Annotated in this window: 50 protein-coding genes (1 of these 50 cut by a window edge); 15 read left to right on the top strand and 35 right to left on the bottom strand. The window is 70.4% G+C overall.

The features are described from left to right. Positions 1–1,744: hypothetical protein (locus ACFQW8_RS12105; protein WP_380087666.1), on the top strand; the 1,744-nt coding region annotated here is incomplete at its 5' end. Between the two features lie 44 nt (positions 1,745–1,788). On the opposite strand, the gene ACFQW8_RS12100 is transcribed toward ACFQW8_RS12105, so the two are convergent. The 3 genes from ACFQW8_RS12100 to ACFQW8_RS12090 form a co-directional block, all read right to left on the bottom strand. Continuing rightward, positions 1,789–3,561 (bottom strand): GMC oxidoreductase, encoded by a 1,773-nt coding sequence (locus tag ACFQW8_RS12100; protein WP_380087665.1) that lies wholly within the window; start codon positions 3,559–3,561, stop codon positions 1,789–1,791. Continuing rightward, the gene (locus ACFQW8_RS12095; RefSeq protein WP_380087662.1) at positions 3,558–5,147 is read right to left on the bottom strand and encodes a succinic semialdehyde dehydrogenase; all 1,590 of its coding nucleotides are present in this window, start codon (positions 5,145–5,147) and stop codon (positions 3,558–3,560) included. Before ACFQW8_RS12095 ends, ACFQW8_RS12100 begins: the two co-directional genes overlap by 4 nt. A gap of 67 nt (positions 5,148–5,214) precedes the next feature. Further along, positions 5,215–6,336 (bottom strand): GuaB3 family IMP dehydrogenase-related protein, encoded by a 1,122-nt coding sequence (locus ACFQW8_RS12090; protein WP_380087660.1) that lies wholly within the window; start codon positions 6,334–6,336, stop codon positions 5,215–5,217. Between the two features lie 136 nt (positions 6,337–6,472). Here ACFQW8_RS12090 and ACFQW8_RS12085 point away from each other — a divergent pair, with 136 nt between their 5' ends. Then, the gene (locus tag ACFQW8_RS12085) at positions 6,473–8,104 is read left to right on the top strand and encodes a DHA2 family efflux MFS transporter permease subunit (protein WP_380087658.1); all 1,632 of its coding nucleotides are present in this window, start codon (positions 6,473–6,475) and stop codon (positions 8,102–8,104) included. A 67-nt stretch (positions 8,105–8,171) separates the two neighbouring features. Then, positions 8,172–9,212, top strand: a complete 1,041-nt coding sequence (locus ACFQW8_RS12080; protein ID WP_380087656.1) for a P1 family peptidase — start codon at positions 8,172–8,174, stop codon at positions 9,210–9,212. A gap of 21 nt (positions 9,213–9,233) precedes the next feature. Here ACFQW8_RS12080 and ACFQW8_RS12075 read toward each other — a convergent pair whose 3' ends face one another. Next, on the bottom strand, positions 9,234–9,398 hold the full coding sequence (locus ACFQW8_RS12075; RefSeq protein WP_380087653.1) for a hypothetical protein: 165 nt from the start codon (positions 9,396–9,398) through the stop codon (positions 9,234–9,236). A 47-nt stretch (positions 9,399–9,445) separates the two neighbouring features. Next, positions 9,446–11,065, bottom strand: a complete 1,620-nt coding sequence (gene guaB / locus ACFQW8_RS12070; RefSeq protein ID WP_380087650.1) for an IMP dehydrogenase — start codon at positions 11,063–11,065, stop codon at positions 9,446–9,448. Positions 11,066–11,334: 269 nt separating this feature from the next. On the opposite strand from guaB, the gene ACFQW8_RS12065 reads away from it, so the two are divergent. Beyond that, positions 11,335–11,622 (top strand): WhiB family transcriptional regulator, encoded by a 288-nt coding sequence (locus ACFQW8_RS12065; RefSeq protein WP_380087649.1) that lies wholly within the window; start codon positions 11,335–11,337, stop codon positions 11,620–11,622. A gap of 158 nt (positions 11,623–11,780) precedes the next feature. Here ACFQW8_RS12065 and ACFQW8_RS12060 read toward each other — a convergent pair whose 3' ends face one another. Then, complete coding sequence (locus tag ACFQW8_RS12060; RefSeq protein ID WP_380087647.1) at positions 11,781–12,470, bottom strand: aspartate/glutamate racemase family protein; 690 nt, start codon at positions 12,468–12,470, stop codon at positions 11,781–11,783. 44 nt (positions 12,471–12,514) lie between these two features. Between ACFQW8_RS12060 and ACFQW8_RS12055 the strand changes: the two genes are divergently transcribed. Beyond that, positions 12,515–12,736 carry an RNA-binding S4 domain-containing protein gene (locus ACFQW8_RS12055; protein WP_380087645.1) on the top strand — a complete coding sequence of 74 codons (222 nt, stop codon included), beginning with the start codon at positions 12,515–12,517 and terminating at the stop codon, positions 12,734–12,736. 15 nt (positions 12,737–12,751) lie between these two features. Here ACFQW8_RS12055 and ACFQW8_RS12050 read toward each other — a convergent pair whose 3' ends face one another. Together ACFQW8_RS12050 and ACFQW8_RS12045 are read right to left on the bottom strand one after the other, a co-directional pair. Next, positions 12,752–13,792, bottom strand: coding sequence for a class I mannose-6-phosphate isomerase (locus tag ACFQW8_RS12050; RefSeq protein ID WP_380087644.1), 1,041 nt, complete (start codon positions 13,790–13,792; stop codon positions 12,752–12,754). Next, entirely contained in the window at positions 13,789–14,793 is a 1,005-nt protein-coding gene (locus tag ACFQW8_RS12045; RefSeq protein WP_380087642.1) for a LacI family DNA-binding transcriptional regulator, read from the bottom strand. Before ACFQW8_RS12045 ends, ACFQW8_RS12050 begins: the two co-directional genes overlap by 4 nt. A gap of 374 nt (positions 14,794–15,167) precedes the next feature. Between ACFQW8_RS12045 and ACFQW8_RS12040 the strand changes: the two genes are divergently transcribed. Further along, positions 15,168–20,120, top strand: coding sequence for a GH92 family glycosyl hydrolase (locus ACFQW8_RS12040; RefSeq protein ID WP_380087640.1), 4,953 nt, complete (start codon positions 15,168–15,170; stop codon positions 20,118–20,120). A gap of 189 nt (positions 20,121–20,309) precedes the next feature. On the opposite strand, the gene groL is transcribed toward ACFQW8_RS12040, so the two are convergent. Continuing rightward, positions 20,310–21,929 (bottom strand): chaperonin GroEL, encoded by a 1,620-nt coding sequence (gene groL, locus ACFQW8_RS12035; RefSeq protein WP_380087638.1) that lies wholly within the window; start codon positions 21,927–21,929, stop codon positions 20,310–20,312. Between the two features lie 131 nt (positions 21,930–22,060). Continuing rightward, positions 22,061–22,354: a co-chaperone GroES gene (gene groES, locus ACFQW8_RS12030; RefSeq protein WP_380087636.1), complete on the bottom strand. Its 294-nt coding sequence runs from the start codon at positions 22,352–22,354 to the stop codon at positions 22,061–22,063. A 266-nt stretch (positions 22,355–22,620) separates the two neighbouring features. Here groES and ACFQW8_RS12025 point away from each other — a divergent pair, with 266 nt between their 5' ends. The 3 genes from ACFQW8_RS12025 (at position 22,621) to ACFQW8_RS12015 (ending at position 26,970) form a co-directional block, all read left to right on the top strand. Continuing rightward, positions 22,621–23,451 (top strand): GNAT family N-acetyltransferase, encoded by an 831-nt coding sequence (locus ACFQW8_RS12025; RefSeq protein WP_380087634.1) that lies wholly within the window; start codon positions 22,621–22,623, stop codon positions 23,449–23,451. Between the two features lie 64 nt (positions 23,452–23,515). Continuing rightward, positions 23,516–25,636 carry a SpoIID/LytB domain-containing protein gene (locus ACFQW8_RS12020; RefSeq protein WP_380087632.1) on the top strand — a complete coding sequence of 707 codons (2,121 nt, stop codon included), beginning with the start codon at positions 23,516–23,518 and terminating at the stop codon, positions 25,634–25,636. A gap of 95 nt (positions 25,637–25,731) precedes the next feature. Then, positions 25,732–26,970 (top strand): class I SAM-dependent methyltransferase, encoded by a 1,239-nt coding sequence (locus ACFQW8_RS12015; RefSeq protein WP_380087631.1) that lies wholly within the window; start codon positions 25,732–25,734, stop codon positions 26,968–26,970. Positions 26,971–27,109: 139 nt separating this feature from the next. Here ACFQW8_RS12015 and ACFQW8_RS12010 read toward each other — a convergent pair whose 3' ends face one another. After that, positions 27,110–27,946, bottom strand: a complete 837-nt coding sequence (locus ACFQW8_RS12010; RefSeq protein ID WP_380087630.1) for a PfkB family carbohydrate kinase — start codon at positions 27,944–27,946, stop codon at positions 27,110–27,112. After that, on the bottom strand, positions 27,946–28,917 hold the full coding sequence (locus ACFQW8_RS12005) for a nucleoside hydrolase (RefSeq protein ID WP_380087628.1): 972 nt from the start codon (positions 28,915–28,917) through the stop codon (positions 27,946–27,948). The genes ACFQW8_RS12010 and ACFQW8_RS12005 overlap by 1 nt, the downstream gene beginning before the upstream one ends. Before the next feature lie 38 nt (positions 28,918–28,955). Between ACFQW8_RS12005 and ACFQW8_RS12000 the strand changes: the two genes are divergently transcribed. Further along, positions 28,956–30,248 carry a glycoside hydrolase family 3 N-terminal domain-containing protein gene (locus tag ACFQW8_RS12000; RefSeq protein ID WP_380087626.1) on the top strand — a complete coding sequence of 431 codons (1,293 nt, stop codon included), beginning with the start codon at positions 28,956–28,958 and terminating at the stop codon, positions 30,246–30,248. 2 nt (positions 30,249–30,250) lie between these two features. Here the strand turns inward: ACFQW8_RS12000 and tsaD are convergent, their stop codons facing one another. From tsaD to glmS, 9 genes are read right to left on the bottom strand one after another with little or no spacing between them, the layout of a single operon-like run. Beyond that, the gene (tsaD, locus tag ACFQW8_RS11995; protein WP_380087624.1) at positions 30,251–31,297 is read right to left on the bottom strand and encodes a tRNA (adenosine(37)-N6)-threonylcarbamoyltransferase complex transferase subunit TsaD; all 1,047 of its coding nucleotides are present in this window, start codon (positions 31,295–31,297) and stop codon (positions 30,251–30,253) included. Continuing rightward, positions 31,294–31,773 carry a ribosomal protein S18-alanine N-acetyltransferase gene (rimI, locus tag ACFQW8_RS11990; RefSeq protein ID WP_380087621.1) on the bottom strand — a complete coding sequence of 160 codons (480 nt, stop codon included), beginning with the start codon at positions 31,771–31,773 and terminating at the stop codon, positions 31,294–31,296. The genes tsaD and rimI overlap by 4 nt, the downstream gene beginning before the upstream one ends. Next, a complete protein-coding gene (tsaB, locus tag ACFQW8_RS11985; protein ID WP_380087619.1) occupies positions 31,770–32,429 on the bottom strand; it encodes a tRNA (adenosine(37)-N6)-threonylcarbamoyltransferase complex dimerization subunit type 1 TsaB in 660 nt (219 codons plus the stop codon). Before tsaB ends, rimI begins: the two co-directional genes overlap by 4 nt. Beyond that, positions 32,423–32,878: a tRNA (adenosine(37)-N6)-threonylcarbamoyltransferase complex ATPase subunit type 1 TsaE gene (gene tsaE / locus ACFQW8_RS11980; RefSeq protein ID WP_380087617.1), complete on the bottom strand. Its 456-nt coding sequence runs from the start codon at positions 32,876–32,878 to the stop codon at positions 32,423–32,425. The genes tsaB and tsaE overlap by 7 nt, the downstream gene beginning before the upstream one ends. Further along, positions 32,875–34,092 (bottom strand): alpha/beta fold hydrolase, encoded by a 1,218-nt coding sequence (locus ACFQW8_RS11975; protein ID WP_380087615.1) that lies wholly within the window; start codon positions 34,090–34,092, stop codon positions 32,875–32,877. Before ACFQW8_RS11975 ends, tsaE begins: the two co-directional genes overlap by 4 nt. After that, on the bottom strand, positions 34,092–35,267 hold the full coding sequence (alr, locus tag ACFQW8_RS11970) for an alanine racemase (protein ID WP_380087613.1): 1,176 nt from the start codon (positions 35,265–35,267) through the stop codon (positions 34,092–34,094). Before alr ends, ACFQW8_RS11975 begins: the two co-directional genes overlap by 1 nt. Before the next feature lie 34 nt (positions 35,268–35,301). Next, complete coding sequence (locus ACFQW8_RS11965) at positions 35,302–36,792, bottom strand: bifunctional ADP-dependent NAD(P)H-hydrate dehydratase/NAD(P)H-hydrate epimerase (protein WP_380087612.1); 1,491 nt, start codon at positions 36,790–36,792, stop codon at positions 35,302–35,304. Positions 36,793–36,802: 10 nt separating this feature from the next. Continuing rightward, positions 36,803–37,153, bottom strand: coding sequence for a holo-ACP synthase (locus tag ACFQW8_RS11960; protein WP_380087611.1), 351 nt, complete (start codon positions 37,151–37,153; stop codon positions 36,803–36,805). Position 37,154: 1 nt separating this feature from the next. Further along, on the bottom strand, positions 37,155–39,014 hold the full coding sequence (gene glmS, locus ACFQW8_RS11955) for a glutamine--fructose-6-phosphate transaminase (isomerizing) (RefSeq protein WP_380087609.1): 1,860 nt from the start codon (positions 39,012–39,014) through the stop codon (positions 37,155–37,157). A gap of 97 nt (positions 39,015–39,111) precedes the next feature. Here glmS and coaA point away from each other — a divergent pair, with 97 nt between their 5' ends. Then, the gene (gene coaA, locus ACFQW8_RS11950) at positions 39,112–40,104 is read left to right on the top strand and encodes a type I pantothenate kinase (RefSeq protein WP_380087607.1); all 993 of its coding nucleotides are present in this window, start codon (positions 39,112–39,114) and stop codon (positions 40,102–40,104) included. Positions 40,105–40,133: 29 nt separating this feature from the next. Here the strand turns inward: coaA and ACFQW8_RS11945 are convergent, their stop codons facing one another. The 4 genes from ACFQW8_RS11945 to ACFQW8_RS11930 form a co-directional block, all read right to left on the bottom strand. Beyond that, a complete protein-coding gene (locus ACFQW8_RS11945; protein ID WP_380087606.1) occupies positions 40,134–40,850 on the bottom strand; it encodes an HpcH/HpaI aldolase family protein in 717 nt (238 codons plus the stop codon). 3 nt (positions 40,851–40,853) lie between these two features. Further along, complete coding sequence (locus tag ACFQW8_RS11940; RefSeq protein WP_380087605.1) at positions 40,854–41,642, bottom strand: aggregation-promoting factor C-terminal-like domain-containing protein; 789 nt, start codon at positions 41,640–41,642, stop codon at positions 40,854–40,856. 235 nt (positions 41,643–41,877) lie between these two features. Beyond that, entirely contained in the window at positions 41,878–43,191 is a 1,314-nt protein-coding gene (locus ACFQW8_RS11935) for a PhoH family protein (protein WP_380088666.1), read from the bottom strand. A 427-nt stretch (positions 43,192–43,618) separates the two neighbouring features. Then, the gene (locus ACFQW8_RS11930; protein ID WP_380087603.1) at positions 43,619–44,380 is read right to left on the bottom strand and encodes an isoprenyl transferase; all 762 of its coding nucleotides are present in this window, start codon (positions 44,378–44,380) and stop codon (positions 43,619–43,621) included. An 88-nt stretch (positions 44,381–44,468) separates the two neighbouring features. On the opposite strand from ACFQW8_RS11930, the gene trhA reads away from it, so the two are divergent. Then, a complete protein-coding gene (gene trhA, locus ACFQW8_RS11925) occupies positions 44,469–45,167 on the top strand; it encodes a PAQR family membrane homeostasis protein TrhA (protein ID WP_380087601.1) in 699 nt (232 codons plus the stop codon). Positions 45,168–45,400: 233 nt separating this feature from the next. Here the strand turns inward: trhA and mca are convergent, their stop codons facing one another. Beyond that, positions 45,401–46,342 carry a mycothiol conjugate amidase Mca gene (mca, locus tag ACFQW8_RS11920; RefSeq protein ID WP_380087599.1) on the bottom strand — a complete coding sequence of 314 codons (942 nt, stop codon included), beginning with the start codon at positions 46,340–46,342 and terminating at the stop codon, positions 45,401–45,403. Between the two features lie 99 nt (positions 46,343–46,441). Here mca and ACFQW8_RS11915 point away from each other — a divergent pair, with 99 nt between their 5' ends. Then, the gene (locus ACFQW8_RS11915; protein ID WP_380087597.1) at positions 46,442–46,804 is read left to right on the top strand and encodes a DUF4307 domain-containing protein; all 363 of its coding nucleotides are present in this window, start codon (positions 46,442–46,444) and stop codon (positions 46,802–46,804) included. Positions 46,805–46,991: 187 nt separating this feature from the next. Next, a complete protein-coding gene (greA, locus tag ACFQW8_RS11910) occupies positions 46,992–47,480 on the top strand; it encodes a transcription elongation factor GreA (protein ID WP_380087596.1) in 489 nt (162 codons plus the stop codon). 88 nt (positions 47,481–47,568) lie between these two features. On the opposite strand, the gene ilvA is transcribed toward greA, so the two are convergent. The 7 genes from ilvA to ACFQW8_RS11875 all read right to left on the bottom strand — a co-directional run bounded on the left by ilvA (position 47,569) and on the right by ACFQW8_RS11875 (position 54,362). Continuing rightward, complete coding sequence (ilvA, locus tag ACFQW8_RS11905) at positions 47,569–48,807, bottom strand: threonine ammonia-lyase (protein ID WP_380087593.1); 1,239 nt, start codon at positions 48,805–48,807, stop codon at positions 47,569–47,571. A 269-nt stretch (positions 48,808–49,076) separates the two neighbouring features. After that, positions 49,077–49,922 carry an ABC transporter permease gene (locus tag ACFQW8_RS11900; RefSeq protein WP_380087591.1) on the bottom strand — a complete coding sequence of 282 codons (846 nt, stop codon included), beginning with the start codon at positions 49,920–49,922 and terminating at the stop codon, positions 49,077–49,079. Further along, on the bottom strand, positions 49,919–50,887 hold the full coding sequence (locus ACFQW8_RS11895) for an ATP-binding cassette domain-containing protein (RefSeq protein ID WP_380087590.1): 969 nt from the start codon (positions 50,885–50,887) through the stop codon (positions 49,919–49,921). The genes ACFQW8_RS11900 and ACFQW8_RS11895 overlap by 4 nt, the downstream gene beginning before the upstream one ends. Then, positions 50,884–51,309 (bottom strand): VOC family protein, encoded by a 426-nt coding sequence (locus ACFQW8_RS11890; RefSeq protein ID WP_380087587.1) that lies wholly within the window; start codon positions 51,307–51,309, stop codon positions 50,884–50,886. The genes ACFQW8_RS11895 and ACFQW8_RS11890 overlap by 4 nt, the downstream gene beginning before the upstream one ends. A 57-nt stretch (positions 51,310–51,366) precedes the next feature. Continuing rightward, positions 51,367–52,677, bottom strand: a complete 1,311-nt coding sequence (locus ACFQW8_RS11885) for a glutamate mutase L (protein ID WP_380087585.1) — start codon at positions 52,675–52,677, stop codon at positions 51,367–51,369. Between the two features lies 1 nt (position 52,678). Further along, complete coding sequence (locus tag ACFQW8_RS11880; RefSeq protein ID WP_380087584.1) at positions 52,679–53,866, bottom strand: cystathionine gamma-synthase; 1,188 nt, start codon at positions 53,864–53,866, stop codon at positions 52,679–52,681. A gap of 49 nt (positions 53,867–53,915) precedes the next feature. After that, on the bottom strand, positions 53,916–54,362 hold the full coding sequence (locus ACFQW8_RS11875) for an MOSC domain-containing protein (protein WP_380087582.1): 447 nt from the start codon (positions 54,360–54,362) through the stop codon (positions 53,916–53,918). 142 nt (positions 54,363–54,504) lie between these two features. On the opposite strand from ACFQW8_RS11875, the gene msrA reads away from it, so the two are divergent. Beyond that, on the top strand, positions 54,505–55,197 hold the full coding sequence (gene msrA, locus ACFQW8_RS11870) for a peptide-methionine (S)-S-oxide reductase MsrA (protein ID WP_380087579.1): 693 nt from the start codon (positions 54,505–54,507) through the stop codon (positions 55,195–55,197). A gap of 129 nt (positions 55,198–55,326) precedes the next feature. Here msrA and ACFQW8_RS11865 read toward each other — a convergent pair whose 3' ends face one another. Both ACFQW8_RS11865 and ACFQW8_RS11860 read right to left on the bottom strand, forming a co-directional pair. Beyond that, entirely contained in the window at positions 55,327–55,608 is a 282-nt protein-coding gene (locus ACFQW8_RS11865) for a hypothetical protein (RefSeq protein ID WP_380087578.1), read from the bottom strand. A 62-nt stretch (positions 55,609–55,670) separates the two neighbouring features. Next, positions 55,671–57,156, bottom strand: the 3' portion of a protein-coding gene (locus ACFQW8_RS11860; RefSeq protein WP_380087576.1) for an FAD-dependent oxidoreductase. The gene runs 548 nt beyond the window's last position; only the last 1,486 of its 2,034 coding nucleotides appear in the window; the start codon falls outside the window, past its right edge; it ends in the stop codon at positions 55,671–55,673.

Genomic DNA, 57,156 nt, shown 5'->3' with positions numbered 1-57,156 from the left:
CGTCAAGGTCGGAGCCAACGGCAAGATCGCCCTGCGCAACGGCTCCGCCAGCACCATCCACCTCCTCGGCGACATCGCCGGCTACCACCTCGCCGGCACCCCCGCCGCCCCAGGTGCGTTCGCGTCCTTGGCGCCGGCCCGCGTGCTGGACACCCGCACCAACCTCGGCGCCACCGGCCCCGTTCCCGCCGGAGGCACCGCCCACGTCACCGTCCTGGGCAAGGGCGGCGTCCCCACCACCGGCGTCTCCGCCGTCGTCATCAACGTCACCGTCACCTCACCCAAGAGCAACGGCTACGTCACCGTCCACCCCGACGGCACCACCGCACCCACCGCCTCCAACCTCAACTTCACCGCCGGACAGACCATCCCCAACCTCGTCGTCGTCAAGGTCGGAGCCAACGGCAAGATCGCCCTGCGCAACGGCTCCGCCAGCACCATCCACCTCCTCGGCGACATCGCCGGCTACCACCTCGCCGGCACCGAGCCGACCTGGACTGCGCGCAGCGTCCCCCTGCCGTCCGGGGCCGACCCGGACAGTGCCCGTCTTCTCGTGACCGACTGCCCCACGACCACCGCCTGCTTTGGCGTCGGTCACTACACCGGGACTGGCGGGGTGAAAAACATCTTCGTCTCGACGCGCACCTCCACCACGTGGACCTCCAAGAGCATCGGGACCGTCTCCGAGGAGTACGTGTGGATGTCGGAGCTGGCCTGTGCCTCAGCAGCGTTCTGCGTCGCCCCCGTCACGGTGTCCGGCGCGGACTACGGCAGTCCGGACCGACACCTCTCCGTTGTCCTCTCGGGAGAAGTGTGGTCGATCATCCCCATGGTCGTCAGCGGTGACGGCGGCCTCGAATGCCCTGCGGCGGGTACCTGTCATGCGATCGGTGACAGGAACGGAATCGGCGTCTTCTCGACCTTTTCCAACGGCGCCTGGAGCGAAGTCACAGTGCCAAGACCACCCGACGCAGTCCAAGGCGCGACGGGTGACTTCTCTGACCTCTCCTGCTGGGCGGCCCTCGGCTGCGCCATCATCGGGGGCTACGACGGCGTCGATCCCCAGACCACAGGCATGGTGATCACAGTGTCCAGTGGCGTGAAGGCGGCACGCGCCGTGCCCACTCCCTCCGGGGCGATGTACGGCCACCACCCCGACGCGATCGCGTGTTGGGCCCCCATTGCGTGTGCGTTCACCGGCGCCTACGTGGACAGTTCATCCAAGGAAGTAGTGTCCGTGGGTGCGGTCACTCCCGGGGCTGTCACGGCGTCGCGTGCGCCCATGCCGGACGATGACGTCCCGATGCCGCCCGGTGACTCACCCTCGACCCACCGCCTCCCCGACATCGACTGCCTGGACACAGGTGAGTGCTTCGCCGTCGGACTGTATGCCACAGGTGGTGACACCAAGCCGCTCGTGGAGGCGTTCCGAGGTGGGACCTGGTCAGTGGTGCCGACATCGAGTTCATCGGGATGGCGCGGCGAACTGAGCTCCCTGTCGTGCCCCACAACTGGAGCGTGCACGGCCATAGGGAACTCGAGTTCCCTTGGCATCGGAGCGGTGATCGACCCCACCGCAGTGGCAACCATCGAGCCCCTACCGGTGTTGCCGGGAACGACCCCGGACTCGGTTCGGCTCTGGGACGTTAGCTGTCCCTCCAGCGAGACGTGCGTGGCAATCGGATTCCAGAACTACTGGGAGCGGGACGGCGTCGACCCCGTCATCCTGGAGCGACGTCCCTAGGCGATGGGATTCTCATCGCCTCCGGTCGCGATCCCTTGCGACGGTCAGACGGTGCGCAGAACCGGAAGGCCTAGCTCGACCGGGGCGAGTGCGGGCACTGCCGGGTTGGCCGCCGGGACGGGGTCGAGGCGTCGGTAGGCCTCACCCTGATCAGGACGCTGGTCGACCTCACCCTTGTTGGGCCAGAAGGACATCGCCCGCTCGGCCTGCGCCGTGATCGTCAGCGACGGGTTGACACCGAGGTTGGCGGACACGGCCGACCCGTCCACCACCGACACCCCGGGATGCCCCCACAGCCGGTGGTAGGGGTCGATGACGCCGGTCCGCGCGCTGTCACCGATCGCCACGCCACCGAGGAAGTGCGCCGTCAGTGGCACGTCGAACACCTCGCCCCAGGTGCCTCCCGCGATGGTGTACTCGCCGGTGAGCCTCCGGAGACGGTCGGCGACCGCCAGCATCGAGTCGTGGCCGGCCTTGATGTAGGTGGGATTCGGCTCCCCGTGCCCCTGGCGCGAGGTGAGCCCACGCCGACCGAAGAGCCCCCGGCGACCCGAGACCCGGAGGGAGTTGTCGCGTGACTGCATGATGAGCCCGATGATGGTGCGCTCGCTCCACCGCGTCGTCATGGGGAACTGCCTGAGCAGGGCCTGCGGCTCACGCAGGAGCTGACGCACGAACGCGACGGGTCGTGACCGACCGGTGTCACCGGGCACCAGGAGCGTCGACAACAGGCCCATCGCGTTGGAACCCGGTCCATAGCGGCAGTTCTCGACGTGGGTATCCGCGTCCGGGTGAAACGACGACGTGATGGCGATCCCGCTCGACAGGGCCGCCTCGTCACTCACGTGCTGGGTCATCGCGCCGAGCAGCGCCTCGCTGTTGGTGCGGGTGAGGTGTCCGAGCCGGTCCGAGATGCGCGGCAGCTCCCCCTCGTCGCGCATGGCGTGCAGGAGCGTCTGCGTGCCCCAGGTGCCGGCCGCGACGACGACGTGGCGAGCGGTGATGACGCGAGTGTCCCTGCCGGGGACGGGTCCGGTCTGTTCGTGGAGGACCCTGTGGACGGTGCCCTGCCCGTATGCCGGGTGCGCACCTTGCGTGCCGGGCACGACCCCCAGCCGGGTCACCGTGCGCAGCGGCTCGATGGTCACGCCGAGCCCCTCGGCGAGGTGGAGGTAGTTCTTGCGCAGCGTGTTCTTGGCGCCGTGCCGGCAGCCGACCATGCAGTTGCCGCACTCGATGCACCCGCGGCGGGTCGGACCGGCGCCACCGAAGTAGGGATCCTCGACCTCGACGCCGGGTTCGCCGAAGTAGACGCCCACCGGGGTCTTCCGGAAGGTCTCCGGCACGCCCATGTCGGCTGCGACGTCGCGCCAGATCTGTTCGACCGGGCCCTCGCAGGGGTTCTCGACGACACCGAGCATGGCCGAGGCCGTGTCGTAGTGCGACGCCAGCTCGTCGCGCCAGTCGGTGATGTGCGCCCACTGCGGGTCGCGGAAGAACGGCTCCGGCGGGACATAGAGCGTGTTGGCGTAGTTGAGGGAGCCACCACCGACACCGGCACCGGCCAGGATCATGACGTCGGGCAGCCGGTGCACCCGTTGGATGCCATAGAGCCCCAGCGCCGGCGCCCACAGGTAGTTGCGCAGGTCCCACGAGGTCCTGGCGAAGTCCTCGTCCTCGAAGCGGCGACCGGCTTCGAGCATGTGGACGGAGTAGCCCTTCTCGGCCAGGCGCAACGCTGCGACGGAGCCGCCGAAGCCGGTCCCGATGACCACGACGTCCACGTCGACGTCGGCACCTCCCGTCGCGTCGCTCACGTGAGGCCCAGCGCCTTCATCGCGCGCAGTGCCACCGTCATGCCGCGGGCGTAGCGCTCGTCCGACACGCCGGGGAGACCTCCGAGCGCCACGAGGTGCTGAGCGGTGACGTTCTGGCTCTCGGTGTACTTGAGGATGCCCTCACGGCCGTGCCGACGGCCGATGCCGGACGCCTTCATCCCACCCATGGGCGCACCGACGCTCCCCCAGGCCGCGGCATACCCGTCGTTGATGTTGACCGTGCCGGTGCGGATCTGCGCAGCGATCCGGCGGCCACGACGCACGTCGCGCGTCCAGACGGAGGCGTTGAGGCCGTACTCGGTGTCGTTGGCCAGCTCGACCGCCTCGACGTCCGAACCGACCTCGAAGATCGACACGACGGGCCCGAAGGTCTCCTCGTCCCGGCACTGCATGGCCTCGGTGACGCCGGTGAGGACGGTGGGCTCGTGGACGAACGGCCCGACATCGGGGCGAGCCCGCCCTCCGGTGAGCACGACGGCGCCGTGGGCGCGCGCGTCCTCGACGTGACGGGTCACGGTGTCGAGCTGGTCCTGGCCGACGAGCGAGCCCATGTCGTAGCCGTAGGCGAGATCCGTGCCCAGTGTCATCGCCTCGACGGCCTCGACGAAGGTCGTGACGAACTCGCCGAACACGTCGCGGTGGACGAGGAGGCGCTCGGCGCCGATGCACAGCTGGCCCGCCGAGGAGAAGCACGCCCGCAGCGCGCCGGTGACGGCTCGCGAGATGTCCGCGTCAGCAGCGACATACATCGAGTTCTTGCCTCCGAGCTCCAGGCTGAAGCCGACGAGACGCCTGGCCGCTGCCTCACCGACGGTGCGCCCCGTCGGGGTGGAGCCGGTGTAACAGACGTAGTCGGCCTGGTCGACGACCGCTTGGCCGGTCGAGCTCCCCGGACCGAGGACGACCTGCAGCACGCCCTCGGGCAACCCTGCCTCGAGAAGCAGCTCGTGCGCGACCAGGGCCGTGAGCGAGGCCTGCTGGTCCGGGCGCAGGACGACGGAGTTGCCCGCCATGAGAGCGGGGAGTGCGTCCGTGATCGCCAGGCTCAACGGGTAGTTCCACGGCGAGACGATGCCGACGACACCCTTGGGCCGGTGGCTCTCGACCGACTGTGACAGGACCGGGATCGCGCCGAGGTGCCGCCTGTCCTTCAGGTATGCCGCGCCCGCTCGCCCGTAGTGCCGGGAGACGACCGCACAGTCGGCGACCTCCTCGAAGGCGTGGTGGCGGGCCTTGCCGGACTCGAGCTGGATGAGGTCGAGCAGCTCGACCTGTCGCTCGAGCACGAGGTCGTGGAAGCGCAGCAGCACCCCGCCGCGTCGCTCGACGTCGAGCCGGGCCCAGGCGCGCTGGGCGCCACGAGCCGTCGCGAAGGCGACGGCGACGTCCTGCGGGGTCGAGACCGGGAGCGACGCCAGTGGCGCTCCCGTCATCGGCGTGCGGCTCACGTGCTGGCTCGCCCCGGGACCGGCGACGACGCGGGCGGCGAGGCTGCGCACGCGCGTCGGGTCCACGGCATACGTGGCGGTGGGGTCCAGCTCCGGGTCTGCGATGACGTCGGTCATTACCTGAGAGTAACCAAAGGGGCCGGGTCGGGACAGGGGTGTGACCGAGGTCGCGGACCGGGTCGGCTCAGCCGCCTTCGTAGGGCGCGACGACGACCTCGACCCGCTGGAAGTCCTTGAGCTCGGTGTAACCGGTCGTGGCCATGGCCCGACGGAGCGCACCGACGAGGTTGGTCGTGCCGTCAGCGACCCGGCTCGGGCCGAAGAGGACCTCCTCGAGCGAGGCGACCGCACCGACCTCGACTCGCTCACCGCGCGGCAGCTCGGAGTGGTGGGCCTCGGCTCCCCAGTGGAAGCCGCGGCCCGGAGCCTCGGTCGTGCGGGCCAGGGCGGCGCCGAGCATGACGGCGTCGGACCCGCAGGCGATGGCCTTGACGATGTCGCCGCTCGTGCCGACCCCGCCGTCGGCGATGACGTGGACGTAGCGGCCGCCGCTCTCGTCGAGGTAGTCGCGCCGGGCTGCTGCCACGTCGGCGATGGCCGAGGCCATGGGTGCGTGGATGCCCAGGGTGCGCCGGGTCGTGTGGGCTGCACCACCGCCGAAACCGACGAGCACACCTGCGGCCCCGGTGCGCATGAGGTGCAGCGCGGCGGAGTAGGACGCCGCGCCGCCGACGATGACGGGCACGTCCAGCTCGTAGATGAACCGCTTGAGGTTGAGCGGCTCGGCGCGGCTCGACACGTGCTCGGCCGAGACGGTCGTCCCACGGATGACGAAGAGGTCGACGCCCGCGTCCACGACGGTCTTCCAGAGCTGCTGGGTGCGCTGCGGGGTGAGGGCGCCGGCCACGGTGACACCGGCCTCACGGATGGTGCGCAGCCGCTCGACGATGAGCTCGGGCACGATCTCGGCCCGGTAGATCTCCTGCATCCGCGACGTCGCGAGCGCCGGCTCGAGCGTGGCGATCTCGGCCAGCAGCGGCGCCGGGTCCTCGTAGCGGGTCCACAGACCTTCGAGGTCGAGGACCGGCAGGCCGCCGTGTCCGCCGAACGCGATCGCGGTCTCGGGTGACATCACCGAGTCCATGGGCGCGGCGATGACCGGCAGGTCGAAGTGGTAGGCGTCGATCTGCCAGCCCACCGACACCTCTTCGGGGTCGCGGGTGCGCCGCGAGGGCACCACCGCCACGTCGTCGAAGGAGTAGGCGCGCCTGGCGCGCTTGCCACGTCCGATCTCGATCTCATTCACCCCCGAAGCCTAACCACGCTCCGGGAAACATCGGACTGGCGCCGGGGGTTCGGGCAGGAGCACAATGGCGGAGCGGGCTCTCCCGCGTCCCGGCAGCGACGCCGAACCCCCACCCTTTGCTCTCGAGGAGCCCCGTTTGTCCAGCCCTGCCCAGATCGAGTACCCCGAGAAGATCGACGGGGCGGTCCTCAAGATCGCCGGTGTCGTCGTCCTCGGCGCCATCATGTCGATCCTCGACATCACGGTCGTCAACGTCGCGCTCCCCGACCTCCAGGTCACCTTCACCGGCAAGGACAACCCGCTGCCCTACTCCACCGTCGCGTGGACGGTCACGGCCTACACGTTGGCTCTCGCCACGGTCATCCCGCTCACCGGGTGGGCGGCCGACCGCTTCGGCACCAAGCGCCTCTACATGGCGGCGCTCACCCTGTTCACGCTCGGCTCGGCCCTGTGCGCCGCTGCCACGAGCATCAACATGCTCATCCTCTTCCGGGTCATCCAGGGCCTCGGTGGCGGTCTGCTCATGCCCCTCGGCATGGTGATCATGACCAAGGCCGCCGGACCGGCGCGCATGGGACGCCTCATGGCCATCCTCGGTGTGCCGATGCTGCTCGGCCCGATCCTGGGCCCGATCCTGGGCGGTTACCTCATCGACGCCGTGTCCTGGGAGTGGATCTTCCTCATCAACCTGCCGCTCGGCATCGCTGCCCTCGGCTACGCCTGGTGGGCGCTGGCCTCGGACAGCCCCGAGCCGTCCGAGTCCTTCGACTTCGTCGGCATGGCCCTCATGAGCCCCGGCCTCGCGGCCTTCCTGTACGGCATCTCGTCGATTCCCGAGGAGGGCACGATCGTCTCGGGCAAGGTCCTCGGGTTCACCGGCATCGGCCTCGCGCTGATCATCGCGTTCGTGTTCTACAGCTTCACGCCCGAGCACCCGCTGCTCGACCTGCGCCTGTTCAAGAACAAGAACCTCACGGTTTCGACGATCACGATGTTCATCTTCGCCGGGGCGTTCTTCGGCGGACTGCTCCTCGTCCCGACCTACCTGCAGCAGGTGCGCGGCGAGGGCGCTCTCGACGCGGGGCTGCTCGTCGCTCCGCAGGGCATCGGCGCCATGCTCACCATGCCCATCGCCGGCGTCCTCGCCGACAAGATCCCGGTGGGACGCATCGTCCCCGTCGGACTGGTCCTCATCACCGGTGGCATGTTCGCCCTGACGCAGGTCGACGGCAACACGTCCTACTGGGGCTACCTCATCCCCGTGCTGTTCGTCATGGGGCTGGGCATGGGTGCCACGATGATGCCGCTCATGACGTCGGCTCTCAAGACGCTCACGGCGCACCAGGTGGCTCGCGGTTCGACGCTGCTCAACATCTCGCAGCAGGTCGCCAGCTCCATCGGGGTCGCCATCATCTCGGTCGTCCTGACCAATGGCCTGAAGAACGACCCTCTCGTCTCGCAGGCGGGCGGCTTCGCCGAGGCCAGCAAGGGCGTCGACCCGTCCCAGACCGGCGGGCTGCTCGAGAGGTTCCCCCTCGTCGGTGAGATCCTCGGGCGCTTCGCGGACCCGGCCGCCGGAGCCGCCGCGCTGCAGGACGCCGTGCGCAACGCGAGTGGTGAGGTCTTCGGCAACACCTTCCTCGTCGCGGCGATCATGGTCGCCTTCACCCTCGTGTCAGCGGCCTTCCTCCCGCGCCGGCACGAGAAGAGCCACCTGCTCGACGACGCGGACGCCGCCGACGTGGCGCCCCCGGTCATCCTGCACTGACCTCGGCTGGCACGACGAAGGCCGGTCCACCCCTCGAGGGTGGGCCGGCCTTCGGCATGCTGACCCCATGAACACTGCGCGACCCGGCCGCCACAACGCCATCACCGATGTCGCCGGCGTCCGCGTCGGCCAGGTGACCCGTGACGAGCCGGGGTGGCTCACCGGCGTCACGGTCGTGGTGCCACCGCCCGGGACGGTCGGCGGTGTCGACGTCCGCGGCGGCGCACCCGGGACGAGAGAGACGGACCTCCTCGACCCGACCCGGCTCGTCGACCGGGTCGACGCGGTGGTGCTCGCCGGCGGCAGCGCCTTCGGTCTCGCCAGCGCCGACGGGGTCATGCAGGCGGCCTACGCCGAAGCAGCGGGGTGGCCGGTCAGCGCCGACGACAGCTCGCAGGTGGTGCCGATCGTCCCGGCTGCCGTCATCCTCGACCTCGCGCGTGGTGGGGACTTCACCCACACACCCACGGCGGCGGACGGCGCGGCGGCCTGGCGCGACGCAGCCGACGGCCCGGTGTCGCAGGGGTCGGTGGGTGCCGGCACAGGCGCAAGGTCGGGTGGGCTCAAGGGCGGCGTCGGCAGCGCGAGCGCCATCGTCGACGGCCTCACCGTGGGAGCGCTCGTGGTCGTCAACGCGATGGGCTCACCGTGCGCTCCTGACGGTTCGCTGTATGCCGTCCGCTCCGGTCTCGCAGACGAGTTCGCCCACGCGCCTACTCCGGATCAGACAGCGGCACAGGCCTACTGGGAAGCCCTCGCCGCAGCCGAGGCAGAGCTGCGGGCCGGGCTGGCCACGACCATCGCAGTGGTGGCGACGGACGCCACCCTCAGCAAGGTGCAGTGCCGCAAGCTGGCCGAGGTGAGCCATGACGGGCTGGCGAGGGCCCTGTCTCCGGTGCACACGGCATACGACGGAGACACGATCTTCACCCTCGCGACGGGTGAGCGGGCAGCGCCCGGCGACCTCGACCTCGTCCACCTCCAGGCAGCCGCGGCCGAGTGTGTCACCCGGGCCGTCGGTCACGCCATGCTCGCGGCGATCTCGGTCGACCGCACGCGCGATGGCGGCATCGCCTTGAGCAGCTGGGGCGACGCCCTCACGCGTTGACGTTCTCCGGCGTGCGGTCCGTCAGCCGAAGTGGCGGATCATGAACTCGGCCTCGACGTCCCGGCCGCCCGTGGGGTCCGGCGGCGAGTCGGTGACCTGGCTCGTCGTCATCTGGTCGACCGTGATGCGCGGCAGGTCGACGTGCACCCGCCCTGCGAGGTCGTCGGGGGTCCCGGTGTCGGCCATGTGCGTCCTCCTGCGTCCGCTGGTCACCCCAGTGTGACGCAGAAGGGTCAGCGCGAGGAGGAGTAGTTCGGTGCCTCGACGATGCCGGTGATGTCGTGCGGGTGGCTCTCCTTGAGGCCCGCGGTCGTGATGCGGACGAACTGGCCCTTGGCCTTGAGCTCGGGCACCGTGCGGGCACCGACATAGAACATCGACTGGTGCAGGCCGCCCATGAGCTGGTGGACGACGGCACCGAGGGGACCGCGATAGGGCACGCGGCCCTCGATGCCTTCGGGGACCAGCTCGTCGTCGCTGGCGACGTCGGCCTGGAAGTAGCGGTCCTTGGAGTACGACTTCTTGCCGCGCGAGGCCATGGCACCGATCGACCCCATGCCGCGGTAGGCCTTGAACTGCTTGCCGTTCACGAAGACGAGCTCACCGGGTGACTCCTCGCACCCTCCGAAGAGCGAGCCGATCATCACCGAGTCGGCACCGGCGACGAGGGCCTTGGCGATGTCGCCGGAGTACTGCAGGCCACCGTCACCGACGACCGGAACGCCAGCCGCCCGACAGGCGAGCGACGCCTCGTAGATCGCGGTCACCTGTGGGACGCCGACACCGGCCACGACGCGTGTCGTGCAGATCGAGCCCGGTCCGACCCCGACCTTGACACCGTCGGCGCCCGCGTCGACGAGGGCCTGGGCTCCCGCACGGGTGGCGACGTTGCCGGCCAGGATCTGGACGTGCCTGGTCGCCGGGTCGCTCTTGAGGCGCTTGATCATGTCGAGCATGAGCCGCGCGTGACCGTTGGCCACATCGGGCACGAGGACGTCGACGCCGGCGTCGACGAGGGTCGTGGCACGCTCCCACGCGTCGCCGAAGTAGCCCACCGCCGCACCGACGAGCAGACGTCCGGAGGCGTCCTTGCTCGCGTGCGGGAACTGCTCGGACTTCACGAAGTCCTTGACGGTGATGAGGCCGGTGAGCCGGCCCTCTCCGTCGATGAGGGGCAGCCGCTCGCGCTTGTGCTGGCGCAGGAGGCTCGTCGCCTCGGCGTGGCTGATGTCCTCGGAGCCGGTGATGAGCGGCATGGGGGTCATGACGTCGCGCACGAGCGTCGTCGCCCATTCGGCGACGGGGGTGAAGCGGAGGTCGCGGTTGGTGATGATGCCGATGAGGTGGCGTCCGTCGTCGAGGACCGGCAGGCCGGAGACGCGGTAGCGGCCGCACTGCTCGTCGAGGTCCTCGAGCGTGGCGTCCGGACCGATGGTCACGGGGTTGGAGATGCGGCCGGTCTGGGTGCGCTTGACGAGGTCGACCTGGTAGGCCTGGTCCTCGATCGACAGGTTGCGGTGGAGGATCCCGAGGCCGCCCTGGCGGGCCATGGCGATCGCCATCCGCGCCTCGGTGACCGTGTCCATGGCGGCGGACACCAGCGGCACCCTCAGGCTGATCTCACGGGTGACGCGGGAGGTCGTGTCGACCTCGCTCGGGATGACGTCGGTCTCGCCGGGCTGCAGCAGGACGTCGTCATAGGTGAGTCCGAGAGCGGCGAAAGGCGCCGGCAGGGCGGGCTGCGCGGCCTCGGCGCCAGAAGGGACCGGTGCATCGGTGGGCAGGGGTGCCGGCGCCGGAGCGGCGGGCTCGGCCTCGAGGTGGGTGGAGTGACGGTCGACACCAAGGCTCATCGCCCAAGTCTAGAGCAGCCAATCCTCGGCTCCGAACCAGCGGCGGGCGAGCGAGGATCTGCCTGCCTCCCAGGGCCAGTCTCGCGAAAAGTCCTGTCACGAACTGGCGCTGACCTGCGCGTTTGCAACGGGCGATCCTACTTTGCCAACTTCTTACCCGGAGCAGACCCCGCCCTTGCCAACCCGTTCCTAGCCTGATCCTGCGCACGAGGGGCGCGCAACGACGACGGCGATCGACGACGGGGTCGGAGCCACGGACAGGAGGGGTCATGACTGACATCGCACGACTGCCCAAGCCGACGCTCGATGTCTGGGAGTGGCAGTTCGACGGCCACTGCCGCCAGGTGAGCCCAGAGGTCTTCTTCCACCCGGAGGGCGAGCGCGGCAACCAGCGCCGCAGCCGGGACGACCGCGCCAAGGCCGTCTGCGACACCTGCCCCGTGCTCAAGCTGTGCCGCGAGCACGCACTCACCTCGCGCGAGCCCTACGGCGTGTGGGGTGGGATGACCGAGGAGGAGCGGATTCGCATCCTCAACCAACGTGAGCTCGCGAGCTGACCGCAACCTCAGCCGCGTGTGACGAACGGCCGGATGGCCGGGAGCGACCAGGGACGCTCTCGATCGGAACGGCACCAGCCGGGTGGCTGGGAGCGACCAGGGACGCTCCCAGCCGCCCGGCTTCATCTGTGGGACGGGACCTTCGGCCCGGCCCGTGCTCAGGCAAGCAGGAAACCGACGCCGGCCTCGGCGTGGATCCGCGTCGTGTCATGGAGGGGGACCGTGCTGTCCTGCGCTCCGACCAGCAGCGCGACCTCGGTGCAGCCGAGGATGACGGCCTCGGCGCCTCGAGAGACGAGTGACGCGATCACCTCGCGATAGGTGTCACGGGAGGAGGCGAGCACGATGTCGCGGCACAGCTCGTCATAGATGACCCGGTGCACCTCGGCGCGCTGTGGTCCGTCCGGGACGATGACGTCGAGGCCCCTGGCCCGCAGCCGGCCGACATAGAAGTCCTGCTCCATCGTGAAGGCCGTCGCCAGCAGGCCCACCCGACTCGTGCCCTCCGCCAGGATCGCGTCGGCCGTGGCGTCGGCGATGTGCAGCAACGGTATGCCGCAGGCCTGCTCGAGCTCGTCGGCCACCTTGTGCATCGTGTTGGTCGCGAGGAGGAGCCCTTCGGCGCCCCCGCGCGCCAGGCCCTGCGCGGCCTCCGACAGGATCGTCAGCGTCGTGTCCCAGTCACCGTCGTGCTGCGCCTGCGCCACCGGCGCGAAGTCGACGCTGTGCAGCAGGAGGCGGGCGGAATGGAGACCTCCGAGCCGTGCGGCGACACCCTGGTTGAGGAGCCGGTAGTAGCTCTCCGTGCTGGTCCAGCTCATCCCACCGAGGACTCCGAGCGTGCGCATGCCTCGCACCCTAGGCCACGCAGATGCGCGACTATCCTTGGCAGGTGGCACGCACCGAGATCCCCATCGCCGGCGAGAGCATCCGCCTCGGCCAGCTCCTCAAGTTCGCGTCCGTCGTCGAGGACGGCGCCGACGCCCGAGCCGTCGTCGAGGCCGGCGAGGTGCAGGTCAACGGTGAGGTCGACCTCCGCCGTGGCCGGCAGGTGCGCCCCGGCGACACCGTGACCTATGCCGGCGAGACGTTCGCGATCATCGCCGAGGCGTGACCGCAGCGCTCACCCTCAGGGGGCGGGCGGCATACAACGGATGAGGGTGACCGCCCCGCTCACGGTGACGTCGCCGGCGGAGTGCGGGACGAGCAGCACGTCGCCGGCACGAACGTCGCGCGTCCCGTCGTGGGACGTGAACGTCCCGCGGCCGTCGACCACGACGACTGCGGCGTATGCCGCCGAGACGGTGACGTCGCCCGTCATCGGCCGCACGACCTCCGCCCGGAAGTAGGCACTGGCCTCCTCGGGCAGCGCCGGCCCAGCGCCCTCGACGTCGATCCAGCGTCGGCGCAGGGAGTCGATGCGCGCCTGGCTCACCGGACCGTGGTCGACACTCTGCAGGGCCAACGATCGCTCGAGCCCGAGGAAGGCGTGATCGAGCTCGAGCCCGAAACGGCTGTGCTCCAACATGACCGAGAAGTCCGTGGGCTCCTGGAGCTCGAGGATCAGGACACCCTCACCGATGGCGTGCGGCTGCCCGGCCGGCACGAGGACGGCATCACCCGCCGTCACCGTGATCGGGTTGAGCGCTGCGAGGAGGCGGTCGTCCTGAGCATCCACCAGGTCCTCGAGCTCGGCGTCGGAGAGCCCTTCCCGAAACCCCACCCAGACCGTGGCCCCGGGCTCGGCGACGAGGACGATCCACGCCTCGGTCTTGCCGTTGTCGCAGTCGAGGTGGGCCGCGGCGAACTCGCGGCTCGGGTGCGAGTGGACGGGCAGGCGCTCACCGCTGTCGAGCAGCTTGGTGAGCAGGTTGGGGTTGCCGCCGAATCGCGCGACGTGCGCCTCACCGAACCATCCGGCGCCGTCGGTCGCGAACGCCTGCGCCAGGTCGACCCCGTCGTCGAGGACCGTGCCTCCCCCGCCGCCCTCGGCAAAGAGACGCGCCGTCGAGCCGATCCAGTCCTCGGGCCGGAAGCCGTCGAAGTCGGGCGCCACGTCGATGCCACGGAAGGCCAGGATGCGCTCTCCGCCGCGATAGAACCTGCGAGGAGTGTTGGGCGCCAAGGATGCGGTCGTGGCCGAAGCCGCGCTCGTCGACGTGTCGGTCATGGTTTGGCCTTCCGAGGTGGGAGCGATGACAGGAGCCGACCGGACTCCCGGACGATGAGCCGGGTCGGCATCACGACCGTCTGAGCCGGTGACTCGTCCCCGAGGAGTCGGGCAAAGAGCTGGAGGACGGCCTTCTGGCCGATGGAGGTCGGGTCCTGGTGGACCACGGTCACGGAGGGTTCTATGAGGTCGGCGAGCTCGAAGTCGTCATAGCCGACGAGGCCCATCTGGACACCCACCTGCCGCATCGCGTGAAGGGCCGCGAGGGTGACCCGGTTGTTGCCGGTGATGACGGCCGTCACCGGGGTGCGCTCCCTGGCCCAGGCGCCGAGCCTCTCGACGAGGTCCTCGGAGGAGTGCGGCCCCATGACCACCCGGGTGTCACCAGGCAGACCCAGGGCGTCGTGGATGGAGACGAACGCCTCTCGGCGTTGTCTGGCGGTCCAGAACTCGGCGTTGTCACCGAGGAAGGCGATCCGGCGGTGCCCATGGGCCACGAGGTGCTCGACCGCGCTCCGGACCCCGCCGGCGTTGTCACTGATGACGGTGTCGCACGGCTCGCCCCGGACCGGACGGTCGACGTAGACGATCGGGGTCCCGCTGGCAGAGACGGTCGGGTCGGTCGCCGGCCGCTCCCCCGCGGGGACGACGACGAGACCGTCGACCCGGCGGTTGATGAGCCCCTCGAGCACCACGCGCTCGCGGGTCGGCGAGCCCTCCGCGGACGCGGTGATGAGCTGGTGCTGGCGAATCCTGGCCTCACGCTCGACCGCGGCTCCGATCTGGGAGTAGAAGGGGTTGGCGAGGTCCTCGACGACGAGGGCGATGGTCTGGGTGCGCCCTTGACGCAGGATCCGGGCACCGTCGTGTCGCATGAAGCCGATCCGGTCGATGACCCCCCTGACGCGCAGCTCGGTGTCCCGACGCACCCCCGGCTCGCGGTTGACGACACGCGAGACTGTTTTGACGGACACATGGGCCTCCTCGGCCACGTCCGCCATGGTGGGCCGGGCGGATGTCCGTTTACCTGACAACGCTGTCACACCCCTGATCACACCAAATTCCACGCTGTACAGCAACGTGAGCCGGCAAAGTCGTGCGTTGGCGGGTGGGTTTGTCCGATGACATGTCCTCACCGGACAAGGTGCGGGAGGGGCATTGCGGAGTGCGCGGCATACAGACAGGGTCATGGGCGAAGACCTGTCACAGCTGACGGTCGACGCTCAACGACGAGCCCGGAGGAAGAATGCGCATCACCGCCGTTCCCAGAGGACTGACAGCAGGAGCCGTAGCGCTCGCACTCGGGTGGGCTTCCGCCTCCGGGTCCGCGGCCGCGGCCTCCCCCGCTGCCGCGCCTGCAGCACCCACAGCAGCCGTGGAGGGAGGTGAGTGGTCGACCTCGTTCGAGACCGGTCAGCCGCAGCCCCTCCAGTCCACGGTCGAGGTCGAGCCGACCGGACCGCGTCAGCAGAACGTCACTGGTGGCGCCGCCGCGGACGGGAGCCTCCTGGGCTCGGTCACCGGCGTCACGGCCAGTGCCCAGAACGCGCCGGGCGAGGTGGCGTCCAACCTCGCCGACGCCAACCCGGACACGAAGTGGCTCGCCTTCGCCTCGACCGGCTGGGTCCGCTACCAGCTCTCGGGAGCCAAGCGCGCCCTCACCTGGTCCATGACCTCCGCCGACGACGCCCCCGAGCGGGACCCCCGCAACGTCACCCTGCAGGGCTCGACGGACGGCACGACCTGGGTCGACATCGACCAGCGCAGCGGCGTCACCTTCTCGGGCCGCAAGGTCAAGCGGACCTTCACGGTGACGACGCCCGGCGACTACGGCTTCTACCGCCTCAACGTCACGGCCAACCAGAGCGGCAACATCGTGCAGCTCGCGGACTGGGGTCTCTTCGGTGACATCGAGTCCAACCCGACCGAGATCCTCCCCATGTCCACCACGGTGGGCTCGGGGCCCCGCTCCGGCTTCAACATCAAGCCCCTCGTCGGGTGGACCGGCGTCAAGTCGATGCGCTACGGCGGCCGTCACACGGCCGAGGGCCGCGGCTTCGCCTGGAACCGCCTGTTCGACGTGGACGTCCCGGTCGGCGACCGGTCCCAGCTGACCTACAAGATCCTCCCCGAGATGGTGTCGGGCGACCTGACCTACCCGTCGACCTACACGGCCGTCGACCTGCGGTTCACCGACGGCACCCTTCTCTCCGCGCTCGGCGCCACCGACAGCTACCGGACGTCGGCCTCGCCGAACGGACAGGGCGTCGGCAAGATCCTCTATGCGTCGCAGTGGAACTCGGTCGTCATCGACCTCGGCCCCCAGGCCAAGGGCAAGACGATCGACGCGATCCTCCTCGGCTACGACAACACCGCGAAGCCCACGAAGGAGACGACCTTCAGCGGATGGGTCGACGACATCAAGGTCGACCCCGCTCCGGCAGCGCTCGACCGCTCCAGCCCGACGTATGCCGTTGACGTGCGTCGCGGAACCAACTCCAGCGGGTCGTTCTCGCGAGGCAACAACCTGCCGATCAGCGCCGTCCCCAACGGTTTCACGTTCTTCACCCCGGTCACGGACGCCAACTCCCAGTCCTGGCAGTACTACTGGCAGCAGGGCAACAACGCGCAGAACCGCCCGACCCTGCAGGGTCTCGGCATCTCGCACGAGCCGTCCCCCTGGATGGGTGACCGCAACCAGATGTCGGTCATGCCCTCCATCGCCCAGGGCGTGCCGACCGGAAGCGCCTCTGGACGGGCCATCCCCTTCGACCACACCGATGAGGTCGCCCGCCCGGACCACTACCGCGTGAACCTCGACGGCGGGCTCATCGCCGAGACCGCACCCGCGGACCACGGTGGCGTCTACCGCTTCACCTTCCCGGCCTCGGCCCCCACCGGCAACCTCGTCTTCGACACCGTCGACAACAACGGCACCTTCACCGTCGACGCCGCTGCAGGCACGATGAGCGGCTGGGTCGACAACGGCAGCGGTCTCTCCGTGGGTCGCAGCCGCATGTTCGTGCACGGCACGTTCGACCGCGCCGCCACGGCGACCGGAGTGGCCCCGAACGGGCACACCGGCACCCGCTACGCGAAGTTCGACACGACGGCCGACCGCGACGTCGAGCTGCGGCTCGCGACGTCGTTCATCTCGCTCGACCAGGCCAAGCGCAACCACGGCTTCGAGCTCGCCGGACGCACGTTCAACGACGTGCAGGGCGACGCCAAGGCCAAGTGGGACGAGCGCCTCTCGGTCGTCGAGGTCGAGGGTGCGAGCGACGCCGACCTGCGCACGCTCTACTCGAACCTCTACCGCCTCAACCTCTACCCGAACAGCCAGTTCGAGAACACCGGCACGGCAGACGCTCCTCGCTACCAGTACGCGAGCCCGGTGTCGGCCAAGTCGGGCAGCGCCACGGCGACGACGACCAACGCCCCCGTCAAGGACGGCAAGATCTACGTCAACAACGGCTTCTGGGACACCTACCGGACCGTGTGGCCGGCCTACTCGCTCCTCTACCCCGAGATCGCCGCCGAGATCGCTGACGGCTTCGTCCAGCAGTACCGCGACGGTGGATGGGTCGCGCGTTGGTCCTCCCCGGGCTACGCCGACCTCATGACGGGCACCAGCTCCGACGTCTCGTTCGCCGACGCCTTCGTCAAGGGCGTGGCCCTGCCGGACAAGGTCGGCACCTACGACGCGGCACTCAAGAACGCCACCGTGCTTCCCTCGTCCTCGGGCGTGGGACGCAAGGGCCTCGCGTCGTCGACGTTCCTCGGCTTCACCCCCGAGAGCACGCACGAGAGCGTGTCCTGGGGCCTCGAGGGAATGATCAACGACTTCGGCATCGGCAACCAGGCAGCCAAGCTCGCCACGGACCCCAGCGTCCCGGCGGCACGGCAGGCCACGCTCAAGGAGGAGTCCGAGTACTTCCTCAAGCGCTCCACGGCATACACGAACCACTTCGACCCCGAGAACGGGTTCCTGCGGGTGCGTTCTGCCAATGGTGAGTTCGCGCCGAACTTCGACCCCGAGGTCTGGGGTGGCGGCTACACCGAGACCAACGGCTGGAACTTCGCGTTCCACGCCCCGCACGACGGCAACGGGCTCGCCAACCTCCTCGGAGGACGCGAGGCGCTGGCCGACAAGCTTGACGAGTTCTACTCGACGCCCGAGACCGGGACCAAGCCCGGGAGCTACGGCGGGATCATCCACGAGATCACCGAGGCCCGCGACGTCCGGATGGGCATGTTCGGGATGAGCAACCAGGTCTCGCACCACATCCCCTACATGTACAACTGGACCGGCAAGCACCACCGGACCGCCGAGACGGTGCGCGAGATCCTGCGCCGCCTCTACGTCGGTGGCGACATCGGCCAGGGCTACCCGGGTGACGAGGACAACGGCGAGCAGTCGGCCTGGAACACCCTCTCCTCGCTCGGCATCTACCCGCTCCAGGTCGGATCGGCTCAGTGGGCCGTGGGCTCGCCGAAGTTCACCAAGGCGACCGTGCACCGCACCAAGGGAGACCTCGTCGTCAACGCCCCGAACAACTCGGAGCGCAACATCTACGTGCAGAAGCTCACCGTCAACGGTGAGGGGCACAACGGTGTCTCGATCCCGCACGACAAGCTCGCGGGTCCGACGACGATCGACTTCGCCATGGGCGCCACGCCGTCCGACTACGGCACCAAGGCCAACGCGGCCCCGCCGTCGGTGACCAAGGGCGACGCCCTCCCGGCTCCCCTGCGGGACGCGACCGGGCCCAACGCGGGCACCATCACCGCACCGACGGCGACCACCCCGGGCGCCCTGTTCGACAACAGCTCCACGACGTCGACGACGTTCAGCACGGCCACGCCGTCGGTGACGTACTCGCTGTCCGGCATCGGCCAGCGCGCCACGTTCTACTCGCTGACCAACGGCGCCGCCGCGGGAGAGCCCTCCGCGTGGCGGGTCGAGGGCAGCAAGGACGGCAGGACCTGGGAGACGATCGACAGCCGCACCGGCCAGAGCTTCGCCTGGCGCACGCAGACGCGGCCTTTTAAGATCGCCACGCCCGGCACCTACACGGCATACCGACTCGTCGTCACGGCGAGCACCGGGACGCCGACCCTGTCCGAGGTCGAGTTCCTCACCGATGGTTCCAAGGCGCAGAACACCGGCGTCAAGGTGAGCGCCTCAACCAGCCTCGAAGGCATCGAGGGCCAGGAGATCGGCGGCAACGTCGGCACCTTCTCCGGCGGCAAGGGCACATCGGCGGCCGACTACTCGGCCACCATCGCGTGGGGTGACGGCGCCACCTCCGCCGGAACCATCACGGCGGGCGACCTCGGGTCCTACTCGGTCAAGGGTGCGCACACCTACGCGGAGCCGGGCTACTACGAGACCGTCGTCACCGTGAAGGACAGCAAGGGCACGGTCAGCAGCATCGGAGGCGTGACGGTCCACCAGGCCGTCGTGCCGTCGTACGCCTCGGGCTTCAACCTCGTGTGCATCGGTGACCCCGGTGAGCTGAGCAAGTGCGACGGCGGTCAGGCAGGCATCTCGCGTCCGGCCCTCGTCGAGGCAGGTGCCTCACCGGGCAAGCTCCTCACGGTCCCGGGCACCGACCTGCGCTGGTCGATGCCGGCGATCCCTGCCGGTGAGAACGACAACGCCACCGGAGCCGGGCAGACACTGCCCATCACCCTCGCCCCGGGTGCCACCAAGCTGAGCCTCATCGGCACGGCCACCCAGCGGAACCAGGACACCGTCGGCACGGTGACGTTCACGGACGGCACCACCACGGCATACCCGATCCAGTACGGAGACTGGTGTGGCTCGGCCCAGTTCGGCAACACGATCGCCGTCGAGATGACGTCGAGGCTCAACGGCACGAGCACGGACGGCTGCCACCTCAAGCTGTTCGCGACCGTGCCGCTGACCATCCCCGCGGGCAAGACCGTGGCGTCGGTGACCCTGCCGACCCAGAGCGGCGACCCCCGCTCAGCAGGTCGAATCCACGTGTTCGCGGTCGCCGACAACGGCGCTCCGATCACGGTCACCCCGGCGACCGGTGCGACCGCGAAGGCGGGTGTCGCCTCCTCGGTGACGCTCGGCACGGTCACCGGTGGCGTGCCGGCGGCAACGGGCTACACCGCCCGCGTCGCCTGGGGCGACGGCAGCCCCACCACGGACGCCACCGTGACGGTCGGTGCCGACGGCACGGCCACCCTCACCGGCTCGCACGCCTGGGCGACTCCCGGGACCTACACGGCCCGCGTCCTCGTCGGTGACAGTCGCAACGACACGCTCGCGACGGTGACGGTCACCGTCACCTGACACTCGGGCAGGCGGAGCATTATCGGGTCACCCGATAATGCTCCGCCTGACCCCGGCTGGCATCCGGGGTCAAGCGGGACAAAGTCGGGTCAAGCACCTGCAGAGACGCGTATGCCGCGTGCTCCCCCTGTACGGGAGCACGCGGCATACGCGTTTCTTGCGGGTGGGCCATGAGGCCTCAGGTGAGGCTCAGTGCGAGTGGCCGTGGCCGCCGCCGTGGCCGGCCCCGGCTTCCTCGTCGACCTTCTTCTCGACGACGAGCGTGTCGGTGGTGAGGACCATCGACGCGATCGACGCGGCGTTGCGCAGCGCGGAGCGAGTCACCTTGACCGGGTCGATGACGCCGGCCTTGACGAGGTCCTCGTACTCACCGGTCGCGGCGTTGAGGCCCATGCCCGGCTCCAGCTCGGCGACCTTGGCGACGGCGACGTAGCCCTGGAGACCGGCGTTCTCGGCGATCCAGCGCAGCGGCTCGGCCGCGGCCTTCTGCACGATGGTGGCGCCGACCTTCTCGTCGCCCTCGAGGCCGAGCGTGTCGATGACCTTGACGGCCTGGATGAGGGCGGAGCCGCCACCGGCGACGATGCCCTCCTCGATGGCCGCGCGGGTCGCCGAGATGGCGTCCTCGATGCGGTGCTTCTTCTCCTTGAGCTCGACCTCGGTGTGGGCACCGACCTTGATGACGCAGACGCCACCGGCGAGCTTGGCGAGGCGCTCCTGGAGCTTCTCGCGGTCCCAGTCGGAGTCGGTGCGCTCGATCTCGGCCTTGATCTGGTTGACCCGGCCGGTGACCTCGGAGGAGTCGCCCGAGCCGTCGATGATCGTGGTCGTGTCCTTGGTGACGACGACGCGGCGCGCCTGACCGAGGACCGTGAGGTCGGCCTGGTCGAGCTTGAGCCCGACCTCCTCGGCGATGACCTGGCCACCGGTGAGGACGGCGATGTCCTGGAGCATCGCCTTGCGGCGGTCCCCGAAGCCCGGAGCCTTGACGGCCACGACGTTGAACGTGCCGCGGATCTTGTTGACGACGAGCGTCGACAGTGCCTCACCGTCGATGTCCTCGGCGATGATCACGAGGGGCTTGCCCGACTGGACGACCTTCTCGAGGATCGGGAGGACGTCGGCGATCGCCGAGATCTTGCCCTGGTTGATGAGGACGTAGGCGTCCTCGAGGACACCCTCCATGCGCTCGGGGTCGGTGACGAAGTAGGGCGAGATGTAGCCCTTGTCGAACTGCATGCCCTCGGTGAACTCGAGCTCGGTGGAGGCGGTCGAGGACTCCTCGACGGTGATGACGCCGTCCTTGCCGACCTTGTCGAACGCGTCGGCGATCGTGGCGCCGATCTCCGGGTCCTGGGCGGAGAGGGAGGCGACCGAGGCGATCTCGTCCTTGCCGTCGACCTCGCGGGCCGTCTCGAGCAGCCTGTCCGACACGGCGTCGACGGCCTTGTCCATGCCGCGCTTGAGACCGGCCGGAGCCGCGCCGGCGGTGACGTTGCGCAGGCCCTCGCGGACCATGGCCTGGGCGAGGACCGTCGCGGTCGTCGTGCCGTCACCGGCGACGTCGTTGGTCTTGGTCGCGACCTCCTTGGCGAGCTGGGCGCCGAGGTTCTCGTAGGCGTCCTCGAGCTCGATCTCGCGGGCGATGGTCACGCCATCGTTGGTGATCGTGGGGGCGCCCCACTTCTTGTCGATGACGACGTTGCGGCCCTTGGGACCGAGCGTCACCTTGACGGCGTTGGCGAGGGCGTCGACGCCACGCTCGAGCGCCTTGCGGGCGGAGTCGTTGAACTCCAGTTCCTTGGCCATGTGTGTCCTTCAGTAGTCAGTGGTGGTGCGTTGCCGGGCAGAAGCACGTATGCCGTGGGCTCACCGTGGGAGGTGGGCCCACGGCATACGTGGTGGTTCAGATGAAAACCAAGCGGTCGTTCAGGCTGAGATCAGGAAACGACGGCGAGGACGTCGCGCGCGGAGAGGATGAGGTACTCCTCGCCGCCGTGCTTGACCTCGGTGCCGCCGTACTTGCTGTAGATGACCTTGTCGCCGACATTGACGTCGAGCGGGACACGGTTGCCGTTGTCGTCGATGCGACCGGGGCCGACCGCGAGGACCTCGCCCTCCTGGGGCTTCTCCTTCGCGGTGTCCGGGATGACGAGACCGGATGCCGTCGTCTGCTCGGCCTCGAGCGACTTGATGACGATGCGGTCCTCGAGCGGCTTGATGGAAACCGACACTGTGTGACCTCCCCTTTGGGATGAGTCGAAGGTGGACAGATGAGCTGCAAAGTGCGCAGAACTGTGGATCCGACACGCCGTCGCGGGGGTCGAGCCGGTCCGCCTGCGCTGGCACTCACACCTGGCGAGTGCCAACGACTCAAATCTAGGTCGCCGGTTAGCACTCGGTCAACTCGAGTGCCAAAGGTTGTCCTCGTGTTCGCTGAGGGCGCAGGGCGGTCGAAAAGCGTTTGCGGCCGGGGCGCGCGAGGGCAAGGGTCACCACCATGACCGACATCGACGCCCCCGCCCTGCTCCAGGCCTACGACGACCAGCTTCGTCGCGAGGCCGAGGTCCCATCGGCGGTGAGTGTCTCCGAGCTCGGTCCGCTGGTCCTCGCGACCTACGTCGGCGGGCGCGGGTTCGTCACCTACCGCGAGCTCGGCACACCGGCCGGACCTGCGACACAGGAGTCGGTTCGTGCGCTCGTCGCGGCCGTGCTGGACCACTATCGCGCGACGCCGGAGGTCACCGCGGTCGAGTGGAAGACCCGGGGTCACGACCACGCTCCGGGCCTGCACGACGCCCTCGTCGACGCCGGGTTCGAGGCGGACGAGACCGAGTCGGTGATGATCGGCGACGCTGCCCTCCTGGCGCTCGACCTCGAGCTGCCGGACGGTGTCACCGTGCGCGAGGTGCGTGACGAGTCAGACGTCCGGGCCATGGTCGACATGCAGTGCCAGGTGTTCGGGGACGACCCGGCCGAGACCGAGGCGCACTACGAGGAGATCATCCACCGGTTCCGCACCCGCACCGACATGGAGCTCTGGGTCGCCGAGGAGGCCGGCACGATCGTGAGCGCCGGTCGCCTCGAAGCGGTCGAGGGCACCGACTTCGCCGGCATCTGGGGTGGAGCCACGAGGCCGGAGTACCGCGGTCGCGGGATCTACCGCGCCCTCACGGCTGCTCGCGCGCGCTCAGCCATCGCGCAGGGCAAGAAGTGGATCAACAGCGACTCCACCGAGTTCTCCCGCCCGATCCTCGAGCGATCCGGTCTCGTCAAGGTGTCGACCACGACGCCCTATGTGTGGAAAAGTGCCAGCAGCACGACCCTCTGATCGGCAGGGGCGGCGTGTGCCCGCGCACTGGCTGTCGTCGCCGCACCCTGGGGGAAGCTGACTCATGACCCGCCTCATCTCGGTCGCTGCCGCCGCAATCCTTCTTGCGGCGCCGATGACCGCTGCAGCGAGCACCTCGTCCGCCGTGGTCCGGGACTCGACGACGCGTCCTGCGCAGGCGGCCCGGGCAGCGGTCTCCGAGGCGCCGGTGGCCGACACGTTGGCCACCCGGCCCGGTCCTGACAGCTCGAGGACGGCAACCGCCCCGACCGCCGCGGCCGGCGCCGCAGCCACCGCCCCGGTGGTCGGGCTGACCGGGCGGGGCTTCGGCCACGGGCGAGGGATGTCGCAGTGGGGCGCCCGGGGCGCGGCCAGCCAGGGGCGCACGGTCGCCCAGATCCTCGACTTCTACTACCCCGGCACGACCACGGCGAGCATCGGCAACCCCGAGGTCCGCGTGCGGCTCACCGCCATGGGCAGCGGCGCCACCGTGGTCGCGGGCGAGGCAGGCCTGACGCTCACCGACGGGACGTGCACGACCTCCCTGACACCCTCGAACGCCGTGTCCTGGCGGACGAGCCGCACGACCGCCGGCTGGAAGGTCGAGGGCTACTACACCAAGTCCTCCGGGTCCACGGGCTGGTGGCCACTGGCGAGCGCCTGCTCCGGCTTCGTGACGGCAAGGCACCTCACCTTCGTGGGCGACGGCTCGCTGGCCGCCTCGGTCCTCACCCTGCGGACCCCGTCGGGCAACCGCGCCTACCGCGGTGGCCTGCGGGCGACCCCGGTGACGTTGCGAGGTGGCACCACCGTCAACACCTTCGCGACCGTCAACGTCCTGGCGATGGACAACTACCTGCGCTCCGTGGTGCCGGCGGAGATGCCCGCCTCCTGGGCGCTGGAGGCCGTCAAGGCGCAGGCTGTCGCCGCTCGGTCCTACACCGGCGCGCGGCTCGGCAGCCCGGACGGCTTCGACATCTGCGACACCACCTCGTGCCAGGTCTATCCCGGTCTGACCAGCTCCAACCCGGAGCACCCGAACTCCGACGCCGCCGTCAAGGCGACGTCCGGTCAGGTGCGCAAGTACGGCACGGCCATCGCGATGACCGAGTTCAGCTCGACCAACGGCGGCCAGGTCGTCGGCACCTCGGTCCCCTACCAGGTCGCCAAGGCCGACCCCTACGACGGCGTCTACGCCGAGGCGCCTGACACGTGGTCCTACCTGACGATGCCCGTGACGGCGATCGAGAATGCCTGGCCGAGCATCGGGACGTTCCGCTCGATGACGTTCTCCCGGGACGCCAGAGGCGCCTTCTTCGGAGGGCGGGCCACCTCCGTCGTCCTCACCGGCAGTGCAGGGACCCGCAGCGTCGGTGCCGAGACCTTCCGCGGCACCCTCAACCTGCGCTCGACCTGGTTCATCCCGGTGGGCTCGTCGGTGGGGACCGACTTCGCCGGCAACGCCTTCTCCGACCTCATCGCCCGTGACGCCTCAGGGAACCTGTGGAACTACCACGGCAACGGCCGGGGCGGCCTGCTGCCCAGAACAGCCATCGCCACAGGCTTCCCCGCCTCGCCCGAGATCGTTGCGCCGGGAGACTTCTCGGGGGACGGCATGCCCGACCTCCTCACGCGTTCCGCGGCGGGAACCCTCACTCTGCACAAGGGCGACGGCACCGGCCGGATCGTCTCGAGCAGCAGCATCAGCGGGGGCTGGCAGGGTTTCGACACGGTCCTCGCACCCGGCGACCTCGACGGCGACGGGCACGTGGACCTCCTGGCACGCGACACGTCAGGGACCCTGTGGCTGCACCGCTCCAACGGCGCCGGAACCCTCCTCCCCAAGGTCAGCAAGGGCTCCGGGTGGCAGGACTACCGCGAGCTGGACGCCGTCGGGGACTTCGACGCAGACGGCGGTGCGGACCTCGTCGGCAGCCACCGGACAGGCGCGCTGCATCTGCTGCGGTTCTCCGCGAGCGGGACCTACCTGGGCAAGCGGCACGTGACCTGGGGCAGCTTCACCGCCCTCTCCGGACCTGGCGACTTCAACGGCGACCGCCGCACGGACGTGTTCACCAGAGACAGCGGCGGCCGGCTGTGGGTCCACCTGGGCGACGGCACGGGCGGTGTCAGCTCGCGCGTCCAGATCGGGTCGGGGTGGCAGGCGATGAGCTTCGCCAGCTGAGCTCCTCCCTCGCGGGCATCTCTGGTCGCCCAGCGGGCGCTCGTTCCCCGAGACTCGCGGGACGAGCGGCGAGCGCGAAGTGAGAGGGTGGGCGAGTGGACGTGAGCACGGTGAGGGCACTGACTGCCCCCGAGGGACAGGAGCTCCTCCGTTCACTCCCTCCCTACAACGGCTCCTCGGCCCTCACCCTCCAGGACCAGCTCCGCCGTGCGGGCCACCCGCCTGAGCTCGCCGCCGCCGCCCTGACCCAACAGCGCCTGCGCGCCAAGGCGACCGCGAAGTTCGGGGATTTCGCCTCCGACATGCTCTTCACCCCCGACGGCCTCGAGCAGGCCACGCGGCTCGAGGTCGCGGTCGCGCACGCACACCGGTTCAGCCGGGCGAGCCTGGCGACCGTCCACGACCTCGGCTGTGGCATCGGGGCCGACGCCGTGACCCTGTCCTCCCTCGGTGTGACCGTGCGAGCGGTCGACTCCGACCCGGTCACCGCCGCCGTCGCCGACGCGAACCTGCGGCCGTGGCCGGACTCGCGCGCCCGCGTCGGCCATGCCGAGGACGCGGAGTTCGGGGTCGACCCGGGCCGCAACCGGGTCGGTGCGTGGCTCGACCCGGCACGCCGCACCCGGGGGGTCGCCGACATCACCGGCCGGACCCGGCGGACCTTCCGGCTTGACGAGCTCTCGCCGTCGTGGGACTTCGTCCAGCAGGTTGCCGCAGTGGTTCCCGCCACGGGCGTCAAGCTCAGCCCGGGCTTCGACCATGCCGCGATCCCCGACGGCGCCGAGGCCCAGTGGACCTCGTGGGCCGGCGACGTCGTCGAGTGCGCCGTCTGGTGGGGACCGCTCGCGACGACGCCGGGTCGCACCGCCCGGGTCATGGGGCCGGACTCGACGCCGGTCGTCGTCACCGAGTCGATGTCGGACCCCGTGCCACCCACCGCCACGTCCCTGCGCGAGGTGGGCGGCTGGCTCCACGACGTCGACAAGGCCGTCATCCGGGCAGGTCTCGTGGGCGCCGTGACCCGGGCCACCGAGGGGACGGAGTCCGACGAGGGCACCGGCTACGTCCTCACCTCACGCAACGTCCCGCTCGCCTACACCCGGCGGTATGCCGTCCACGAGGCGATGCCCTTCGGCGTCAAGACCCTGCGTGCCTGGCTGCGCGAACACGGCATCACCGGGCTGACGATCAAGAAGCGCGGGGTGCGGCTCGATGACGAGCAGCTGCGGCGCGACCTCAGGATCGGCACCAAGGCCGGTCGTGGTGAGCAGGCCACCGTCGTCCTGACCCGCGTCGGCGGCTCCCCCGTCGCCCTCATCGTCTCCCCCGCGTAGACGTCCGCCTTGGTGCCGCGCGCACCTCGCGGAAATGCGTCTGTTCGCCGCTGTCCCATCCGCGCTTCGCGCGCTGAGCGCACTGCGCGCTCCCGCCAGGCCCAGCCGGCGGCGAACAGACGCCTTTCCGCTCCTCTCGTCAGGCTCCCAGCCTTGGGTCGGGTTGCGCTCCTGGGTGGCGGACGGCTGCGGCTCCTGCTGCCAACGCGGAGTCGAGAGCTGCTGCGCGATCTGCGCCGGTGGCGAGGGCTGCTGCGAGAGCGCCGCAGAAGGCGTCTCCGGCTCCGGTGGTGTCGGCGACCTCGGCCGGGGGGACGTCGTGGGCGGGGGTGGTCTCGCCGTCCCAGGTGACGCCGTTCGCGCCGAAGGTCACGAGCAGCGATGCGGGCTCGGCCCCGGACTCGGCGAGCGCGACCATCTCGTGCTCGTTGGCGACCACCGGATCGGCGAGGGCGACGACGTCGGGCGGGAGGGCGGCATACGGCGCCGTGTTGATGACGACCCGCGCGCCGAGGTGCGCCGCGCGTCGGGCGGCAGCACAGACCACCGTGAGCGGCACCTCGAGCTGGAGGAGGAGGACGTCGCCCGCACCGAGCGCGTCGACGGCGGAGATCTCGGTGTGGTCGAGCGCGTCGTTGGCTCCGGGGATGACGATGATGGTGTTCTCCCCGCGGTCGTCGACGGCGATGAGGGCGTGGCCGCTGGGCTCGCCGGGGACGGTGCGGACCCGGGAGACGTCGATCCCCTTGCGGCGCAGGCGTTCGACGTAGGCCGCGCCTCCACTGTCGTCGCCGACGCATCCGACCATGAGCACCTCGGCACCCGCTGCGGCGGCCGCGACGGCCTGGTTGGCTCCCTTGCCGCCGGCCAGCCGGTCGAGGCCCTCGCCGAGCAGGGTCTCTCCGGGGCTGGGGTGGCGTTCGACGCGGGTGACGAGGTCGACGTTGAGCGATCCGAACACCATGACGCGCCCCATCAGCGGGCACTCCTGATCGTGTCGAGCCAGAGCCCCGCGACGCGGGGCCCGTCGATCTCGAGGGCGACGTCGACATGCGCGTGGGCCAGGCCGTGCGGGTCGTGGTCCATGTCGCCGGTCCAGTCGCGGGTGTCGACGATGGTGCGGCCCCGGGTCCAGGTGCCGGCCAGCTCGACCCGGACCGGCAGTCGCTCGGTCCGGACGGCATCTGGGTCGACGAGAAGGGCCACCGCACCGGCGTCTCCGATCGAGGCACTGCCCTTGTCGAAGCGCCGGCTCATGAAGCGGACGAGGCCCGCGCCGAGGGCACCCGGTCCACGCTCGTCGAGTTCGGCGAGCTCATCGGCTTCGGCGAGGGTGACCTGCGGGCCGTAGAACACGTCGAGGCCGTACATCGTGACGGGCACGTGGTGGTCGACGCTCGCGTCGAGCACCACGGCCGTGGCCTCGGGGTCGTGGAAGACGTTGAACTCCGCCGAGGCCGTCGCGTTGCTCACCATCGCCCCGCCCCCCATGAAGACGATACGTTCGATGCGGGCGAACGACTCGGGATACATGCGCGCGAACAGCGCGACGTTGGTCATCGGGGCCAGTGGCACGAGCGTGACCGGGGTGCCCTCGGCGGCTGCGGCATCGACCGTCTCGCGCAGCACGTCGACCGCGTGGCGCGGGTCGGCGGCACCCTGGGGAGCGGGCCAGCCGAGATCGGCCATCCCGTCGTCGCCGTGGACGTGACGGGCATCGACCGGTCGCTCCAGGAGGGGGTGCGAGGCACCGGCGGCGACCGGGACGGAGGTCGTGCTGCAGGCCTCGAGCACGGTGAGGGTGTTGCGGACGACATCGGGCAGAGGGGCGTTCCCGCCGACACAGGTGACGGCGCGCAGGTCCAGGTCGGGGTGCAGGGTCGCCAGGACCAGGGCGCAGGCGTCGTCCACTCCGGTGTCGACGTCGAGGATCACGGGGAGGGCCATGGAGCGAGGGTATGCCGTGGGTCGGCTAGCGTCGGGGGGTGACTTCCCGCTCCACCGCCCGTGTCCGAGCCCGCTTCGCGGCCGCCGTCCCGATCGCCCTCGCGGGCGCCCTGGCCGCGGGGTGCGGGGGTGGCGAGACCCCGGATGACACGGCGTCGACCAGCGCCGGATCGGGCACCTCCACCGGAACCACGACGCCCAGCGCCACCTCGCCCTCACCGTCGGCCACGGCGTCCGCCACTGCCAGCCCGTCCCCGTCCGGCGAGGCCACCGACGTCAGCGCCTGCGCCCGTCAGACGGCGGACGCACTCACCGAGGAGCAGGCGCTCGGACAGCTCCTCATGGTCGCCTTCGACACCGCAGCCCCGCGCACCGCGCTCGACGACCTCATCGCCGACCAGCACGTGGGCAACGTCATCTACCTCGGCGGCTGGGAGGGCGCGGCCCGGGTCAAGGAGACGAGCACGCACCTCCAGGCACAGGCCACGAAGTCTGCGACGGCCGGCATACCCCTGCTTCTCGCCGCCGACCAGGAGGGCGGGGAGGTGCGCCAGCTGCGTGGTGAGGGCTTCTCCAAGGTGCCTTCGGCCAAGGTCCAGGCACAGATGTCGTCGAATGAGCTCACCGCCGCCGCCAAGGGGTGGGCGGGCGAGCTCAAGGCGGTGGGGATCAACGTCAACCTCGCCCCCGTGACCGACACGGTCCCCGCCGAGATCGGTCGGGCCAACGAGCCGATCGGCAAGTTCGCCCGTCAGTACGGCTCCACCCCGGCTACGGTCGAGAAGGCGTCGACCGCGTTCCTCAAGGGCATGATCGAGGGCGGGGTCATGGGCACGGTCAAGCACTTCCCCGGGCTCGGGCGGGTCGAGAACAACACCGACTTCAACACCACGGGCATCACGGACTCCGTTGCCACGACGAACGATCCGTTCCTCGCCCCGTTCACCGCCGGGGTGAAGGCGGGCGCCGGACTTGTCATGGTGAGCTCGGCGCGCTATCCGGGCCTCGACCCCACCGAGACCCAGGCGATGTTCAGCAAGCCGATCATCACCGACCTGCTGCGGGGCCGGCTCGGGTTCGACGGGGTCGTCATCACCGACGACATCAATGCCAAGGCCGTCCGGTCGATCCCCGCCGCACGACGGGCCACGACCTACATCGAGGCAGGCGGCGACATCCTGCTCACCGGCGATCCCGAGTCGGTCCCGGCGATGACCAAGGCCCTCGCCGACAAGGCCCGCGCCGATGAGGGTTTCGCGACGCTCGTCGACGCCTCGGTGCTGCGCGTCATCGCGCTCAAGGAGCGGATGGGCCTCGTCACCTGCGGCTGAGCTCAGTTCTGGACCTGCGTGACGGGCATCGACGAGTCGGCGGGCAGGTCGAGGCGTGACGCGTCCCGACCCTTGAGCACCATCTGCGCACCGAGGGCGGCGACCATCGCGCCGTTGTCGGTGCACAACCCGGGGCGCGGCACGCGCAGCTCGATCCCGGCAGCGTCGCAGCGCGACTGGGCCATGGCCCGAAGCCGGGAGTTCGCCGCCACCCCACCGCCGATCTGCAGGTTCTCGGCGCCCTGCTCCCGACAGGCGAGCACCGCCTTGCGGGTGAGCACGTCGACGACGGCCTCCTGGAAGGACGCAGCAACGTCCGCGACCGGCACCGGCTCGCCGGCCGCCTCCTTGGCCTGCACCCACCGCGACACCGCGGTCTTGAGGCCCGAGAACGAGAAGTCGAAGCGGTGGCGCTCCATGTCCCGCCCCGCAGTCAGGCCGCGCGGGAAGTCGATCGTGACCTGGCCCTCGCGCGCCATCCGGTCGATGTGCGGACCGCCGGGGAACGGCAGCCCCAGCACCCTGGCCACCTTGTCGAAGGCCTCCCCCGCCGCGTCGTCGATGGTCGAGCCGAGGCTGCGGATGTCGCTCGTGACGTCGGGGACGAGCAACAGCGACGAGTGCCCACCCGAGACGAGCAGGGCCATCGTCGGCTGCGGCAGCGGCCCATGCTCGACGATGTCGACGGCCACGTGTGACGCGAGGTGGTTGACGCCATAGAGCGGGACGCCGAGGGACAGCGCCAGGGCCTTGGCCGATGCCACACCGACCATGAGCGAGCCCGCCAGCCCCGGACCTGACGTCACCGAGATGGCGTCGAGGTCACGCAGCTGCACGCCGGCCTCGCGGCAGGCCCGCTCGATCGTCGGCACCATCTCCTCGAGATGGGCGCGACTCGCGACCTCGGGCACGACCCCGCCAAAACGCGCGTGGTCGTCGACGCTGCTCGCGACCGCGTCGACGAGCAGGGCCTCGCCGCGGACGATGCCCACCCCCGTCTCGTCGCACGACGTCTCGATGCCGAGGACCAGGGGCTGTTCGACACTCATAAGCCAGTTCCCTTCTGTGCCAACATCTTGCGCATCACCAAGGCATCGACGTCGCCGGGTTGGTAGTAGCCACGACGCACTGTGAGCACGGCGTAGCCCCGTCGGTCATAGAGCGCGCGCGCCGAGGCGTTGTCGGCCCGCACCTCGAGCATCAGCGCCTCCGCTCCGGCAGCTGCGCCGCGTGCCTCGAGCTCGTCGAGCAGGGCCGCACCCAAGCCGGACCCTCGGTGCGCGGGTGCGACCGTGATCGTCATGAGGTCGGCGACCTGTCCGCCGTGGTCGAGACCGGCGTATGCCGCCAGCTCACCTTCGCGGTGCACGACAACGTAGTCGCGGCGTGGCCGACCCGCGAGCTCACCCCACCAGGACGCCTCGCTCCAGGCGTCGTCGGGGAAGGCCTCGGTCTCGAGCGCGACGAGGTCGGGGATGTCGGTCCAGGCCAGCGCACGCAGCCCGGTCAGCACGGCGGCAGTCATGCGCGCGCCGCTCGCTCGGCCGAGGTCAGCGCATCGGGGCGACGCAGGTAGAGCGGCTCGACCGGCATCGGCTCGCCCGCCCGGATCCGGGCCACGGCCACTCGTCCCAGCACCGCGGCGTCGACGTCCAGGACCGGCACCGCCCGGAGGAACAGCTCCGGGTAGAGCGCCGGGCCGCGCCCGACCGCGGGCAGCGAGCGGACCTCGTCCGGGAGGTCCGCGGGCCGGTCGACCGCTGGGTCGGTGAGCCGGTCGACGACACCGGAGCGGACGGCATACCGAGCCCAGTAGACCTCCTTGCGCCGAGCGTCGGTGGCGACGAGGAGCTCACCGTCGACGAGCTCGCTCGCCTGCTGGGCGAGCGCGTCGAGACCGCAGACGCCGTGGACAGGGACCCTCAGGGCGTGACCCATCGTCAGACCGGTGACCATGCCGACGCGCAGCCCGGTGAAGGGCCCGGGTCCGACACCGATCGCCACGCCGGTCAGGTCGGCCGGTCGCTTCCCCGCATCCGTCAGGCAGGACTCGATGAGGGGGGCGAGCCACTCGGTGTGGGCGCGGGCGTCGAGGTGGGACCGCGCCGCCACTGCCCGGGTCTCATCGTGCAGTGCGACCGTGATCGCGGAGGTCGAGGTGTCGATGGCGAGGATCAGCACGGCGGGCCAGCCTTCCAGCGCTCGCCGTGTCCGGTGACGACGGCGGTTCGGGACTCGGTCGCGGGATCGGCCTCGAGGGTGACCTCGAGCCTGTCGTCGGACAGGTCCTCGGCCAGGCCGTGGCCCCACTCGACGACGGTGACGCTCTCGTCGAGCGAGGTGTCGAGGTCGAGGTCGTCGAGCTCGGCGAGCCCACCGAGGCGGTAGGCGTCGACGTGCACGAGCGCCGGGCCGTCCCCGAGGGAGGGGTGGACCCGAGCGATGACGAAGGTCGGCGAGGTGATCGGGCCGCGCACGCCGAGCCCCGCCGCCAGGCCCTGCGTGAGCGTGGTCTTGCCGGCGCCCAGCCCTCCGGTGAGGATGACGAGGTCCCCCGCCCGCAGGCTGGCTGCGAGGGCCTCGCCGAAGGCGCGGGTGTCATCGGCCGTCAGGAGCCGCCGTCCGGTCACGACGTGACCTTGCTCTTGTTCTTGGCCTTGGGCTTGGGCTTCGGCTTGCCCTTGCTTTCCGTCTTCGCCTCGGCCCGGGCCTTGCGCACCAGGTGCCCCTTGGCGATGTCGATGACCTTGCGACGCACCCGAGGCCGGTCGCTCGCTGCGACTCCGGCTGCGGCGTCGGCCTCGGCTCGGTCGATGAGGGCGAGGATCGTCCCGGTGACGATCTCCGGGTGCTCGAGCATGATGAGGTGCCCGGCGTCCTCGACGACGACGTGCTCGGATCCAGGCAGCCGCTCGACGATCTCCTCGCTGCGACGGGCCGGCGTGAGGAGGTCCCCGGTGCCGTTGACGACGAGCACCTGCTTGTCGAGGAGCGAGGCCAACGCCTCGTGCTCGTCGTGCCGCCGGAGGACTGGGAGGAATGCCGCCATGACCTCGAGCGGAGTGGCGAGGATGAGCTCGCCGGCGAAGCGCACGGTCTGCTCACTCACCGGAGAGTCGAACGAGAACCTGTCGACGAGCACGTTCTCGACGTCGCGGCCGAGCCGCCGCACTGGTGCCAGCCACCTCTGGTGTGGCGCCAGGCGTGACAGCACCCGCGGGCCCGCCTGCCCGATGGTGCGGCCGAACAGTGATCCCATCCCCAGCTCGGTCAGTCCCTCTCCGCCTGCGGCGGTCGCGATGAACGCCACGGCCAGGACGCGATCCCGCACGAGCTCGGCGTGGAGCCGGGTGAAGGCCATCGTCGTCATGCCACCCATCGAGTGACCGACGAGGACGAGCGGACCCTCCGGGCAGGTGGCGTCGATGACGGCGCGCAGGTCGTGGGCGAGCTGGTCCATGGTGCAGTGCTCGAGGTCCGAGACCTCGGACTTCCCATGACTGCGCTGGTCCCAGAGGACGACGCGGTAGCCCGCCTCGACGAAGGCCCGACGCTGCAGCACCCACCCGCGCAGGCTGAGGCAGAAGCCGTGCGACAGGACGATGGTCGGCAGGGCGGAGTCGAGGTCGGTGGGGGTGTCGACCTCGACGTGCAGGTTGAGGCCGTCCGTCGCGATGACCTTGAGCTCCAGGTCGGGCGTGTGCTCGAAACCGCCCGTGGGGTCGAGTGCGCTCAGCCGGCGCCTGCCCGCGGCGGCACGGTCGGCGGCCACTCCGGCCGCTGCGGCGCCCGCTGCCGCTGCCGCTGCCGCGCCCAGTCCCACCACCTTGCCCACACTGACCATCAGGCGTCTCCTCCGACGAAGACCCGCGGCAGCCGGTCGCTCATGCGCGTGACGATCTCGTAGTTGATGGTGTCGATTGCCGAGGCCCAGTCCTGCGCGGTGGGCTCGTCGTCGACCCCACGCCCGAGGATGACGACCTCGTCACCGGCACCGCCGGCATACTCCGCTCCCAGGTCGAGGACGAACTGGTCCATGCAGACCCGCCCGGCGACGGTGAGGCGACGGTCGCCGACCCTGACGGGTCCGACGTTGCCGGCATGCCGTGGGATGCCGTCGGCATAACCGACCGGGACGAGGCCGAGCACGGTGTCGTGAGGAGTCGTGTAGACGTGGCCGTAGCTCACACCCTGGCCGGCCGGGGCCTGCTTGACGAGGGCCAGCCGCGCGGTCACCCTCATCGCCTCGCGCAGCCCGAAGTCGTGCGGTGCGCCCAGGTCCGGCACCGGCGAGAGGCCATAGACCGCCAGTCCGGGGCGGACGACGTCGAAGTGGGCGTCGGGGTTGGTGAGCGTGGCGGCGGAGTTGGCGAGGTGCTTCAACGGCGGGCGTATGCCGGCCCGCCGTAGCTCCGCTGCCGCCTCCACGAAGCGTTCGCGCTGGGCCAGAACGGTGGGGTGCTGCGGGGCATCGGCGAGGGCGAAGTGCGACCAGACGCCGATGACCTCGACCGCGCCCTCTGCGACCACGGGCCCGAGCGCGGCAACGAGGTCGGTCCAGCCCTGGCCCAGGGCGCCGTTGCGCGCAAGGCCGGTGTCGACCTTGACGTGGATGCGTGCGGTGCGGCCGCGCTCGCGCGCGGCCGAGACGACGGCGTCGAGGGCCCAGGGCGCCGAGACCGAGATGTCGATGTCGGCGTCGATGGCGGCGCCGAAGTCGACCCCGGGCACATAGAGCCAGGTGAGCAGCGGAGTCGAAACGCCGGCGGCACGCAGCTGCAAGGCCTCGCGGAGCTGGGCGACGGCGAGCCAGGTCGCCCCACCGGCGACGGCCGCGCGGGCACTCGGCACGAGCCCGTGCCCGTAGGCGTCGGCCTTGACGACGGCCATGACCTCGGCGCCGGGCGAGCGGCGGGCCAGCTCTCGGACGTTGTCGGAGATCGCGTCGAGGTCGATCGTCACCCACGCCGACGCGCCCTCGGGCGGCGTGGCGGAGACGGGGGCGGCTGGCTTGGTCATGAGGCGGTCAAGTCTAGGCGGGCGGCACCCGTGCTCACCTTCGGGTGAGGAGGTGCGCCACTGCCTCAGGTATGCCGTGTGCGACCCGAAGCGCTCGCACCGGCCCACCCGCGCTGGCCCGGTCTGCGGCGACACCGTGGACGAGCGCGCCGAGCGCGCCGGCATCGGCCGGGTCGAGGCCTGCCGCCAGCAGGGTGCCGATCAGCCCGGCGAGCACGTCACCGGCGCCGGCGGTGGCCAGCCAGGGGGGCGCGTCGGCCTGCGAACGCACGGGTTCGCGCGGGTCCACGGGCACGACGAGGGTCGTGAAGCCCTTGAGCAGCACCGTCATGCCGGTGCGCTCAGCGAGTGCCCGAGCGTGGCGCAGCGGCTCGGCCTCGACGGCGGCCCGCTCGACGGTGATGCTCTTGCGCGAGCGGCGACCCGCTCCGAGACGGGTGAGCAGGGTCGCGAGCTCGCCGGCGTGGGGGGTGAGGAGGGTGGGCCGTTCGCGGCGCACGTCGACGACGTCGTCGTCGAGAAGGTCGAGCCCTCCCGCGTCGACGAGGACGGGCTGCTCCCCCGCGAGCGCTGCCCTGGCGACGTCGAGCTGCGTCGTCGCGTCGCGCCGGGTGGACGTGACGTCGAGCCCGGGTCCGACGACCCATGCCTGGACCCGGCCCTCACCGTGGACGGCCTCGGGGACGGCGGCACGGACGAGCCCTTCGGGCGTAGGCGTGCCGACGTAGCGCACCATCCCCGCGCCGGCCTCGACAGCGGCCGTGACTGCGAGCACCGCTGCGCCCGAGTAGTTCTCACCACCGGCGACGATCCCGACGACGCCGCGAGAGTACTTGTCGTCGTCCGGCCCAGGCACCGGCCACGCGTCCGCGACGTCGTCGAAGGTCAGGCGGACGACGGCCGGCCGGGTGTCGAAGGTCAACCCGATGTCGACGACCGTGAGAGCGCCACAGGCCTGCTCGGTCGGGGGGAGCAGATGGACGGGCTTGGCCACCGAGAACGTCACGGTCTCGTCCGCAAGGATGCCGTCGGGGTCGAAGCCGGTGCCGTCAGCAGCCTGCCCCGAGGGGAGGTCGACCGCGATGACGTGGGCGTCGTCAGGGATGGCCGCGACCCAGGCCGCCGCGACAGCGGGCAACCCCGGGCGACCTCCCAGCCCCACGATGCCGTCGAGGACGATGTCGGCCTCGCCGATGCTCTCCAGTGCCTCCGCCCCGGACACGAGCACGACACCGGCCGCCCGCGCTGCCTCGAGCGCCCCCTCGTGCACGTGCGAGAGGTCCAAGGCCGCAGCGCAGCTGACACCGGACTCGGCGAGCTGCGCCACGGCATACAGGGCGTCTGCTCCGTTGTTCCCGCCGCCCACGAGGGCGACGACCGTCTCGGCGTCGAGCTGCGAGACGCGAGCCGCCACGACCTCGGCGAGTCCCTCGACGGCTCGGGTCATGAGCTCACCGGAAGCCAGCTCGTGCTCGAGAGCGGCCTCGGCGGCATACACGTCCTCGGGCGACCACGCCTCGATCACAGGGGCTTCCTCACGACTCGGCGATGACGATGGCGGAGGCGATCCCCGCGTCGTGGGACAGGGACACGTGCATGCGCTCCACGCCCAGCTCGGCCGCGCGCGCAGCGACGGTGCCGGTCATCTCGATGCTCGGGCGGCCGGTCTCGTCGCGGACGACGGTGGCATCGGTCCAGGCGAGCCCGACGGGTGCGCCGAGCGCCTTGGCCAAGGCCTCCTTGGCAGCGAACCGCGCCGCGAGAGAGCGCATCGGCAGTCCCCGCTCGCTCTCCGTGAAGAGGCGGGTGAGCAACCCCGGCGTGCGCTCGATCGTCTCGGCGAAGCGCGCGATGTCGACGACGTCGATCCCGGTGCCGACGATCACGTCACTCGACCGTGACGCTCTTGGCGAGGTTCCGCGGCTGGTCGACGTCGAGGCCCTTGGCCGTCGAGAGGTGCAGGGCGAAGACCTGCAGCGGGACGACCGTGAGCAGCGGCTGGAGCAGCGGCGAGGTCTGCGGGACGCGGATGACCTCGTCGGCGAACGGCACGACGTCCTCGTCACCCTCCTGCGCGATGACGATGGTGCGGGCGCCACGGGCGCGGATCTCCTGGATGTTGGAGACGACCTTCTTGTGCAGGTCGTGGGGGCTGTCGGGGCCCGGCACGACGACGAAGACCGGCAGGCCCGGCTCGATGAGCGCGATCGGGCCGTGCTTGAGCTCGCCCGCGGCGAAGCCCTCTGCGTGGATGTAGGCGAGCTCCTTGAGCTTGAGCGCGCCCTCCATGGCGATGGGGAAGCCGACGTTGCGACCGAGGAAGAGCACCGAGCGGGTGTCGGCCATGAAGCGGGCGATCTCCTGGACCCGGTCCATCGTGCCGAGGAGCTCCTCGATCTTGGCGGGGACCTCGTGCAGCTCCTTCATCACGGCCTGCGCGTCGTCGGCGAAGGTGCCACCGCGCAGCTGCGCGAGATAGAGGCCGAGGACGTAGCAGGCGGTGATCTGGGCGAGGAAGGCCTTGGTCGAGGCGACCGCGATCTCGGGTCCGGCATGGGTGTAGAGGACGGCGTCGGACTCGCGCGGGATCGTCGAGCCATGCGTGTTGCACACCGAGATCGTCAGGGCGCCGAGCTCGCGGGCGTGCTTGACGGCCATGAGCGTGTCCATGGTCTCGCCGGACTGGCTGATCGAGACGACGAGGCTGCGCTCGTTGACGATGGGGTCGCTGTAGCGGAACTCGTGCGCGAGCGTCACCTCGACGGGGATGCGGGTCCAGTGCTCGATCGCGTACTTCGCAACCATGCCGGCGTAGGCGGCCGTGCCGCAGGCGACGACGGTGATGCGGTCGACGTTGCCCAGCTGCTCCTCGCTGATGCGGAGCTCGTCGAGGACGAGGGCGCCGCTCTCGTCGGTGCGACCCAGGAGGGTGTCGCCGACGGCGTGCGGCTGGTCGAAGATCTCCTTCTCCATGAACGTCGCGTAGCCGCCCTTCTCGGCGGCAGCGGCGTCCCAGGTGACCTCGTAGGCCTTGCCCTCGGCGGGCGCGCCGTCGAAGCCGATGACCTCGTGCCTCTCGGGGGTGATCGTGACGATCTGGTCCTGCCCGAGCTCGAGAGCGTGCCGGGTGTAGCCGATGAACGCGGCGACGTCGGAGCCGAGGAAGTTCTCGCCCTCGCCGAGGCCGACGACGAGCGGGCTGTTGCGGCGGGCGCCGACAACGACGCCGGGCTGGTCGGCGTGCACGGCGAGGAGGGTGAACGCGCCCTCGAGACGGTTGACGACCAGCTGCATGGCCTTGGTGAGGTCACCGGTCTCGTCGAAGGCGCGCCCGACGAGCTTGGCCGCGACCTCGGTGTCGGTCTCGCTGAGGAAGTCGACGCCCTGGGCCAGGAGCTCCTTCTTGAGCGAGTGGAAGTTCTCGATGATGCCGTTGTGGATCAGGGCGAGCTTGCCGTCGTCTCCACCGTGGTGCGGGTGGGCGTTGCCGTCGGTGGGGCCGCCGTGCGTGGCCCACCTCGTGTGGCCGATCGCCGTCCGCGAGCCGGCGAGCGGCTGGGCCTCGATGGCACCCCGGAGGTTCTCGAGCTTGCCGGCCCGCTTCTCGGAGCGGATGCCACCCTCGGTGACGAGGGCGATGCCGGCCGAGTCGTAGCCACGGTACTCCAGGCGGGCCAGCCCCTCCATGACCACGCCCTCGGCGCGGTCATCCATGGTCCTGCCGACGTATCCGACGATTCCGCACATGGCCGCAAGCGTAATGGCTGGGGTCGCGCGCCCCGAACCGCAGCGCCGCGCACCACCACCCGGCGTATGCCGCCCGCGGATGCTCCGGTAGGCCACAATGGCGCGCGTGCCTGCCACGCCCGTAGTGCCCCCGTCCGGGTCCGAGCCGACGGTCTCCGTGCCGTCGCCCTACCTCGACTTCACCCGCGACGACTGGGCGGCGCGGCGCGAGAACCACCCGTTGAGCCTCACCCCCGGTGACATCGCCCGGGTGAGGGGGCTCGGTGACCGGGTCGACCTGCGCGAGGTGGAGCAGGTCTACCTCCCCCTGTCGCGGCTGCTCGCCTTCTATGTCAACGCGACCGCCGGGTTGCACCGGGTCACGACCGACTTCCTCGGGGACCGGCCGGCCAAGGTGCCGTTCGTCATCGGCATCGCCGGATCCGTGGCGGTCGGCAAGTCCACGACGGCACGCGTGCTGCGCGAGCTGCTGCGCCGCTGGCCCCAGACGCCTCGCGTTGACCTCATCACGACGGACGGCTTCCTGCGACCCAACGCCGACCTCGAGGCCCGAGGGCTGTTGCAGCGCAAGGGTTTCCCGGAGTCCTACGACCGGCGCGCCCTCCTCCGCTTCGTCGCGGACGTGAAATCCGGTATGCCGGGTGTCGTCGCGCCGGTCTACTCGCACCTCACCTACGACATCGTCCCCGGGGCCGAGATCGTCGTGGACCAACCGGACGTGCTCATCGTCGAGGGGCTCAACGTGCTTCAGCCCGCGACGGTGCGTTCGGACCTTCGCACGCGTCAGGTGCTCTCGGACTACTTCGACTTCTCGGTCTACGTCGACGCGCCCGTGGACCAGCTGCGCACCTGGTACGTCGAGCGGTTCCTGCGGCTGCGCGAGACGGCCTTCGCGGACCCGGAGTCGTACTTCCACCGCTATGCGGCCCTCACCGACGCGGAGGCGCGCGAGACCGCCGCCGGGATCTGGGAGCGGATCAACGAGCCGAACCTGCTGAGGAACGTTCTCCCCACGCGCGATCGGGCCACGCTGGTGCTGACCAAGGGCGCCGACCACGCGGTGACCAACATCCGCCTGCGTCGTCTGTGAGCCGGCCCCGGGCCGTGCCCGGGGACGAGTCAGCTCCGAGCGAGCAGGGTCTCGGTCCCGGCCGCGACGACCGCGGTGTCGGTCGTGACTGCGAGGCAGTCGTAGCCCCGTTCGCCGAGGACGCGAGCCCGCTCGGGGGTCCCTGCGAACGCCGCGACCCCGATGCCCGCTCTCTCGGCGGCGCGTCGCACCGTCGACAGGGGCCCGTCGGCGTCGGCGAGCAGGTCGTCCACCGAGGTCCCCAGCGAGAGCGCCAGGTCGAAGGGGCCGACGAAGAGGAGGTCCACGCCAGGGACGGCGGCGATGGCGTCGACGTTCGACAGGGCGAGCGCGGACTCGACCATGACGGCCACCTGCGTTCGCGACTGCTCCGGACCGGGCGCCTCCTGACCCCACAGCGGTGCCAGTGGCCCCCAGCTGCGGTGCCCCGTCGGCGGGTAGTGCGCGGCCGCCACCGCAAGGCGCGCATCGTCGACAGTGTCGACGAGGGGGACCACGACGGTCGACGCGCCGACGTCCAGGGCGAAGCCGATGTCGGCGGCATCCACCCGTGCCACTCGCACCGCGAAGGAGTGCCCGTCGGCGCTCAGCGTCCGGCCCACCTCGAGCAGGGCACGGCGGTCGAACTCACCGTGCTGGGCGTCCAGGGCGACCCAGTCGGCGGCAGAGCGCGCGAGCAGACCGACGACGACGGGGCTGCTGACCGAGCACCAGATCCCGCTCGAGCCGGCCGCGAGTGCGCCCACGACTCAGTACCAGTGCGGGAAGCGGTTGTTCCAGAACTCCCACGCGCCACACGGCGTCCCGTAGGACTGCTTGATGTAGTCCAGGCCCCACCTGATCTGCGTGACCGGGTTGGTGCGGTAGTCGGCGCCCGCGCTCGCCATCTTGCGAGCGGGCAGGCTCTGCGGGATGCCGTAGGCACCCGATGACGGGTTCTCGGCGGTGTAGTCCCACGAGCTCTCGCCCTCCCACAGGAGGTTGAGGCAGTTCCACTGGCGATCGCTCGAGAAGCCGTAGTCGGACATCAGCGCTCGCGCGGCCGAGCGGGGGTCGGCCTTGGCACCGGCGACGAGGGAGGCGCGCTGCTTGTCCCGAGCGGCCTTCTGGGCTGCGGCGGCCCGCACCTTGGCCACCTGTGCAGCCTTGGCCTTGGCGACCTTCGCCGCCGCGTCCGCCTTGGCCTTGGCGGCCTTGGCCGCGGCGTCTGCCTTGGCCTTGGCCTCGGCCTGCGCCTTGGCATCGAGCGCGGCACGCTGGGCGTTGACTCCGGCCCGCTCGCTCGAGATGCGCGAGCTGTCGGCGAACCTCTCCTTGGCGGCGGTCGCGGCCTGGCTCATCGCAGCGGCGCTCCGGGTGAACGGCTCCGAGTCGGCGACGGCGTCGTTGGAGCCGACCCCCACGGCTCCCGTGCCCACGAGGGCGAGCGCCATCCCTGCCGTCACGGCCGGGCGGCGCGCGACACCGAGCGCCCGCGTCAGTGGTCCCTCGGATGGACGGGCGTGGCGCCCGCGGTGGGTTCCGCGGTACCTGCTCATACGGGGACGTTCCTTCCAGAGATCACGACGGTGACGGCAGACGCACAACAGCCCGGCTGACGGGGCAGTCGGGCTGCGTTACCAAATCGAGACCAATTTACGCGAGAAGTCGCCGATGGCCAAACCGAGCCCTCCGGGCTGGACGTGCTCGGCAGCCCAGCACGACACGCGAGGTATGCCGCCCGCTCCGGTGAGCGGACGGCATACCGACGGGTGTCGCCGTGCTTCGCAGGCCTCAGAGGTCGCCGTGCTCCTGCTCGAGAAGGTCGGTGACGAGGGCGGCGATGGGGCTGCGCTCACTACGTGTCAGCGTGACGTGGGCGAAGAGCGGGTGGCCCTTGAGCTTCTCGATGACCGCGGCGACGCCGTCGTGCCGACCGACCCGGAGGTTGTCACGTTGGGCCACGTCGTGGGTCATCACGACCTTGGAGTTCTGGCCGATCCGCGAGAGGACCGTGAGGAGCACGTTTCGCTCGAGCGACTGGGCCTCGTCGACGATGACGAACGCGTCGTGGAGCGAGCGACCGCGGATGTGGGTCAGGGGCAGGACCTCGAGCATGCCGCGGTCGAGGACCTCCTCGACGACCTCACGCGAGACGAGCGCCGACAAGGTGTCGAAGACCGCCTGGCCCCACGGGTTCATCTTCTCCGACTCCGAGCCGGGCAGGTAGCCGAGCTCCTGGCCGCCCACGGCATACAGAGGTCGGAAGACGACCACCTTGCGCTGCTGACGGCGCTCCATGACGGCCTCGAGGCCGGCGCAGAGGGCCAGGGCCGACTTGCCGGTCCCTGCGCGGCCACCGAGGCTGACGATGCCGATGTCGGGGTCCAGCAGGATGTCGAGGGCGATGCGCTGCTCGGCGCTGCGACCGTGGAGGCCGAAGGCGTCGCGGTCACCCTTGACGAGCCGCACCTGCTTGTCGGCCCCGACCCGACCCAGGCCGCTGCCACGGGGCGAGAGCAGCTTGAGACCGGTGTGGCAGGGCAGCTCGGCCGCGCCGAGGTGCTCGAGGCGGCCGTACTCGTAGAGGTGGTCCATCTCCTCGACGCTCACGCTCACCTCGGACATGCCGGTCCAGCCCGAGTCGACGGCCAGCTCGGCGCGGTACTCCTGGGCCTCCATGCCACAGGCCGAGGCCTTGACCCGCATCGGCAGGTCCTTGCTGACGATCGTGACGAGGCGCCCCTCGTTGGAGAGGTTCTTGGCGACCGAGAGGATGCGCGTGTCGTTGTCGCCCAGGCGGAACCCGGCGGGCAGCGACGACGGGTCGGTGTGGTTGAGCTCGACGCGCAAGGTGCCACCCTCGTCGCCGACGGGCACGGGGGCATCGAGCCGGCCGGCCGTGATCCGCAGGTCGTCGAGCAGCCGCAGCGCCGTGCGGGCGAAGAAGCCCAGCTCGGGGTGGTGCCGCTTGCCCTCCAGCTCGGTGATCACGACGATCGGGAGGACGACCTCGTGCTCCTTGAACCGCAGGATCGCGCGCGGGTCGGAGAGCAGGACCGAGGTGTCGAGGACGTAGGTCCGGTTCTCCGGCTCCTCGACGTCCAGGTGACCCGTGGTCGTGGTGTCGGCGGCGTCCGGTTCGGTCGCCCCCGTCCCGCTCGCGCGCTGGCGCTGCCGGGTGCTCCCGGCGGTGGTCGTCGGGAAGGCGGCGGTGGAACGCGAGGGTGTGGCCACGGCGGGGCTCCTAGGCGCGCACGATCATGAGGTGCGCTGACTCGAAGGTGTGGATCCCGGTCGGCCCACTGCCACGAGCAGGGAGCCGGGACCGGTCCCTCCCGTCGGAGCCGTGGTGTGCTCCATGCGATGGACCTCCCGAAACACGTCGGGTGACGTGCTACTCGCGACGCTACGGCCGGGTCACCCCGAGAACACCCTCACGCGGTCGGCGTGTCGAGGTGTTCACCCGGCCTTCACGTGGCGTGCGTGACGCACGGGACAGGCGTGACGGGTGCGATCACTCCACCCCCCGGTCTCAGGCGCCGAAGCGACGCTGTCGCTCGCCGTACGCCCGCAGCGCCCGTAGGAAGTCGACCTTGCGGAAGTCCGGCCAGTAGGCCTCGCAGAAGTAGAACTCGGAGTGGGCGCTCTGCCAGAGCAGGAAGCCACCCAGGCGCTGCTCCCCCGACGTGCGGATGACGAGATCCGGGTCGGGCTGCCCCTTGGTGTAGAGGTGGTCGGCGATGTGCTCGACGTCGAGGATCTCGGCCAGCTCCTCGATGCTCGTGCCGCGGTCCGCGTGCTCCAGGAGCAGGGAGCGCACGGCGTCGGCGATCTCGCGACGACCGCCGTAGCCGACGGCGATGTTGACGAGCAGCCCTTCGACGTCGTCGGTGCGGGCAGCCGAGGCCTCGAGCCGCTCGCGGGTGGCGGTCGGCAGGAGTGACAGGGCTCCGACCGGGTGCAGCCGCCACTGTCGCGTGTCGGCGAGCTCGTCGACGGCCCGCTCGATGATGCCGAGCAGAGGGCGCAGCTCGGACTCGGCGCGACTGAGGTTGTCGGTCGAGAGGAGCCACAGGGTCACGACCTCGACCCCGACCTCCTCGCACCAGGCAAGGAAGTTGGCGATGTTGTCGGCGCCGGCCTGGTGCCCCTCGCTGGTGCCGGCCCCCCGCGCCCTCGCCCACCGACGGTTGCCGTCGAGCATCACGCCGACGTGGCGGGGGACGCTCTCGGGGGGCAGGCGCTTGGTCAGTCGACGCTCGTATGCCGCGTACAGGACATCGCTGAGCGCCATGGCGTCACCGTACCGTTGAGCGCATCACACAACACAGTCCACGGCTGGAGGTTTGAACCTACGCAAACGTAGGTATGTTGAGGGACATATGGACCAGCGACGCGAACCCAGCACCATCGATGCCCTCGAAGAACGCGTCGATGCGGTGCTCGATGTCGTCAAGCCCAAGCTGCGCGGCTGGCTCCACCTCGCCATGGCACCGATCGCCTTCATCGGTGGCCTGGTCCTCGTCGTCCTCAGTGACACGGTGCAGGCCAGGGCCTCGGCCGCCGTCTTCACCCTCACCGCCGTGCTGCTCTTCGCGATGTCGGCGGTCTACCACCGCGGCACGTGGTCACCGCGATGGGGCACGGCGCTGAAGCGGATCGACCACTCCAACATCTTCCTCATCATCGCCGGCAGCTACACGCCGTTCGCCCTGTTGCTCCCGCGCGACCAGGCGACGACACTGCTCGCGGTCGTCTGGGGTGGGGCGCTCCTCGGGGTCGCGTTCCGCCTCGTGTGGATCCACGCCCCGCGCTGGCTCTACGTCCCGGTCTACGTCGCACTCGGGTCGGTCGCGGTCTTCTTCCTCGGCCCGCTACTTCGTCACGCCGGGACCACGGTCGTCACCCTGGTCATCGTCGGCGGGGCGCTCTACACGCTCGGCGCCATCGTCTACGGGATCAAGCGACCCAACCCGTCTCCCCGGTGGTTCGGTTTCCACGAGATCTTCCACACCCTGACGATCCTCGCGTTCATCGTCCACTACATCGCCGCGTCCATCGCGCTCTACGACCGGGCCTGAGGCGCCGGTCGCCGCTCCCTCGGCGACCTTCTGGCGATAGGACATCCGGCGCATCCGCGCGTTCATGTTGCGCATGAGCAGCCATAGCGCGATCGCGAGGAAGAGGAAGGCGGCAAAGGCCCAGAGCCCTGGAGCCGCCTGTTGGCTCGGCGTGCCCTCGGTCGCCGTGCTCGGGCTCGGACTGGGCGTGACCGACAGGGGGAGCAGGACGACCTCGGTGAGCATCCACGTGATCATGCGGTGCGCTCCTTGCGTCCGTCGTGCGCGATCGTCAGGGTCCCGGACGTCGCGAGCGCATCGGCCTCGGTCACGTCAGCGGGGATCCCGGCGAAGAGGTCGTCCTCACCCTCGGCGATGGGGATGTAGGACAACCCGGCCTCGTAGTCCTCCCACGGCCAGACCCGCGCCTGCTCCTCGCGAGAGACCTTGAAGAAGTTGCCGTCGGGGTCGACCTGCGTCGCGTGGGCGAGCAGCGCCCGGTCGCGCCGGTCGAACCACTCGTCGCACCGGATCCGCGTGGTGACCTCACGCTCACGTGCGGGGTCCCAGTTCTCCAGCCACGCGGCATACGGGCTCTCCTCACCGAGAGCGGTGAGGGCCTCATGGAAGGCGACCACGCGGCCACGACTGAAGGTCTGGTTGTAGTAGATCTTGAGGGGCTGCCACGGCTTTCCTGCATTGGGGTATGCCGTGGGGTCACCGGCCGCTTCGAACGCCGCCATCGACACGGTGTGGCACATGATGTGGTCCGGGTGCGGGTAGCCACCGTTCTCGTCGTAGGTCGTCATGACGTGCGGTCGGAAGCGCCGGATCTCTCGCACGAGGGCCTCGGCCGTGACCTCGACCGGCTCGAGGGCGAAGCAGCCCTCGGGCAGCGGCGGCAGCGGGTCGCCCTCGGGCAGGCCGGAGTCGACGAAGCCGAGCCAGCTGTGCTGCACCCCGAGGATCTCCTGGGCGCGCCTCATCTCGTCGCGACGCACCTGGGCGAGGTCACGCAGGATGTGCGGGTCGTCGGCCAGCTTGGGGTTGAGCACGTCGCCGCGCTCGCCGCCGGTGCACGAGACGACGAGGACGTCGTGGCCCTCGTCGACGTACTTCGCCATGACCGGCGCACCCTTGCTCGACTCGTCGTCGGGGTGCGCGTGCACACACATGAGACGGAGGCGTTCTGCCACAGGGGGTCCTTCGGGATCGGTTCGGGCACGGGCGACAATGGACTTCCTCCATCTTCGCACTCACCCTCCGTGCCGCCACCATCGACTTAGGGACCCTCGATGCCACTCCCCCGCCCCGCCTCCGGCACCGCCCGCTGGTGGGTCGTCGGCATCCTCGGCGGCTCGGTCATGGTGGGGTTCATCGTCTGGTTCGCCCTCGCCTCCGCGAACGCCCTCGAGGCGGTCGTCACGACCTACGACGTGAAGAGCGACTCGGAGATGAGCGTGGGCTACGACGTGCATCGGCCCGATGGCGCCGCTGTGCGATGCACGATCGAGGCGCAGGACGTCCGGCACGGACGCGTCGGCACCGTCACCGACGACGTCCCGGCAGGAGCGGAGTCGGTGCACCGTGAGGTGACGGTGCGCACGAGCGCGCGGGCGGTCACGGGGGTCGTGTCGTCCTGCGTCCGCGTTCCCTGATCGCGCTGCGCCCGCACGACGACGTGCTTTCCAGCAAGGACGTTGCTATCCTTGTTCTTTCCAGCAACGGGTCTGGGGCCATCGAACCGCATGAGGTTCAGCCCCGGGCCCTTTCACGTAGGACCAGCACCCCCACCCGCGGCGGCATCCGTCGCCCCGGTCAGGGGCACCCGAGGAGTGAACTTCAGTGAGCGAGACCGTCGTCAAGACGAGCTACCTGACCCAGGAGGCGTTCGACCGCCTCAAGGCCGAGCTCGACGAGCTCTCCGGTCCGGGTCGTGCGGACATCGTCGCCAAGATCGAGGCCGCCCGCGAAGAGGGCGACCTCAAGGAGAACGGCGGCTACCACGCAGCCCGCGAGGAGCAGGGCAAGAACGAGGCGCGCATCCGCCAGCTCACCCAGCTGCTCGACCGCGCCATCATCGGTGAGACCCCTCCCGATGACGGCATCGTGGAGCCCGGCATGCTCGTCACCGTCGAGATGTTCGGCGACGAGGAGACCTTCCTCCTCGGTTCGCGCGAGATCGCCGACGGGTCCCTCACCGTCTACAGCGAGCAGTCGCCCATCGGCTCAGCCGTCAACGGCAAGAAGGCCGGTGACGAGACGAGCTACGAGGCGCCCAACGGCAAGCAGATCGACGTCAAGATCCTCTCGGCCAAGCCCTACACCGGCTGACGGTCGCCTGACCCGAGAAGGGCGCTCCCCCGTCACGGGGTGAGCGCCCTTCTCGCACGTCAGGTGTGTGAATTGGCGGGTCGGGGGTTCAGGCGTTCACTCCGTCGTGCACGACGGTGTAGCCCTTGGCGCGCATCGCCGCGAGGACGCGCTCGCAGTGCTCCGGACCACGGGTCTCGAGGCGGAGGGCGATCTCGACCTCGTCGACGTTGATCCGCGGCCCGGTGCGGATGTGCTCGATCTCGAGGATGTTGGCGTCGACCCCGGCACAGTCGGCGAGGATCGCGGCCAGCGAGCCCGGGGTGTCCGGGACGCGCACCGAGAACTGCAGGTACCGACCGGCGGCGACGAGCCCGTGGCGGATGATGCGCAGCATGAGGAGCGGGTCGATGTTGCCACCGGAGAGGACCGCGACGACCGGCCCCTCGATCTCGTCCGTGCCGGCGCTCTCGAGCAGCCAGCCGACGGCGGAGGCGCCGGCCGGCTCGACGACGAGCTTGGCGCGTTCCAGGATGAAGAGCAGCGCCCGGGACATGCCGCCCTCGCTCACCGTCTCGACGCTGTCGACGAGGTCACGCACCAGCGGGAACGTGACGTTGCCCGGCAACCCGACGGCGATGCCGTCGGCCATGGTCGACATCTTCCCTGCGGCCAGCGGGTGTCCTGCGGCCAGCGAAGCGGGGTATGCCGCGGCCTGCTCGGCCTGGACGCCGATGATGCGGACATCAGGCTTGAGCTCGCGCACGGCCACGGCGATGCCAGCGAGCAGGCCCCCGCCACCGAGGCCGACGACGATGGTCCTGACGTCGGGGCACTGCTCGAGGATCTCGAGTCCGCAGGTGCCCTGTCCCGCGACGATGTCGTCGTGGTCGAAGGGGTGGATGAGCACGGCTCCCGTCTCGAGCGCCCAGGCCCGGGCGTGGACGAGGCTCTCGTCGAGGGTCTCGCCGACCTGCTCGATCGTGGCGCCGTAGGCCTTGGTCGCCTGCACCTTCGGCATGGGAGCCCGCACGGGCATGTAGACCTTGACCGCGATGCCGAGCATCTGTCCGGCGAGGGCAACCCCCTGCGCATGGTTGCCGGCGCTCGCTGCGACGACACCACGGGCCTTCTCGGCCTCGGTGAGGTGGAACATCCGGTTGTAGGCGCCGCGGATCTTAAAGGACCCGGCCCGTTGGAGGTTCTCGCACTTGAGGAAGACGTCGGCGCCGACTCGCTGCGACAGGCCGCGGTTGAACTCCATGGGTGTCGGAGCAATGACGGTGGAGAGCAGGTCAGCGGCGGCGCGGATCTCGGCCACCGTCACCGACGACGATGTGGGTGTCATGGCGCGAGGGTATCGACCCTTGCCCCATCGCCTGGCCGCGCCCGTGTGCATTGCTGCCGTGGGGCGCAGCAGTGCACACCCACGCTGTGCACTGCCTCGGTGGGGCGCAGCAGTGCACACCCCCGCTGTGCACTGCCTCGGTGGGGCGCAGCAGTGCACACCCATGCCGTGCACTGCCTCGGTGGGGCGCAGCAGTGCACAGCGCTCACCGAGAGCACGGGACGGCTGGGAGCGACCGGACCGTGGGTGGCTGGCGGTGGGACGTGGTCTCAGTCGGTCGTGCGCTTGTTGAACGCCCGCACGGCCAACGGAGCGATGATCGCGGTGATCGCGAGCGACCAGATGATCGTGGCGAGCTCCGGGTTCTGGAGGGACCAGGGCGCGTCGGCGCGCACCGACCCGCCGACCCCCCAGTTGTCGCGCATGGCCTGGGTGAGGGAGGAGATCGGGTTCCACTCGGCGATGGTGCGCAGCCACGAAGGCATGGTCTCGGTGGGGGCGAAGGCGTTGGAGAGGAAGGTGATCGGGAAGATCGTCGTGAACATCAACCCGTTGACCGCCTCGACCGAGCGCATCGCCGAGCCGACGAGGATGCCGACCCAGATCATGGCGAAGCCGAAGAGCAGGAGCAGACCGTAGCTGAGCAGGCCCTTGAGGACCCCCTCATGGATCCGCCACCCGATGAACAGACCGGTCACCGACATGACGGCGACACCGATGCTCGAGTGGATGAGGGCGGCGATCGACCTCGAGACGAGGATCGAGGAGCGCTGGATCGGCAGCGACCGCAGCCGGTCGACCATGCCCTTGCCGATGTCGGTGTTGAGCCCGATGGCGACGATGAACGCGCTGAACGCGATCGTCTGGGCCATGATCCCGGGTAGGAGCCACGGCTTGTAGTCCCCTCCCTGGACGTTGATGGACCCACCGAAGACGTAGGCGAAGAGCAGCACGAACATGATCGGCTGGATCGTCACGTCGGTGAGCATCTCGGGCTGGCGCTTGATGTGGGTGAGGTTGCGCCGGACCAAGGTCATGATCTGGCGGAGCTGGCTTGCACCACTGGGTCGTGGCACGGTGCGGTCGAGGACCGCGGCTTCCGTGGCGGCGCTCATGCCGACACCTCTTCCTGGTTGCTGGTCTCTTCTGCCTTGTGTCCGGTGAGGGCGAGGAACACGTCGTCGAGACTGGGTCGCTGCATACCGAGGTCGTCGACCTCGATGCCGGCCTCATCGAGCTGGGCCGCGATGCGGGTGAGGGCGCCGACGTCCCCACCCGGTGCCGTGAGCTTGCGCGCGTCGGCGTCGACGTGGACGTCACCGACGACTCCGCGGAGCAGCTCGGCCGCCTGGTGGACCTCGTCGTGGCGCGACACCGTCACGACGAGGCTGGCGGCGCCGGACTGGTTCTTGAGCTCCAGCGGCGTGCCTTGGGCGATGATCCTGCCCTTGTCGATGACGACGATGTCGTCGGCGAGCTGGTCGGCCTCGTCGAGGTACTGGGTCGTGAGCAGCAGAGTCGTGCCGTCTCGCACGAGGTCGCGCAGGACGTCCCACAGCTCCACCCGACTTCGTGGGTCGAGCCCGGTGGTCGGCTCGTCGAGGAAGAGGACCGGCGGGTGCGCGATGAGGCTCACTGCGAGGTCGATGCGTCGCCGCATGCCGCCCGAGTAGTCCTTGACGACCTTGTCGCCGGCATCGGTGAGCGAGAACTGCTCGAGCAGCTCGTCGGAGCGTTTGCGCACGAACCGTCGGTCCAGCCCGTAGAGGTCCCCGATGAGCCGGAGGTTCTCCCGACCGGTGAGCAGGTCGTCGACGGTGGCGCTCTGCGCGGTGAGACCCATCGACGCCCGCACGGCAGCAGGCTCCGTCACGACGTCATGGCCGGCGACCCGGGCCGACCCGCTCGTGGGGTTCGCCAACGTGGTCATCATCCGCACCGTCGTCGTCTTGCCTGCGCCGTTGGGCCCGAGAAGGCCGAAGACCGACCCCTTGGGCACCGCGAAGCTGACGTCGTCGACGGCGGTGAAGCTCCCGAACTTCTTGACGAGGTTCTCGGCCTCGATGACGTGCTCGATCATGAGCTCATCCCGCCGCAGAGGCAGAACGGGTGACCGGCCGGGTCGAGGTAGACCTTGAAGCCGCCGTCCTCGCTCGGCTGGTGCTCGTGGACTGTCGCCCCTGCCGCCAGCACCGCGGGCTCGGCCTCCGCGATCGCGGGCACGGCGAGGTCGATGTGGAACTGCTGCGGATGCGCGCCTCCGGGCCACGTCGGCGGCACCCAGTCGTCGATCCGCTGGAACGCCAGCGTGGTGCGTCCGTCGGGACGGTCAGGGGCGACCACGCCGCCGGGCGGCTCGAGGGTGGCCCAGTCACGGTCGGACTCCTCCTCGAGCCCCCAGCCGAGGACCTCGCCATAGAAGCGGGCGAGCTCGAGGGCGTCGGGGCAGTCGAGGACGATGAGGTCGAGGATGGGTCGAACAGGAGCGGCGTCTTCACTCATGCCTTCGAGCGTATGACGGACCACCGACACCGCCCACCCCTTTTCCGGACCTGCTCCTCAGGAGATGGTCAGGGCGAGGGCGCGCGCGGCCTCCGGGTGCGGGTCCGCGAGCAGACCGCAGGCGAAGAGCACGTATGCCGTGTCGACGCCTTGCGTCGCCGCGGCGGGCACCGTCCACCCGCCGGCGTGGTCGCTCACGACCGCGCCGAGCACGCCACCGGCCAACGCGTCCGGACCATGGCGCAGCACGCCGCCCGAGCCGAGGACCAACCCGACGTCGGCGAGTGGTCGTGGCCGGTCACCGGAGACGCGCGAACGGCCGTGCCGACGCGCAGCCACGACCGCAGCGACCCGGGCCAGCCCGGTCTCGTGCTCCCACTCCTCCGGCGTCGAGGCCCGGTGACCGGTCGCGGCGGTGACGCGTGCGGCATACGCCGCGGTCTCGGGCGACAGCGCAAGGTGCTCGCGCTCGGCCGCCTCGACGATGCCGACGGCGTTCCAGCGCATGCCGAGGTCGGCCTCGACGGTGCGTTCGTGCCACAGCGAACCGGCGACGTCGCGCTCGATCTCGGCGTCCTCCCCCTGGGGCCGGAGCACCGAGTAGACGTCGGTGGTCGCCCCACCGATGTCGATGACCAGGACGTCCTCGCCGCGCACGTCGGCGAGCAGCTCGACCCCCTGGAGGACGGCGTCGGGCGTGGCCGCACGCACGAGCTCGGTGAAGCCACGGCCGCGCGACAGGCCCTTGCCGCCGATGACGTGCTCGAGGAAGGCGGCCCGGATGGCACCGCGCGCGTCACCCGGGGCGATGACGCCGATCCGCGGCAGGACGTTGCTCGTGACGGTGTGGCGACGGCCGGTGCGCGTCAGTTCGGCCGACACCTCCTCGGCCACGTCGGCGTTGCCGGCCACGACGACCGGCATCGTCACGCGGGCGTTCGCCAGGCGAGCTGCATTGTGCCGCAGCACATCTGCGTTCCCACCGTCCGTGCCGCCGACGAGCAGGACGAGGTCGGGAGCGGCGGCACGCAGCTGGCGCACCCCATCGCCGGTGAGCGGCCCCGATGACACGTGCACGACCCGACCACCCGCCGACAGGGCAACCCGGTGCCCGGCCTCCGCCGTCACCTCGCGCTCGTAACCCACCACGGCGATGCGCAGCCCACCGCCTGCGGACGAGCACACGAGCGTCTCGGTGACGGGACCCTGGGTGGCGAGCTCACCGCATACGGCATCGACTCCGTCCATGACATCGGTCCCCACCGTCGTCGGTGAGGACGCGGCGCCTGCGAGCGCACCGGTCGACACGTCGACGAGCACGGCCTTGGTGAAGGTCGACCCGACGTCGACGCAGAGGACGAGCGGCACGTCAGGTGAGGCGGTCGAGGGCCTGCTTGAGATCGGCGATGAGGTCCTCGACGTCCTCGATGCCGACGGAGAGCCGGATGAGGTCGCTCGGGACCTCGAGCTCGGTGCCCGCGACGGACGCGTGGGTCATGCGGCCGGGGTGCTCGATGAGGGACTCGACGCCTCCGAGGGACTCACCGAGGGTCCAGATCGTCGTCTCGGCGCACACCTTGACGGCGACGTCCTCACCGCCCTTGACGCGAAAGGCGACCATGCCACCGAAGCGCTTCATCTGACGCTTGGCGACCTCGTGGCCCGGGTGCTCGGGCAGGCCCGGGTAGTGCACCGCCGTGACGCCGTCGTGGTTCTGGAGGAAGTCCACGACCTTCTCGGCGTTGTCGCAGTGCCGCTCCATACGGATGGCCAGGGTCTTGAGGCCACGCTGGACGACCCACGAGTCGAACGGGCCGGCGATGGCGCCCATCGAGTTCTGGTGGAACGCCACGCGGTCGCTCGCCGGCTCGTCGTCGAACCACGGCACCGTGACGCCGTGCCCGACGACGACGGCACCGCCGACGACGTCCGAGTGACCGCCGCAGTACTTCGTCGTCGAGTGCAGGACGAGGTCGGCGCCGTCGGCGAGCGGCTGCTGGAGGTAGGGCGAGGCGAAGGTGTTGTCGACGACGAGCAGGGCCCCGGCCTCGTGGGCGATCTCGGCGAGGGCGGAGATGTCGGCGATGCCGAGCATGGGGTTGGTCGGAGTCTCGACCCAGACGATGCGGGTCTTCCCCGGCTGGATCGCGGCCCGCACGGCGTCGTTGTCGGCGATCGCGGCGATGGTGTGCTCGACGCCCCAGTGCGTGAGGACCTTGTTGAAGAGGCGGTAGGTGCCGCCGTAGGCGTCCGAGGGCACGACGACGTGGTCGCCCGGGCTGAGGAGCGCGCGCAGCACGGTGTCCTCGGCGGCGAGGCCGGAGGCGAACGCGAACCCGCGCTCACCACCCTCCAGCGCGGCGAACCCGGTCTCGAGCGCGGTGCGGGTGGGGTTGGCGGAGCGGCTGTACTCGTACCCGTTGCGGAAGCCCCCGATGCCGTCCTGCTTGTAGGTCGACGTCTGGTAGATCGGGGTGACGACCGCACCCGTCGTGGGGTCGGGATCCTGCCCGGCATGGAGGGCGCGGGTGGAGAAGCCGAGGGGTGCATCAGTCATGACGACAGGGTATGCCGCGTGGTCCCGACCCTCGTCGGCCGCCGGGTCTTCAGTCGAGGACCTCGAGGCGGTCGCCGACACTGATGCTCCCGCTGCTCAGCAGTCGGCAGACCGCCCCGCCCCGACCGTGCAGGGCCCTCATCGCGCCGGGGGCGATCCAGTCGTCGAGCAGCCGGCACGGCGCCGCCGGACGGACGACCTGCAGCTCGACCGTGCCGACGCGGAACCGCTGGCCCGGGCGGGTCGGCACCGGACCGGGCGTGAGCGTCAGGTTGCGGCGCGTCGCGCCCGGGCTGATGTCGGCGCCCAGCGCCTCGCTCGCTGCGGCGACGTCGCCGGCTGCCTGCACGGAGACATGGCGGTGGCGGGTGCCGTGGTAGCGGTCGCCGACGAGCCCGCGCCCCTCCTCTGCCTCGACGGTCGCGACCTCCTTGACCGGCAGTCGCGACCCGGGTGCGATGTGGATCGCGCTGACGACACTCAGCTGTTCGCTCACAGCCCCATCATCGCCCCGGGTGCCCGGGTGCTTCGCATGGGGAGCGCTCCGACCGCCCGGGGGCAGGAGGCGGGGAAGAATGGGAACGCCCAGACGTTGAACTCCACAGACCCCTCTTTGTCGCACCTCCCAGGAGAGCTCCATGTTCGGTTCGCGCGCCAAGACCACCATGCCCACCGCCCCCGACGCCCTGCCCGGTCGGGAGACTCGCCCGTTCACCGTGCCGACGACCCACGAGGTGCTCGGCACGCCGCTCGAGGGCCCGTGGCCTGACGGCACCGAGGTCCTCTACGTCGCGATGGGCTGCTTCTGGGGCGCCGAGCGCATCTTCTGGCAGCTGCCCGGTGTCGTGACGACGGCCGCGGGCTACATCGGTGGCTTCACGCCGAACCCGACCTACGAGGAGACCTGCACCGGCCGCACCGGTCATGCCGAGGCCGTCCTCGTCGCCTACGACCCGACGCAGACCACGCCCGAGCTGCTCCTCAAGGCCTTCTGGGAGAACCACGACCCGACCCAGGGCAACCGGCAGGGCAACGACGTCGGCACGGCATACCGCTCCGCGATCTTCTGGACAACGCCCGAGCAGGAGGCCGCAGCGAAGGCGACCCGCGAGGCGTTCCAGGGTGAGCTGACCCGCGTCAACGCCGGGTCGATCACGACTCAGCTCGCGCCGGCCCAGGACGTCGGCGAGTTCTGGTACGCCGAGGACTACCACCAGCAGTACCTCCACAAGAACCCGAACGGCTACTGCAACCACGGCCCCAACGGGCTGACCTGCCCGATCGGCGTCGCGAACCTCCCGGCGCAGACCGACGTCCTCCCGCCCGCCTGAGGCACTCAGGGTCCGGCTCGCGCGCCCGAGGGCTCGCCGTGCCGGAGGCATGACGCACATCCGGTGTCAGGGCGCGGAACAATCCGCGCCATGGCGCCGGATCCGTGCCCGTGACGTGGGCTGCGGGGGTCAGGCGGCCCGGGCGATCGTGAGGACGATGCCGACGACGGCTGCGGTCGCGAGGCAGGCGAAGCCGGCGATGCGCAGTGGGGCGCCGACCTTCCAGTGATCGCGCGGGCCCGGCGCGTCGAACCCGGGGTGACCGCCGATGTCGGAGCTGCCGGCCGGGCCGCCGAAGCCGCCCCTGATCTCAGCCGTCGGTCGTGCGCTCCGCATCCGCAGGAAGCCCACGGCGAGCAGCAGCACCCCGAGCACGGCAAGAACGACGACGAGCCACCACCATCCGGTCATGCCTCACAGAGTGCCACGGTGCGGGTGCGTGACGGGGCCGAGCGCCCCCCAGATCACCGGGCTCAGATCCGGGCGGCGAGCTCGGTGCCCTGGCGGATGGCGCGCTTGGCATCGACCTCGGCGGCGACATCGGCTCCGCCGATGACATGGACGGGTATGCCGCTGTCCCCCATCTCGTCGGCCAGCGTCCTGACCGACTCCTGGCCGGCGCAGAGCACGACACTGTCGACCTCGATGACGCGCGGCGCCGCGGCCCCCTCGCCGTCACCGAAGGACACGTGCAGCCCCTCGTCGTCGATCCGGTCGTAGAACACCCCGGTCACCTGCTCGACACCCTTGGCCCTGAGCGCGGCCCGGTGCACCCAGCCAGTCGTCTTGCCGAGCCCTTTGCCGATGCCAGAAGCCTTGCGCTGCAGCAGGATCACCTCGTGCTTCGGCGTCTCGACGACGGCGGTCGCGAGCCCACCGCGCGACACGGCCGGGTCACCCACGCCCCACTCGGCGCGCCACAGCGCCAGGTCCAGCGTCGCCGACGGCTGCGCCGTGAGGAACTCGCTGACGTCGACCCCGATCCCTCCGGCACCGATGACCGCCACCCGGGGCCCCGCGACCCGCTCACCACGCACCAGCTCTGCATAGGTCATGACGGACGGATGGTCCACACCCGGGATGGACGGCACACGAGGGACCACGCCCGTCGCCACGACGACCTCGTCGAAGCCGCCCTCGCGGAGCTCGTCAGCCGTCACCGTCCGCCCCAGGTGCAGCTGGACCCCGGTCACCTCGATGCGGCGTCGGAAGTAGCGGATCGACTCGGCGAACTCCTCCTTGCCGGGGATGCGCTGGGCGATGGCGAACTGCCCACCGATGTCGTCGCGCGCCTCGAACAGCTCGACGCGGTGCCCACGCTCTGCCAGCGCGGTGGCGCACGCCAGACCAGCCGGACCGGCGCCCACGACCGCCACCCGGCGAGAAGCCCGCGTCGGACCCAGCACGAGCTCGGTCTCGTACACAGCGCGCGGGTTGAGCAGGCACGTGGCCCGCTTCTTCCTGAACGTGTGGTCGAGGCACGCCTGGTTGCAGGCGATGCAGGTGTTGATCTCGTCGGTGCGCGACTCGGCGGCCTTGCGCACCCACCCGGGGTCGGCGAGGAAGGGCCGCGCCAACGACACCAGGTCGGCGTCCCCGGCGCCGAGGATCCCCTCGGCCACCTCGGGCATGTTGATCCGGTTCGTGGCGATGACCGGCAGCGACGTCTCGGACTTGAGGCGGGCGGCATACGACGCAAAGGCGGCGCGGGGCACGGAGGTGACGATCGTCGGGACGCGAGCCTCGTGCCAGCCGATGCCGAGGTTGAGCACCGTGGCCCCCGCAGACTCGACCTCACGCGCCAGCGCCGCGACCTCGTCCCACGTCTGGCCGTCGGGCACGAGGTCGATGGCCGAGATGCGGTAGACGACGAGGAAGTCCGAACCGACCTCCTCGCGGATCCGACGCACGATCTCCACTGCGAAGCGGCGACGCTTCTCGGGGGTCCCACCCCAGGCG

Origin of the sequence: Knoellia altitudinis (assembly GCF_042666355.1) — a bacterium.
GTDB classification, from domain to species: Bacteria; Actinomycetota; Actinomycetes; order Actinomycetales; family Dermatophilaceae; genus Knoellia; species Knoellia altitudinis.
Note: the sequence above shows the minus strand (reverse complement) of the source record. Positions and strands in the feature narration are given on the sequence as shown.

Coding starts and splice junctions, on each gene's coding strand:
- ACFQW8_RS12095 (WP_380087662.1), bottom strand. CDS start 5,147: ATGACCGACGTCATCGCAGACCCGGAGCTGGACCCCACCGCCACGTAT.
- ACFQW8_RS12080 (WP_380087656.1), top strand. CDS start 8,172: ATGAACACTGCGCGACCCGGCCGCCACAACGCCATCACCGATGTCGCC.
- ACFQW8_RS12075 (WP_380087653.1), bottom strand. CDS start 9,398: ATGGCCGACACCGGGACCCCCGACGACCTCGCAGGGCGGGTGCACGTC.
- guaB (WP_380087650.1), bottom strand. CDS start 11,065: ATGAGCCTTGGTGTCGACCGTCACTCCACCCACCTCGAGGCCGAGCCC.
- ACFQW8_RS12065 (WP_380087649.1), top strand. CDS start 11,335: ATGACTGACATCGCACGACTGCCCAAGCCGACGCTCGATGTCTGGGAG.
- ACFQW8_RS12060 (WP_380087647.1), bottom strand. CDS start 12,470: ATGCGCACGCTCGGAGTCCTCGGTGGGATGAGCTGGACCAGCACGGAG.
- ACFQW8_RS12050 (WP_380087644.1), bottom strand. CDS start 13,792: ATGACCGACACGTCGACGAGCGCGGCTTCGGCCACGACCGCATCCTTG.
- ACFQW8_RS12045 (WP_380087642.1), bottom strand. CDS start 14,793: ATGGCGGACGTGGCCGAGGAGGCCCATGTGTCCGTCAAAACAGTCTCG.
- groL (WP_380087638.1), bottom strand. CDS start 21,929: ATGGCCAAGGAACTGGAGTTCAACGACTCCGCCCGCAAGGCGCTCGAG.
- ACFQW8_RS12025 (WP_380087634.1), top strand. CDS start 22,621: ATGACCGACATCGACGCCCCCGCCCTGCTCCAGGCCTACGACGACCAG.
- ACFQW8_RS12020 (WP_380087632.1), top strand. CDS start 23,516: ATGACCCGCCTCATCTCGGTCGCTGCCGCCGCAATCCTTCTTGCGGCG.
- ACFQW8_RS12010 (WP_380087630.1), bottom strand. CDS start 27,946: ATGGGGCGCGTCATGGTGTTCGGATCGCTCAACGTCGACCTCGTCACC.
- ACFQW8_RS12005 (WP_380087628.1), bottom strand. CDS start 28,917: ATGGCCCTCCCCGTGATCCTCGACGTCGACACCGGAGTGGACGACGCC.
- tsaD (WP_380087624.1), bottom strand. CDS start 31,297: ATGAGTGTCGAACAGCCCCTGGTCCTCGGCATCGAGACGTCGTGCGAC.
- rimI (WP_380087621.1), bottom strand. CDS start 31,773: ATGACTGCCGCCGTGCTGACCGGGCTGCGTGCGCTGGCCTGGACCGAC.
- ACFQW8_RS11975 (WP_380087615.1), bottom strand. CDS start 34,092: ATGGTCAGTGTGGGCAAGGTGGTGGGACTGGGCGCGGCAGCGGCAGCG.
- alr (WP_380087613.1), bottom strand. CDS start 35,267: ATGACCAAGCCAGCCGCCCCCGTCTCCGCCACGCCGCCCGAGGGCGCG.
- glmS (WP_380087609.1), bottom strand. CDS start 39,014: ATGTGCGGAATCGTCGGATACGTCGGCAGGACCATGGATGACCGCGCC.
- coaA (WP_380087607.1), top strand. CDS start 39,112: ATGGCGCGCGTGCCTGCCACGCCCGTAGTGCCCCCGTCCGGGTCCGAG.
- ACFQW8_RS11940 (WP_380087605.1), bottom strand. CDS start 41,642: ATGAGCAGGTACCGCGGAACCCACCGCGGGCGCCACGCCCGTCCATCC.
- ACFQW8_RS11930 (WP_380087603.1), bottom strand. CDS start 44,380: ATGGCGCTCAGCGATGTCCTGTACGCGGCATACGAGCGTCGACTGACC.
- trhA (WP_380087601.1), top strand. CDS start 44,469: ATGGACCAGCGACGCGAACCCAGCACCATCGATGCCCTCGAAGAACGC.
- ACFQW8_RS11915 (WP_380087597.1), top strand. CDS start 46,442: ATGCCACTCCCCCGCCCCGCCTCCGGCACCGCCCGCTGGTGGGTCGTC.
- ilvA (WP_380087593.1), bottom strand. CDS start 48,807: ATGACACCCACATCGTCGTCGGTGACGGTGGCCGAGATCCGCGCCGCC.
- ACFQW8_RS11900 (WP_380087591.1), bottom strand. CDS start 49,922: ATGAGCGCCGCCACGGAAGCCGCGGTCCTCGACCGCACCGTGCCACGA.
- ACFQW8_RS11895 (WP_380087590.1), bottom strand. CDS start 50,887: ATGATCGAGCACGTCATCGAGGCCGAGAACCTCGTCAAGAAGTTCGGG.
- ACFQW8_RS11890 (WP_380087587.1), bottom strand. CDS start 51,309: ATGAGTGAAGACGCCGCTCCTGTTCGACCCATCCTCGACCTCATCGTC.
- ACFQW8_RS11880 (WP_380087584.1), bottom strand. CDS start 53,866: ATGACTGATGCACCCCTCGGCTTCTCCACCCGCGCCCTCCATGCCGGG.
- msrA (WP_380087579.1), top strand. CDS start 54,505: ATGTTCGGTTCGCGCGCCAAGACCACCATGCCCACCGCCCCCGACGCC.
- ACFQW8_RS11865 (WP_380087578.1), bottom strand. CDS start 55,608: ATGACCGGATGGTGGTGGCTCGTCGTCGTTCTTGCCGTGCTCGGGGTG.